Genomic DNA, 57,545 nt, shown 5'->3' with positions numbered 1-57,545 from the left:
AGGTTATTGATTTCAAAGAACCACAGATGAACAGAATATCTTAAATTGAGCCTTCATGCAATTCGGCTCAAAACTGCTCATTTTGCTTTTGATTTCCTGTGGTCTTTCGGCTACGGAAGTACCGGCATTACACGTTCATGAAAGCGGTTTGTCGTCATTTTATGATCATCTCTTTACCAGCGATCACTTGCCCGAGGCTCAATGGAAAGGTGAGCAGAAATTCAGTTTAGACTATTCAGGGGTAAAGGCCGGCTCTGCTTTGCTGTTTGTCGGTGATGCTCAATACATTGAAGTTGTCCATAATCAAAAAGATACCCTGTACGGTGGAGCTTTTCAATCAGATCGGAAGATCAAAAACAGGACGGCTCGGTACCTTTTGCCCGTCCAACTGATTGAAGGGCAGAATACTTTTCAGGTAATGGCCACAAACTGTACAGATGAAGCTTATTTTCTGAAACCGGTCTTGTTTGCCAACAGCAGTTTAGAAGAAGCCCGACCGTTGATTTTGACACAAAATGAGCGGGCCAGAAACATTCATTATGCAGTCTTTTGTGTGCTGTGCATCATTCTGGTTTATGCCATTTTTCAGTTTGTCTTATTGCACAAAAAAAGCTTTAGAACTTATGCCCTCTATGTGGCCAGTATTATCGTATTTCTGCTCTTTTTTGCCGATGATTTCTTTCAAACACACCTTCTAACCGGTGGAAATCCGCAACCTTACAGTGGTTTAAATCTGATTCCTCAGGGATTGATTTATGTGCTCTATGCTGAGTTTGGGCTCGGCTTTCTGGAGGTCAAAGAAAAGGATAACCTACTTTTTAAAGTAAGTCGTGTTTTTCAGATTCTCACCATGGGCATTGTGACGGTGAATGCCTTTTATCAGATGAATTCTACAGAGAAGACTTTCTTCAATCAGTATATCTACATTCTTTATTTTTTGCCGCTGCTTCTTTCCACTTTTATGGCCTTGCGGATCATTGTCCGGTTTAAAGATCCGATCAAATGGTTTATCATTCTGGGTTCGGTGTTTATTACCGCGGGTACGTTTATTGAGATACTCGGGGTCTATGTTTTTGAGCGATTAAAGCCACGAAGCTTCTATTTTATTCCTTCCTCTGGTATCATGGATTTTAATTATACCGAAATAGGCTATGTGCTTGAAAGTTTGATTTTTCTTCTGGGTATAGCCTATAAAAACTCAAGAACTGAAAGGAATGTACAATGGCTCAATGAGCAAACGATCATGCAGCTCAGAGAGAAAGAACAATTGGAAAAGCAGGTCAATGACTTGCTCAATGAAAAGCTCAAAATCAGTGAAGACAAACTGGCTGGTGAAAAACTCCAAAACGAGAACGAGCGGAACAAAACCAAACTGATGCAGGCACAGCTGAAGTCGCTGCAGCTGCAAATGAACCCTCATTATTTGTTCAATTCATTGAACTCTATCAACGATTTTATCATCTCTAAAAAGCCCCGTCAGGCTTCAGAGTATTTGGCTCTTTACGCCCGCATGATGCGAAATACGCTGCGAAACTCCGATCAGGCTTTTAATACCCTGGAGCAAGAGCTACAGTATTGCGAAGATTACCTCAAGCTGGAAGCACTTCGTTTTGAAGGGAAATTCGATTTTGAAATCATCAGACCTAAAAATCTGGATCTTCTGGATTATAAACTCCCCGGAATGATGTTACAGCCCATTTTGGAAAACGCAGTTTGGCACGGTATCATGAACATTGATTATAAAGGAATTATAAAACTGGACGCTTCTAAGAGTCATGCCGAACGGCTGTTTATTGACATCACAGATAACGGAACCGGACTCGGCAAAGAGCAGGCAGGAAAGGGTAGCTACGGCCTTCGAAATATCAGAGATAAAGTACAATTAATCAACCAACTATACGGCAAAGAGCTAAGCTTCACTATAGAAAACCGCAAAGAAAAGAGTGGGGTAGAGGTGCGGTTTGAAATTCCTTTTTTCGAGGTTTGATAGCACATGGATGTCATGGATTTTCGAGGGAAAGGCAGTGTAAATCCCTTATCTCGAAGGAATCCGTCAAATCTGAGAGCCAGAAGAGTAGAAAAAGCAAAAAGGCTAAATTTAAGGAATGAAAAACTTTACCACCATTATAGTCGACGATGAGTCGCATGCCATCCGTACCCTACAGGCTCAGCTGGTGTGGACGGAGCTGCCTATTGAGGTAATGGCCACGGCTACTTCCGTAAATGTGGCTCGTGAAGTTTTAAAAAAGCATCAGCCCGACTTTCTTTTTCTTGATGTTAAAATGCCTGTAAAAGGTGGCTTTGATCTCTTCCATGAAATCGATCTTTCAGGTATAGAAGTCATTTTTATCACGGCTCATGACGAGTTCGCTCTCAAAGCCTTCAAACATCAGGCGGCAGGTTATCTGATGAAACCGGTGATCACTGATGAATTGAGAGATCTTCTCGAAAAGCTGATGCAAAAACGTTGGCCGACCGAGCGAACTCAATACCTGCTAACTGACGGCAAAGACGGAATGACCCGTATCGCTTTTGATGAAATCCTCTATGTTAAATCAGATGGACCTCATTCAGAAATCTTTATGTCAGATGGTAAAAAGGTAACGCTCAACAAGTTATTGAAAGAGCTTGAAGTTCAGTTGGGTAGGCAGTTTTACCGTTTACATCATCAGTATCTCGTCAATCTTAGGAAAGTTGCAGAGGTCAGCAAAGGCCGAAATGCCGAAGCTGTGCTTTATGATGGTACAAAACTTCCGGTAAGTCGCTCAAAAAAGGCGGAGTTCTACGCGGCCTTTGAATCATTCGCTTAGCCATAAAATGGAAAATCGTACGGGTTATTCTTTTTGAACAACCGCTTATTGATGCTCACTCCTTTTTAGAGCATTAAATGCCTTGCTTGCTTTTGTATCCAATTGTTTTCAATGATGATAAGAAAAGCACTGAACCTTATCCTTTTTGTGGCCCTCATTTCCTGCGAAACCAAAGAGCCCGAATTACCACTGGCTGATCAGGTCATGGGCGATTATACGCTGAATTCGGTTTCAGATGGCTCCGCTTCACTTGATTTACCCTATGTCAATGACGATCAGGAAACGATTTCCGGAAGGGTGGTGGTCACTAAAATTTCCGATACGGAGGTGAAAATCGTTTTTATTGTCACCACAGAAACCAGCTCCATTCGCTATAGTGATCCTGAAGTAATGGAACCCTTTACCCTGGTAAAAGAGAATGGTGTGATTATAGGGAGTTTCAACTTTCAAAATGTAGAGTTTACGGGCGAAAATATCGATCTGATTTTGAAATACAGTAGTGGTAATGTTTTGACTTATAGTGGATTGAAAGATGATGAATAGAGGATGGTTATGAGAAGATTTCTTTCGATAGCTCTGGTTCTTTTATCATTTACCTGCTTTGCTGCTACTGTAACCTGGGATGGTGGAGCGGGTACTCCAAATTGGGGAGATGCGGCTAATTGGGATACCAATACCTTGCCGGGTATTTCAGATGATGTGGTTATTAATAATGACTCAGTAGTTTTCAACCTCAATACCACCATTGAGAGTCTGTTGTTGAATTCCGCAGTTCTGGATCTGGTATCCGGTTCTGATAGCCTTATTGTTACGGGAAACGGTGGAACAGGAATAAGACTCATGAATAATTCCAAATTGAAGATTGACCGGCCCTTAAAAGTTCAGAATGTCAGCCTTGACGGTGTTTACATGACAGATTCATTTCTGGCAGTTTATAAGTTTGGTTCATTATCGGTAGATCAGACGGGAGGAAACGGGATAAATCTGGATATCAATAGCTCAATTTACAACGAAAAGGGTCACGTATATGTTTCCAATACTTTTTCATTAGGAGTTTTGAATATCGGAGGCATTACTAATACGGGTGGTTTAGAAGTGTTTGATTGCGGAAGTTCGGGAATAAAGAATGACGGAAACCTTCTTAACTCTGGTCATATTACTCTTGAAGATAATGGGAGTGCCGGTTTAATGAATAACGGATACTTTGAAAATCAGGGAACAGTAACTACACACAATGATCATATCAATAATTCAAATGCCAGTGCACAGTTGATAAATTCCGGATTAATCAGCTTTTCTGCCTCAGGGAATGTCAACTTTTTTTTAGATAACAGTTCGGGTAGTTTTGTTAATCAATCAAGCGGAACAATTGACATGCTGACCAAGGGGGCATACCCGCTTGAAAACGACAGTTATTTTGTCAATCACGGAACAATCAATGTTGAGGAGGCTCAAATCAATTGTCTGATGAACTTTTCAGGGTCTGAGTTTTTAAATTACGGGACCTTAAATCTTAAGAAATCAGGGATCAGGGGAATCGATAACTCAGGTGCTACTTCTAGGTTCGTTAACATGAGCAGCGGAATTGTCAATATTGATTCATGCGATTATGGGATATTCAATGAAGGTCATTTTAAGAATCAAGGTGAATTAAATCTACGAAGTGGTGTGGCAGATTTCGCTGTAGATCATGCCAGCATTTCCGACTCGCTCATTAACTCAGGCGATATCAATTGTACCGGCGGGAAGTTTAATAATCGGGGCTTTTTACTTAATCAAAATGGAGGAAGAATTGCCTTATTCAACGAACTCTTCATAAGCGACTATCTGGAAAATAGAGGCCATATTTCCAGCAGGTTTGCCCCTGAACATGCTGTGAAGCTTATTGATACACTGGAGAATCATGGAACCATGTCTTTTGCTGCCCCTGCCCAGAACGGTATTTATTGCCCGTCCATCAATGACGGTTTTATCGACAACAGAGCAGGTGCATCTCTAATTCTGAGCTCGTCAACGTATACAGGTTTGAGTGGTAATATCTTTTTGAAAAATGCCGGAACATTCAAAGTCTTATCGCCAGGTCTTGATGGTGTAAATCTTAGTGGAACCCAGATTGGTATTGAAAATAGCGGCCTTATAGAAATTAACAATACTTCAGGGTATGGGGTCAGAATGTACGGAACTGTATCCGAGGTTTTTAAAAATAGTTCAGGTGGACTTATTCAAATTGAAAACTGTACTGATGACGGCATCAACATTGGTAAACAATTTTCTGTCGTGGCTAATTTTGAGAATTTTGGTGAACTACGAATTTCTAATGTTGACGGTGATGGTATCAACTCCACTCTTGACAGCCTGATCAATAAATCAGTCATTGTTATTGAGTACTGTTCTGGTTCGGGACTTAACTCGCCCTTTACACAGAATTATGCCTTAGCAGAGATCAGTGTTGATTCAGCCGGCGTATATGGTTTGAGCAGCAAATGTTTGAACAGCGGAAATATTTCGACATACCGGACAGGTCAGGGCTTAAACCTTCCTGAACTGGATAATTTCGGGAATATTTTATTGGATGGATCAGCTCAAAAAGGTCTCCAGTTTTTAAGTAATAATGGTTTTTTGCATAATCATTTGGGTTCGCAGCTGGCGGTTAAAAATTGTTCGGGCGATGGTATTTTGCTCTATAACAGATTGATTAATCATGGTGTTTTAGAAATAGATGGAGCCACCAATGGTCTGAAAATCACGAATCAAACTTTTTCTGATAGTCTTATAAATACCGGCGATTTAATTATCAAAAATTGCTCTGAATATGGCATATTTTCAGCTTTCGGAACTCAAATGGTTGCCAGAAACAGAGAGCAGGGTTTAATAAGAATTACGAATACAAGCGGGCCGTCTATAGCTTTCTCTTCTTCTTCACAATTGATCAATGAAACCTGTGCCAGCATTATAGTAGATAGTGATATTGGCAGCTTTACGAATTACGGTTTCGTGAGCACTTCACATGATTCGCCCTATACTTTTTACGAGTTTTTCAACCATGGTATTTTTGAAGACCAGGAGGCTCAATTGGTTTTTGACAATGACTTTCACAATACGGGAATAGTTATTCAGCCGGTAAGAGGGACCCCCTCACTGATGGTTAATGAACATAATGTGATCTCCACCGCAAGCTCCATTTTTACAAAGAATTATTCGCTTTATGCTAATCAAAATAAAACTGGGATTATAGGTGAATTTGACTACGTGAATGAGGTGGTAAGGTTTCAACAAAACGGATTGGCAGAAGATACGGCCTATATGTTTTACGATTGGGCAAATTGCGGAGAAGAGAAAATGCTGACCATTCCTATCAGGCAGAATCATGACTGCGGAGGGCAGTTTACTTCTGCCAGTTTTGGAGATAATGTACTTCCGACAACCAACTGGTTTGAGCCCACCAATTGGGATACCAAACAGGTGCCGGATGGCTGCACCGATGTTACACTTCATTCGGGTAGGCCGGAGATACCAGCGGGAGCAAAGGCGAGAGTTCATTTTATCAATGCCGATCAGCAGTTTGGAGCAAACTTCCTGAATATTCCGGCGGGTACGGTTTTTGAGTCAGGAGATTAAATCAATCCATTCTGCACCGCCACTTTGATTAAACCCACTATATTATCAACCCCAAGTTTGATCATTATATTTTTACGGTGGCTGTCAACAGTGCTGACGCTTAAGAAGAGTTGTTCAGCTATTTGGGAGCTTGAGTATTCCTGTGCTACCAGTTTGAGAACTTCCAGCTCGCGTTTACTGAGAAGTTCTTTCATTTTATTTTCCGGAGTCGTAACAGTGTTGAGGTGCTCAGTCTGATAGCGATCAGTGAAATATTCCTCTCCTTTAGCAACAGACTCAATAGCCTCTGAAAGTAATTCAACGGGGCTGTCTTTAAGAATATAGCCCTGAAGACCCAGGGGTTTAAGCTTATTGAAATAGCGGTTTCCCCTCACCAATGTCAGATAGAGGATTTTCAGATCAGGCTGTATCCTTCTGATTTTTTTGAGAAGAATTTCAGGCTCCATGTCCGGCAATTGAAGATCAAGAAGAAGAACATCAGTAGTAGTCAAAGGCAGATTTTCCAGTAGTTCATTTGCGGAGCCCATGGAGTTCAATACCTCAAAATCACCTCGCGATTTCAGGAGACCCTCAAGGCCTTTTCTGAAAATCTCATGGTCATCTACAAGAGCAAGGCGAATCATAAGCCGATAAATTCTGACAAACTTGAAGCTCAAATATAGCTAAGCTGACGGATTTTCAAGGATAGCCATTGATTAATAAAGCGATTTAGGAAGGAGGAAAAAGACCCTATTCCAGCCACTTCATCCGTGTTGCCCAGTCAGTTAAAAAGTCTTTTCTCCAAACATTAACTGTTTTGGCTCCGGGCCTGTTATTTTCTATGAATTTGGGGTCTGCTAGGTCGGTGAAATAATTTGGGCCATGATCCGTTCTCAAAAAACGGCCTCCCCAACTCCCGGTTTCCGGTTGATCAGGATCTCCGTTAAGTAAATAGAGAACAGAAGGAGTGTCTCCCATTTTGATGTCCTTTTTCTTTTGGTAGAAAATCTCGCCTAAGGCTCCATGGTCTTTAACATATTTCTCTACGAAAGAAGTATTTCCAAAGTCATCCGATTGATCCCCGCCCATATACATGCCTCTAAAAGTCGTATTATTCTCAATCAGCCAAAGGTCAGGATGGTGCTCAAAAACATAATTTCTAGCCAGCGAATCCATTCGGGTATTCCAGGAGCCTATCATATAAACCCTGATGTTTTCTTTAATGTCAGGAGCGAAGTGGAGTGCCTGTGCCACATCGGTCATAGAGCCCCATACCAACAGATATAAAGGCTGATCATTTTTTTGACGAGCTTTTTCAATTATCCAGTTTGCACCTTCTGAAACCTCAGAGGATGGTTTTGGGGTTGACTGAACTTCGGTTAGCCCTTGTTTTGTCACAGAGTTGAGATACTCAGGGCTTGGAAAATTTCCATGCTTTCGAAGCTTTTCAAAATCCTGTGCGTAAGCGTCTAAAGCTTCTATTATATGTTCTTTCCGTCCCTCTCCCGGAGGGGAGGATACCAGACCTTCAATATTGAGTTCGTTGGCATACATCAGTAAATGCACCATTGACTGAAAGTCGTCAGGATCATCACCGCCGATATCTGTAGATATGATTACACGAGGTTTTGTCCTCTGGGCGTCTACCTTCAAATGGATGAATATCCCAAATAAGAATAACAGAAAAGTGAATTGTTTCATGTCTGACTATGACTACTGAGTGCAATTTAAACATTATGCCAATGCGTTTTTTAATAGGTGTTTCTCTCGATAAGAATTCTTTGAAAAGAAGCGGATTCCATTAAATTTACAAAAGTGAGCTACAGAACTGTAGCGATTCAACCCTATACAAATGAAACCTGTTGTACAAATTTCGCTGGACCTCACCAATATCGACGATGCTCTGGAAACAGCGGCTCTGGCTATGCGGGCAGGCGTAGATTGGCTGGAAGCCGGTACCCCGCTCATTCTGGCCGAAGGCCTCCATGGCGTTCGTAAACTTCGTGAAGCATTTCCCGGTGTCCCAATAGTCGCTGATCTCAAGACCATGGATGGCGGCTATCTGGAAGCCGAAATGATGGCCAAAGCCGGTGCCACACACGTGGTGGTGATGGCTCGTGCTCATGCAGAAACCATTAAAATGGTGGTTCAGGCGGGCAAAGATTACGGCATAAAAGTAATGGGCGATAACCTGGGCTGCCCGGATATGGTGGCAGGAGCCAAACTGCTGGAAGACTTGGGTTGCGACTATGTGATTCACCACATCGGCTACGACGAACGCCGCGGAATCGCCGCCCAGGGAAACCCCATGCCGAACCCACTGGATCAACTGAGGGAAGTCGTGAATGCTGTAAATATTCCAGTTCAGGCCGTCGGAGGCCTGTCGCTGGAGCAGGCCATTCAGTGCCCCGCTTATGGAGCCCCGCTGGTGGTGCTGGGTGCCCCGCTCACCATAGACGCGGATGCTTTCAAAACCGCTTCAGGAAATCTGGAGGAATCACTTCGACTCATTTGTGAGAAGATTCATGGGTATGGGGAGGTGTAAATTCAGGTCAGACTTGGCAGAAATCAGACCCGAAAAGATTCAAAATGGAAGACGAATTGCAGATTCTCAAGGCTGACCCTTTGGGTCTGACGATTAAATATTAAAATGTTCAACGATGAAATCACTGGCAGTAGTCAATTATGCCGAAGAAAAAGGCAGCGTAGAGTTGAGGGAAGTACCCAAACCAGAAATTGGAGATGACGATGTGCTGCTTGAAGTAGCCAATGTGGGTGTCTGCGGCAGCGATTTGCATCAGTGGACTTCTGATCACAGTTGGCCGGTCAATTACCCGGTGGTGCTGGGGCACGAGTTTGGAGGGCACATTGCCGAGCTGGGCAAAAATGTCAAGACCTGGAAAGAGGGCGACCGCGTGGTTAGCGAAACAGCGGCAGTCATTAACCCGCAAAGTGCCATGAGCCGGCAAGGGTTTTACAATCTGGATGCGGAACGCAAAGGCTTTGGTTATGGCGTAGACGGAGCCATGACCCGTTACGTAAAAGTGCCTGCACGCCTGCTACATAAGGTACCTGCTACGCTTTCGTTTGAGCAGGCTTGTCTCACAGAGCCTTGTTCGGTAGCTTATAATGCAGTAGTTATGAATGCCCGTATTAAACCGGGTGATCGGGTGCTGGTCATTGGCCCGGGAACTATCGGTACGCTATGTGCCATCATGGCCAGTCTTTGCGGGGCGGATGTAGCCGTTCTGGGCTTGCCCAAAGACACAGCCCGGTTAAAAATAGCACAGCAATACGGCTTTGAAACCATCGTAGGCGACCCTGCCGAATGGGCTTTTAAGACCGATGGATTGGGAGCTGATGTGGTGGTAGATGCTGCCGGTGTGAGCGAAACGCTCAAAATTGCTTTGGATATGGTTCGGCCAAAGGGACAAATAGCTAAAGTAGGTTGGGGACCCACACCTTTCAACTTTTCACTGGATCCGCTGGTGCAGAAAAACGTTACGCTGCAAGGCAGTTTTAGCCACAACTGGCCCATTTGGGAAAAAGTGCTGGGACTCATGAGTAGTGCCAAACTGGATGTAAAACCCATCATTGGCGGGGTATGGAAAACTTCTGAATGGCATGAAGCTTTTGAGAAAATGCACTCAGGGGAGATTATTAAGAGTGTTTTGAAACCGGATTAATATGAGATTAAAAGACAAAGTCATACTCATCACAGGAAGCTATACCGGCATCGGCAAAGCCATAGCTAAAAGTTGTGTTAGGGAAGGAGCAAAAGTGATTCTGAACGGTTTGGATGATCAGGCTGGAGAGCAACTTTATGCTGAACTAGGGCCTGAGAATTCAGCCATGCTTACCATAGATATTACTGAAGAAGATGCCGCAGAAAAACTGGTAGATCTGGCAGTAGAAAGGTTTAGTAAACTGGATGCATTGGTCAATAATGCGGCCACTATTGTATCTTCTAATATCCGAACTACTTCTTCTGATTTTCTGCGTAAGGTGCTGGATATAAATCTGGTGTCTGGTTTGGCTTTGATTGAAAAATCATTGGATCAACTTATTGAAAATAAGGGGAATGTGCTCAATATCGGCTCCATCAATGCCTGGGGCGGTGAACCTGATCTTTTGGCCTACAGCATTTCTAAAGGTGGCCTCATGACCATGACCCGTAACCTGGGTGATAGCCTTTTTCGGGAGTATGGTGTGCGTGTAAATCAGATCAATCCCGGCTGGGTACTTACGGATAATGAAATGCAAATTAAGGCCGCACAGGGTATGAAGTCTGATTGGTACCGTGACCTTCCGGATATTTTTGCTCCTGCCAAACGCCTTTTTGCACCCGAAGAAATTGCTGCCGGAGCCGTCTTCCTGTTGTCGGATGAATGTGGCCCGGTAAGTGCCCAGGTGATGGATTTAGAACAATTTCCGATGATTGGTAGAAACCTGCCTAAAAGTTGGGAGGGATCACACAAATAAGAATCTGAATCATGCCCAAACTCGCCGTATTCCCCAAAGCCTACATGCAGGCACTCTGCAAAGACGGCAGTATGAAAGTATCTGAATGGATAGAACTGGCCTGTTCGTTGCCTGTGGATGGCATCGAATGGTATGCCGGTTTTCTGGAAATGGTCGATGAGGCCAACTGGCCCCTATTCAGAAAGCAAGTGGAGGAACATGGAAAAGTGATTCCCATGATGTGCTGCTCGCCCGATTTTACCATTCCTGATGAAACCCTTCATCAAAAGGAAATTGAAAAGCAGAAAAGCTGGATACGGATGACCCATGTGTTGGGTGGAAAATATTGTAGGGTGTTATCCGGCCAACGGCGACCGGAACTGAGCATTGAAGAGGGTATTGCACTTGCAGCCAAAGGCATTGAGGCTTGTCTGCCTTTAGCGAGCGAGTTGGGTATCACCCTTATCATTGAAAATCATTACAAAGACGATTTCTGGACTTACCCTGAATTTGCCCAGAAAATGGAGGTTTTTTGTCAATTAGTTGAGCGTATTCAGCATCCAAACTTTGGTGTCAATTATGACCCCAGTAATGCCTTTTTGGCGGGTGAAGATCCATTGGAGCTGCTTTACCGGGTTTCTGACCGCGTAGTAACTATGCATGCCAGTGACCGCTTTCTACTCTCCGGAACGATAGAAGATTTGCGAAAGGAAGAGAGTGGAGTAGAAGGCTACGCCAAACGCCTGAGTCATGGTGAAATTGGCAAAGGACTCAACGACTACGATGCTATTTTCAAGGAACTCAGACGCGTTGGTTTTGATGGGTGGATCAGCATTGAGGACGGCATTGACGGCTTCGATCAGCTGCAGCGTAGCGTCGACTTTGTCAGCAAAAAGATGAGAGAGTATTGGCCGTAGCAGCTATTCTGGCATAGTGAATAGAAGAGGCTTCCTGCGTTTTGACTCAGACTTACCTCCGGTCTTCCGGCCCGATTACTACCTCTGATTTCAATAGCTTTACTTCGTTACAGAATCTTGTTATTTCGGATAACGATTAGACAAATTTATTCTCAGGAATAGCGTTCTACTTAATCATTTCTCAAAACCTCCAGCAATTCACCAATCATCAAGGCCGTGGCTCCCCAAATCCATTGGTTTTCTACCTCAAAACCGTGGGTTTTCATGCGGGTTCCCCTGATGCTTATTTTACGCTCGGTAAGGGCATCGGGTCTGAGTAGGTGAGCCACAGGTACTTCTAAAACTTCTGCAACTTCGCGGGCGTCCGGAAAAAAAGTGGGTTTATAATCCAACACCCCTACAATGGGTTTTACCCAGTAATTGGAGGGCGGAATATAAATTTCAGTCAGTTCCCCTAAGATTTTAACATCCAATGCTTTAAGGCCTACTTCTTCTTCAGCTTCCCGTAAGGCAGTACGCTCAAAAGACTCGTCAATTTCTTCCATTCGGCCTCCGGGAAAAGCCATTTGGCCTCCATGAGTGCCGTCATAAGGCGGTCTGAGAATAAAAGGCAGATAGGCCTCATCCTGATTCGGATAAAAGGCAATGAGAACCGCACTTTTCTTAGTGGTATTGATATCAGGGATATCCCTTTTCAGACTGGAGCCCCTGATTTTGGTATAGAAGTTATCATGACCGGGTAGCGGCTCTTTCAACCGTTTTTCCAGTTTATATATGACGTTTTCTAATTTCAAATGTATTGATGAGATGAAGTTGTTCAAATTTAATTATCCCGAACCAAAATCTTAATTCTTTTTGGCATAAATCGCAGCCAAGGCTTCTGCACATCGCTCCCCATCAACGGCAGCACTCACGATTCCTCCTGCATAGCCGGCTCCTTCTCCGCAGGGGAAAAGTCTTTTAGTCTGTATATGTTCCAGAGTTTCACGGTCGCGAGGGATTCTTACGGGTGAGGAGGTGCGGCTCTCAAGTCCGATTAGTTGCCCGCCCGGTCCATCGTAACCTTTCATTCGCTTACCGAATTCTTTAATAGCTTGCCTTAATGGCTGAGCGATAAAATCTGGTAAAACTTCATTCATATCCATAGAAACCAATCCCGGCTGATACGAAGTCTCATTCAATTTTTTAGAAACCCGCCCTGCCAGAAAATCAGGTATCCGCTGTGCAGGAGCGTATTGGGAGTGTGTTGGGTGCTGGGTGTCAGATGTTTGATGTTTGAGGTTGGAAGAATTTTCCATGCCCCCACTTCCATCTTCTCCTTTCTCCTTTCTCCCTTCTCCGTTCTCCAATACTTCCAACTTCTGACTTTCGGCCCCGGTCATCGGTCTTCCGTCATCGGTCAAACCTCGAACATCTGACATTTGACCTCCGACTTCCTCAACCGTCTTCTCCCAAACACTCTTCTCTACCCATTTCTGAAGCTCAAGTGCCGCTAAAGGACCATGTTGTTCAAAGGGTTTCCAGTCAACTTCATTGATGGCCACTACCACACCACTGTTGGCGAATTTGCTATCTCTTCGACTTGGTGACATGCCATTAACCACGAGTTCTCCAGGAGCTGTACTGGCCGGTACGATAAATCCACCGGGGCACATGCAAAAGCTGAAAACGCCACGCTGAACACCCTTGTATTTTGTTTGGGCTACCAAAGAATAGGCTGCAGCTGGCAGAAGACCACGATCATCAGTGTGGTACTGGCAGCTATCCACAAAATGCTGCTGGTGCTCTATTCTTACACCCATGGCAAAAGGTTTGGCTTCTAGAAGAACCTGATGCTCACGCAAAAGATAGAAAATATCTCTTGCAGAGTGGCCGGTGGCCAAAATGACCCCAATCCCTTTGATCAGCTCTCCTTTTTCCGTTTTGATACCTTTGATCTCGTGATTTTCAAGGATGAGGTCGGTGACTTTACTTTCAAAACGAATTTCACCTCCTGCGGCCAGAATGCTTTCACGGAGTTCGGTTACCACTTTTGGTAATTTATTAGTTCCGATATGTGGATGAGCATCTGAAAGAATTTTATCTGTAGCACCATGGGCTACAAGAACTTCCATGATACGACGAACATCACCCCGCTTTTTTGATCTGGTATAGAGCTTGCCGTCTGAGTATGTGCCTGCTCCACCCTCGCCAAAGCAATAGTTAGAATCTTTGTCTACAATATGGTCTTTATTAATGGCGGCAAGGTCACGGCGGCGACTCCTGACATCTTTGCCACGCTCCAGCACGATAGGCTTTATCCCCAGTTCAATAAGCCTTAATGCTGCAAATAATCCGGCTGGTCCTGCACCAACGATAATGGCGGCCTCTGCCTCAGCAACATTATTATAACTCTTCGTGAAGCTTAGCGAATCGGACAGAGGTTTGGAAGAAATCCGAAGTTTGAGATTAATTTTTACTTTTTTCTTCCGGGCATCAATTGATTGTTTTTCTATCTGATAGAAGAGGGGAGTACCTTGTCTTTTCTCGAGATAGGAGCGAAGCTTGTCTTCGTCAAGAGCCAGCTCGGGTGGCAGAGCAAGTGTCAATTCTTTTTCCATACTTGAAAGGTATTTATCCTTTAATGAGGCAAAGATAATTACTTCACCCCCAATTTCACTGGCTAACGGATAGTTGGGGTATCCTTTTTTTTGCTTTAGCCTTAGGGTTAGAAAAAAAGGTATAGCGGATAGCCCGACCCGTCATTTGACGTGTCGGGTACCAAAAAGAACTTAGCAGAATGGGTTATGGACAAGTCCCGCCTGGGGTATAAACGGCAGACCACCTACCCGGCCTGTTCGTGGCTCCACTTCCAGTGAATCTCACTGCGATATAATCTCCCTCATCAAACGAAACGCAATGGCTTGAATCCAGGCAGGATAATGTGCTGGCTCCGGTAATGATACATGTTAGAGTGGTAGCTGAGCCGTTTTTCATAACATGGAATGTGTAAGAGCCGGCAGTTGTGAAATCAGCAATGGACCCTTCAAATTTAGTAAGCACACCTGCCATATGGATTCTTGTTTTGGAGCCGTCATAAGTGTTGGTTCTGACGCTGTTTGTCATGGGCACAAAATTGTCACCAGTTCCGAAACCATTGAAAGAAGAGCCCCCTCCCACAAAGAAGGAGGATGTGCCACCGCCTCCTCCACCGGTGGGTAATGAAGATACATCTCTGGTGCCGAGTTTACCATCCGGGAGCTTGACAATAACTTCGGAAGCTGAGTTGTTTTTGGTAAGAGAATTAATCTTGGCCGTTCCTACAACTTCGAGATTTTGGGCCAGACCAATGCTACAAATTAAAAGTGTGCAACAGGTAATAATTGTTTTCATGCTTTTTGTTTTTATTCGAAGTGAAAATGATCAGAAGCCTAATTTAGCAAAATTGCATTTGCCAGACTAGTTAACGAGATGTAATCTAAAATAGAAAGTCTATCAATTTGGTAGATTAATATGAAATCATTTATCTTTGAATATCTTTGTGGCATGAGCTATTTCGGCGATATCAAAAGAGGGATTAAAACCACCGCAAAGGGAATGAGTTTAACACTCAAACACTTGGTGGATGCCCGATTTTCAAGAGCTGACAGAGAAATTCAGGACGATAATTTTTTTGAACTGGATAAAGGCCATGTCACAATTCAATATCCTAAAGAAACGATAAACGTTCCCGATAATGGTAGGTATCAGCTGGATTGTGAAATCGATGATTGCATCGTTTGCGACAAGTGTGCGAAAATTTGTCCTGTAAATTGTATTGAAATTGAGGCGATTAAATCGCCTGAACTGATTCGTCATACCTCTGACGGATCTCCGGTGCGTCTGCATGCTGCCAAGTTTGATATTGACATGGCCAAATGCTGTTTCTGCGGGCTCTGCACCACCGTTTGCCCTACAGAATGTCTGACCATGAATAGCGAGTATGATTACTCGGTGATTGACATTACTCAACTTAATTTTGCCTTTGCCAATCTTACAGAGGCTGAAGCTCAGGAGAAAAGAGAGCTTTATGACCAATACATGGTCGAAAAAGAGGAGCTGAAGAAAGCTAAAACTGCGGAAGCTGCAGAGGCGAAACCAGCGGCTGCCAAGCCTGTTTTTGCTCCAAAGAAGCCGGCTTTTATGCCTAAAAAGAAGACGGAAGAATCTGCTTCCACTGATAAGCCAAAACCCGTCTTTAAACCTGCCCTCAAGCCGACAGGTGAAGGTGAGAATACCCCAGCGGCTCGTCCAAAACCAGTCTTTAAGCCCAAAACGAAGCCAGCAGGAGCTAAGGGGGAGACGAGCGAAAGCTCTCCTAAACCAGCCTTCAGACCAGGTATGAAGCCAACTACTGGTGCTGATCGACCAAAGCCTGTTTTCAAACCAAAACTAAAGCCTGAGGCCAAAGAATCAGCTGAAGCAAAACCTGCGTTTAGTCCAAAACTGAAGCCGAAGACGGAGGAGGATCAACCGAAAGCTTCTTTCAGTCCGAAATTAAAGCCGAAGAAAGAAAGTGAGGAGACCGAGGAGAAACCTAAAGCGGGTTTTAGTCCAAAGTTGAAGACTAAAACGGAGGAGGAAAAACCAAAGGCCTCTTTTAGCCCGAAATTAAAACCGAAGGCAGAAAACGAAGACAGGCCAAAACCGGCTTTTAAACCGAAACTTAAACCCAAAAAAGACTAATGGAAGACTGGATGAATCAGCTGGACTGGGCCTGGCTTCAGTGGTTAGCCTTGGGTATTTTTGGTTTCGGTGCCGTTGGTGGTGCTCTCTATCTGTTTTTTACTAAAAATATTCTTTACGGGGCTTACGGACTTCTTACTTCCCTGATCTCAGTGGGTGGATTGTTCTTGATGAACGGTGCCGAATTTTTGGCTGTTTCCCAAATTATGGTCTATGTGGGAGGTATTTTGATTCTGATTATGTTTGGGATTATGCTTTCTGCCAAAGGCGAAAAAAAGGAAGACGCCCTGAAAGTAGTCAATGTCAATAGTCTGGTCTCACTACTCTTCGCTGCGGTAATGGCCGGCGGGCTGATTTTCTACAGCGTCAAAATGGGGGGCAGTCGTTCTCTGGCAGAGCCCTCGGCGGAACAGGTGCAGGATTTAGGCATGAGTTTGATGACTACGCAGGTTTTAGTACTGGAACTGGTGGGTGTTTTATTGTTAATTGTGCTTATTGGGGCCTCATATATAGCAAAAAAATGATTCCAACTTCTTTCTTTCTGGTGATAGCGGCCTTGCTCTTTGCAATTGGCTTTGCTGTGGCTATCACAAAGAAGAACCTGATTATGATGTTGATGGGCGTAGAGCTGATGCTCAATGCGGTCAATCTTAATTTTGTGACTTTTGCCAGAAGTGGAAGCATTGTGGCTGAAGGCCAGCTTTTTTCTCTTTTTATCATGGTAATCGCTGCTGCAGAGGTAGCAGTTGCTCTGGCGATTATCCTTAAACTCAAGGATAAATACGGCACACTGAATCCAGATAAGATGGATGAATTAAAAAATTGATTTTTATTCTTTGTGAAAGTAGGGAAAAGCTTTACTTTTGCAGTCCCAAAACGGCCTCCTACCTGCCTGTCGGCAGACAGGGCTCAACCAAGAAAAACTCGTTTTTTAAATGGTTTTTTGGGAAATTAGGCCTCCTAGCTCAACTGAATAGAGCACTTGATTACGGCTCAAGAGGTTGCAGGTTTGAATCCTGCGGAGGTCACTAGCCCGCCGAATGGCGGGCTTTTTTGTGTCTATATTCCATTCAAATGCCACACCTTGTTTACGTATTGATTTCGGAGAAAGATTCAATCCGATATGTCGGGATGTCTGAAAATCCTGAGAGAAGACTTTTGGAGCATAATTCAGGGAAAAGTAAGTTTACCAAAGGGCATATGCCTTGGAAAAAGGTCTATCAGGAAGAATTTGAAACTAGAAAAGAAGCACGAGCTCGAGAGAAGTATTTCAAATCTGGAGTAGGTCGAGAGTTCTTAGACAGACTTTTGTCTCCTGGTTTAACTGAATACCCGCCTGCCCTGTCTGCCGACAGGCAGGCGGACGGTCAGGGAGCACTTGATTACGGCTCAAGAGGTTCAGGGGGACGCCTAGTCTTTGAATCCCTGTCTGCCCAGTCTGCCGACAGGCAGGCGACAGGCAGGCTGCGGAGGTCACTAGCCCGCTTTTGGCGGGCTTTTTTGTGCCCCAATTCGTCGAAGCAGGTCAGACTTCACGGAAGTCAGACCCGTATTTCTGCGAAAAAGGCTTTATATTCTATTCTCTAAAGCTCACTCGCCAACCGCATCAACTCCGTATGCACCCGAAATGTCTCTCTAAAATCCTCCAAGTTTCTGGCGACATTAACTAAGACGACTAGATTTACCCCGTTTTCAGGATAATAATAATTGGCCGTCGGAAAGCCCGGGACATAGCCGAAAGCTCCGATTTGTTTATTCTGCTCACCTTCTTTGAAAAGTAAACCATAGCCATATTCTATCGGACCGAAAATAGGGTGTTGTCTGGTGGAGTAACGAGTTTTCATTAAAGCAAGGGTCTTTGGTTGAAGGATTTGACCGGAATGCAGTAATTGATTCCATCGCAAAAGATCGTCAACATTTGAGATAAATCCACCTGCGGCGATGTGTTTCACAGGGTTTCCGGTGGCTAATTCTTGTTCTCCGTTTTCATTTTCTTCATAACCATTGACAACTGAAATACCCTTTTTGCTATTCGGATGAAAAGTATTGTTAAGGCCAAGTTCAGCGAAAAAAGAAGTTGAGATTTTGTCAAAAGTTTGTCCATGAAGCTTTTCGAGGATTTGACTCAACAAACCGTATCCCAACTGAGAGTATTGAAATTGGGAACCCAACTCAAAAGCCAGCGGCTCTTCCAAAGAAGTGATGCCATGCGTATGAGTTAGCAAGTGATGGATGGTCACTTCGCCGGCCCAAGGTTGATTTATTTCAGGTAGAAATGCATCTATTGTATCCGATAATCTGACAGTTCCCTTTTCGTATTCCCGTAAGATCAAAGCGGCCGTAATTTGCTTACTGATTGACCCAATATAAAAATGGTCGTTTGGCTTTAGGTCAATTTGCCTTTCTAAATCCCGAAAACCACCGGCTTTTCTGTAAAGGGTATCATTGCCTTTTGTGAGCAGAATAACACCGCTGAAATTGTTCTCTAAAGCTACATCATCGATGATCTTCTCCATCTCAGAATCGGCAACTAGTCTTCTGTTTGAATGGCAGGACGCAAAGAATATCAGTGTAAAAAAGAAGATTCCCATTGATCGGATCAAAATGGCCATTGAGTTACAAAATCAAGTTGGTTCTACAGAAAAGTAACCATTACTTATAAGTTACTATTTTTCACCTCTGAATTATTCAAAATGGTCAAAGCAACTGGGAAGGCCAGATTTTGATCGCCCTTGGCTTTGATACTCTTATAAATTTGAAGCATGTTTCTTTCCGGCGTACCCTGATAAATGGTTTGACCTTGATATTTTAGGGTTATCGGTTTGTCAAGGTTTAACATTTGATCATTCATGAAAACGTGTAACGTATCCTGCGGGTTTTGTAGAATATTGACTTCATTGGCTTGTTTGTTATAGCTGACAATAACGGCTGTTTCCGTGACAGAACTATTGTCGGGCATGCCCAGCCAGTAAAAGCGTTGATGCTTTCTGTTATCTTGTTTCCAAACGACTTTTTCGGGGATGGGGTTTCTGGTGAATTTTTGCATCCAGCTCAGAGCCACACTATCCTCCAGTTGCATCCAATGCCCCCTTCCTGAATGGAGCTCAACGTGATGAACATAGCCTTCCGGATCTTGGGATTGTAGGCTATCTAATGTTACGCCCCATTGTTTTGCAACGGCATTTCTGTCGTAGGCATCATCCAACGCACCCATGTGCAAACTGAAAGGTGTGTTTCGCAGTGAAAGGGGCGAAGCGTCATTCGGATGCCCCGCCATCATGGAAGCAGCGGCCCATCGATCTGCCATTCTTGGAGCCAGTTGGTAAACGCCATCACCACCGGCGGAGTAACCTAAAATGTAGACTTTGTTTGGGTTGACATTCAGCTTGATAACTGCGAGTTGAATGATTCTGTCAAGAAAGTCGTCGATGTGCTCCTGATGCCAGAGGTCCCAGGTATTTGTTGGGGCTCTTGGAGCCAGATAAACACCTTCACTGTTTTTCATGGCCTCATCATAGAGGTGTTTTTGATTCTCAAATTGCTGATCATTCGTTTCAGGGGTAGTGCCTCCTCCGCCATGCAGTGAAATAAAAAGGCTTCGTCCGTCCGCCGGTTCATCACCAAAAGTCTGATAGTAAAACGGCATTTGGAGGTCATTCTGGGTCAATAAGCGATTCTCCCACTCTGATGTAAATGTCGAGAGAAACATCGTTTGATGGTCTTTCAAAAGAAGAGCGGTGGCCTCTTCAGCTTCTTTAGCCGTTAACTGTTTTGTCGCAAAGGGCAACTCTTCCAAAGCTTCACGGGACGAACTATTTTTTGCGAGCCAATCCTCCAGATTCGTGCTTTTTTCTGTGTTCAGATTTTTTTGACAAGCAGCGGTAAATAGCACACTGCATACAAGTAGTAAAACGCTTTTTTTCATATTGATTCTTTCCGGCCCATTAATTGGAGCTGGCGATTACATTTTTTTATTTCTCCAAAAGTAAGTTGTACAGCTCTTTCTCCAGTTTTTCCACATGATCTTTAGCTTCATTGATTGGCAAGCCTTCTGTCAGACCGGGTCTTTGATGACCGGTTTTGGTTAGCCATGCATCTCTCAGAATTTTTTGCTTTTGAGTTATCAGTTCAAATACTTTTTCACCACTTTCATATGACTGAAAGGCAGTTTCAGGTTGGTCAATGTTTAAGACATCAGTTTCTCCGAGATATGCAATAATAGGTTTGGCCATTTCCCAATGTCCCAAAGTGTTTGGGTGAATTCCGTCTTCAGCATAAGCGAAGTCAGGATCAATTGATCTATGGTCTTCCAGCGATTTTTTCATCGGCCAATGAATATCAATGACTTTCCAGTTATCGGTGTATTTTTTGCTGAGTAGCCAGTCGGAGTAGATATCAAGAACATTGGCATAAGCTTCTCCTTTTCGCTCATCATAAATGGGAGGTGTAAGCCAGATGATATCGCTTCCGGCAGCCTCAGCCTTTTCATTCAATCGAAGAACACCATTTTTAAACAACTTAAAACGATCCTCATTAAAGGGTCGGTAGATACCATCGTTCATTCCGTAACAGGCTAGAATAAGTTTTGGTTTGAGCTCCATCAGGACCCGATCAAGTCTCTCGAATAAATCAGGCCTTGGAAACTTGCCGCCGGCATGATTCGGTTCTGAAAGCCCTGAAACAGTTTCGCTGGGCAAGCCAAGATTCAGGAAAATCAGGTTTCTCTCAGGGTTCCTAAGGTGGAGGTATGTTTCCATTTGAGCCAGATAAGTTCCTGCATAGGTAATGCTGTTGCCTAAGACCAAAACTTCATGAACATCCTGCGGGATGTCATATTTCTCCTGAGCATTGCCGGAAATAACTGAGAAGCAAAAAAGGAAGGTTAAACAAGTGAGTTTTCTCATGACCAGATGAGAATTTATTAAAGTATAGAATAGGATTAAGCATTACTTTTCATCTTCGGGCACGGCCATGGTATGATTGCCCAGCAGGTAGCATTTTCTGTCCTTCCGGGCATAAGTTCTCATAAAATGGTAAGTGGTGGGAGTGGGGCCGCGATCTACAACGGTAATACCTGTAACCACTGCGGTAGAACCCTGAATGGCCACAGTAACATCCCTTGAAATTCTTGATTTGGTGTCACCAGTTGCTTTACGATTCGGGTCAGCTGCCCTTTTAACCAATGCCTCTTTGCTGTCGGTCATAGAGTTATGATTATGGATCCAAATGAATTCATCTGCGAGAAGTTTACTGAGAAAATCTGCGTCAGAGACCAGCAGGGCTTGTTCCCACTGAAGATCCAGTTTCAGAAGGTTCTCTTTTGTCAGGCAGTTTTCCTGGCTATGGGCGATAAAAAAAGCGAATAGTAAGCTTAGGGTAATGAAGGGCTTTTTCATGACGAAGAGGTTCAGGGTTGTTTGTTGTAAAGATAGGGTCAAAAGTCGAATGACCCATTGAGGTTCCTGAAAACGATTTTTTGTAAATCTGTGATGTGCTGAAAATTCATTTTGTAAATTTCCCTGATCAAACCCATTGAAATGAGATTAACCTTTTTATTCTTTTATGTTCTGTTTTTTACCACGGTCAGCGGGCAGAATTCTCCCCTACGGCTGGGAGTTATCAGTTTGACCCATACCCATGTTCATGGAGTTTTTAATAGTGAAAAGCGAGAGGATTTTGAAATTGTAGGTATTGTGGAGCCTGACAAAGAGCTTGCTCAACGCTATGCTGATCAATATGGCTTCAGCTTATCAAAAGTCTACAATACAATGGACGAGATGATAGAGGCTCACCAACCGGAGGCAGTCTCTGCTTTTGGGACAATCTACGAACACCTTTCTGTGGTGGAGACCTGTGCCCCCAGAGGCATTCACGTCATGGTAGAGAAACCTTTGGCTGTTAGTCTTGAACATGCAAAAAAAATGGAGGCATTGGCTCAAAAACACAAGATTCACCTCATTACGAATTATGAAACCACTTGGTACCCCACAAACCATAAGGCTAACGAACTATTGAAAGAAGGTGCTATTGGTGAACTGAGAAAGGTGGTGGTCAGAGATGGGCATAAAGGGCCGGTACGAATTAATATTAGCCATGAGTTTCTTGATTGGCTCATTGATCCAGTTCAAAATGGGGGTGGAGCTATTACAGATTTCGGGTGTTATGGAGCAAACCTCTTAACCTGGATGATGGATGGTGAAAAGCCAATCAGCGTAACTGCCGTAACTCAACAGCTTCAGCCTGAGAACAATCCACAGGTTGATGATGATGCGACGATTTTACTGACTTACAAAAATGCCAACGCCGTTATTCAGCCTTCATGGGATTGGCCCATTGGCAGAAAGGATATGGAAATTTATGGTACAGACGGAGCCATTTATGCCGACAATGGTCATCAACTCAGAGTACGGCAGTCTACCGGTTATGATAGTTATGAGGAGGAGCAAATGGTATTGAACGAGCGGCCGTATCCTTATGACGATGCCTTTTCATTGCTGGCGGCAGTAGTGAGAGGTACCATTGAATTAGAGCCGACGGCCTTATCTGCTTTGGAAAATAATATGACGGTGATGGAAATTCTTGATGCTGCCCGAAAAAGTGCGAAAAAAGGCCGGACCATATGGCTCAAATGAGCCTGATAAAACTTTGAGATACTTGTCAAATAGATTAGTTTAGCCAAAATATTAATATTCAAGAGCTTGTCATCTTCATCTTTTAGCTGGTCTTCCGTATTCTCATTCAAGTCGGTCATTTTCACAGTTTTGGGTGCCCTGTGTGCCACGGTGGCCATTAAGGGATTTATGATACCAAACCATTTTCTCGATGGTGGTATTACCGGAATATCCATTCTTCTGCATGAAATCTTTCATGTGGATGTAAGTATACCTTTGGTGCTGATTAACCTGCCCTTTATTTATTTGGGTTATCGAAAAATAGGAAAAGGCTTTGCGGTGCAGTCACTGCTGGCGGTCCTTTTACTAGCTGTTTTTCTCCAGTTTTTGAGTTTACCCACGGTCACAAATGATAAGATTCTTATCGCCGTTTTCGGTGGTTTTTTTATTGGTCTGGGTATAGGTTTCATCATCAGAGCCGGTGGGGTTATTGACGGTTTGGAGGTGATAGCTGAGTACACGACAAATAAAACAGGTCTCAGTTCGTCTGAGATTATTATGGCCATCAATACCTTGATTTTTCTGGCGGCAGCTTACAGTTTCGGACTGGAGAAGGCCCTTTATTCCATACTTACCTACTTTACGGCTACTCAGGTTTCAGGCTATGTGGTGGATGGTTTTGAACAATACACGGCTTTGACCGTAATCTCAGGAAAATCAGAAGAGGTAAAAGACCTTATTGTCAACGAACACGGTAAGGCAATTTCGGTGTATAAAGGAGAGCGGGGTTATTTGCCGGAGTCTTTTGATGTACATGAGGATTGTGATATCCTGATGACGATTGTAACCCGTCTTGAAATACAAAAAATCAGAAAATCAATCTTTGAAACTGACCCCGCAGCTTTTGTTTATATAAACAGCATTAAAGACGTAAGCGGAGGTCAGGTGAAGAAAATCCGTAATCATTAAGTTATAATGGTCGCCTTCGAAAAAATCTACTACGACGTTATCCAAAACCTTGGGTATAATCTTGCCGATTATTATCATTACCACAGCGTCAGACATACTATTTATGTAGAGAAAATGGCCTGTTATCTCGCTAAAAAAATGGGTGTTGCTGATCATGATTTATACCTACTGAGAGTGGCTGCTTTATATCACGATTCAGGCTTTCTGGTACAAGCAGAAGATCACGAAGAAATAAGCTGTGAAATGGTAGAGTCAGAGCTTCCGAAGTATAACCTTACCGATTCTGATATTGAAAAAGTAAAGGGGATGATCAGAGCTACTAAAATTCCTCAAAAGCCACAAAACTGTCTGGAAGAAATATTGGCAGATGCTGATTTAGAATATCTGAGCACAGAAAATTTTGATAAAGTAAGTTCCTTTTTGTTCAAAGAGCTGCAGTACTTTGAGCCCGATCTAACGCTTGAAGAGTGGGATGCACGTCAAATCCATTTTCTGGAGAACCATCAATATCACACCGAGTTTTACCGCAAGAACAAAGAAAACTTTAAGCAGCAGCATTTAAGGAAGCTTAAAGAAAAGTACAGTCTATCCTGAGCTATTCAATGACCTCGTAACATTTAATGGCTTTACTTTTGTTTTTGAAGGTCATTTCTCCGACCTCGTTACATTTGAAAGAATCCTTGATCTGCTCATAAGCCTTTTCTGTAATCAGAATCTGGCTTTCTCCCGCTTTTGACTGGAGCCGTTGTGCCGTATTTACGGCATCACCAATTACCGTAAAATCAAGCCGTTTCAGAGACGATGAACCAATGTTCCCTGAAATCATCTCTCCTGGATTTACGCCTATTGAAACTTTTGGCAGGTATTCATTTATCCCTTTTGCAGGTTCTTTGATTGAGTCAATTTTGTTTCTAACGGCCAGACCGGCATCTATGGCTCTATCGAGGTGATATTCCCCTTTAAAAACGGCCATTACGCAGTCTCCCATAAACTTGTCAATGACACCATCATAAACCATGATTTCTTTGACGATAATGTCAAAGTAGTCATTTAAGAGTTTTACGACGAAATCGGCACTTTCGCTTTCAGAAATGGCCGTGAAACCACAAATATCAATAAAGAGGGCAGTACCTTCAATAGCCTCATTGGCTCTGAGTGAGTTTTCAAACTCACTTCGGCTCATGAAATTAAGAACACTGTCGTCTACGTACATTCTTAGAATGTTATTCTCTTTAATAGCCTCAAAGGTCTCTTTAAGGTGCTGAATGTGTTTAACCGTTTTTTCAATAGTTACGCCTAAATCTTCAAAATTGACCGGCTTACACACAAAATCAAAAGCACCGTGATTCATGGCAGAACGGATGTTTTCCATATCGCCATAGGCTGAAACCATCACCACTTTCACAAGAGGATTACTCTCACTTACTTTAATGAGTAAAGAGAGGCCATCCATTTCCGGCATATTGATGTCACTCAGAATAAGTCCAATTTCAGAATTGGAGTCCAGAACTTCAAGGGCGTTCCGTCCGTTTGAAGCAAAATGAAATTCGTATTTGCCCTCACGAATTTGCCTTCTGAATTTCTGACGAATAAGTGCTTCAAGGTCTGCCTCATCATCTACAACAAGTATTTGGGTAGGCTTTTCGCTCATGCTAGATTAAGTTTTTCTTTCAGGTCTTTAAAATCAATAGGCTTGGTCAGAAAATCATTGGCTCCGTATTCATCCGCCTTTGTTCTGTTTTCATCATCGCCGTAGGCGGTAACCATCATGACCACCGGTGGCGGTTTTTTATAATTCAAACGTATTTTTCGGAGCAATTCAAGCCCGGTCATACCTGGCATATTGATGTCTGATAAAATTAACACGGCCTCAGACTCATGCTCATGGAGATAGTCCAAAGCTGATTCGCCGGAATGGGCAAAAACGAAGTCTACTTCTCCCTTTCTTATTTCACGTCTGAAACGTTGAAGAAACAGGTCTTCAATATCTTTTTCGTCATCAACTACGAGTATTTTCATGAGTTTATTCTTTTGGTAATTGAATTATAAAGGAGGTGCCCGCACCTTCCTTACTTTTCATGCTCAGTTTTCCTTTATGACCTGCGGTTATGATATCATAAGAGAGCGAAAGCCCCAGGCCCGTTCCCTGGCCGGCCGGCTTGCTGGTGAAAAACGGTTGAAATATTTTACTCTTTACCTGATCAGGGATTCCGGTGCCGTTGTCTTTGACCTCAATTTCTACCCAGTTTTTTTGATTTCTGGTGATTACTTTCACTTCCGGTTTATAATCGGCATCACCAGACGATCTCCGTTCATTAACAGCGTAGAAGGCATTATTGATTAAATTAAGTATAACCCTCCCTATGTCCTGCTGTTTCACTTTTAGCAGAGGAATATCTTCGGCAAGTTCAGTTGAAAAGTTAGCATTAAAACTTTTGTCTTTGGCTCTAAGTCCATGATAGGCCAATCGAAGATATTCATCTGCTAAAGTGTTGATATCAGTTGGCTCAAAATCTCCTTCAGTTCTTCTGCTGTGCTGTAGCATACTTTTGACGATAGCATCAGCCCTTTTGCCATGGTATGCAATCTTTTCTTCATTTTCCACCAGGTCTTTTAGAATGAAATCAATCTCTTCCTGATTCCCTTTTGAGATTTCTTCTTTAAGTTCGGTTAGTAATTCCCCGTTGATCTCAGAAAAGTTATTGACGAAGTTCAGGGGATTCTGAATCTCATGGGCAATTCCGGCAGTCAATTCTCCTAAAGAAGCCAGTTTTTCAGATTGAATAAGCTGATTTTGAGTGGATTTAAGGTTTACAAGGGCTTCCTGCAAACTGTTTTTCTGATCCTCCAGTTCTCTGGTTCTTTCTTTAACCATATCCTCCAGCTGGTGGTTTTCTTCTTCAATTAAACGCCGCTTTTCTTCTTCTTTTTTGATGTTTCTTTGCTGACGACTGATATTGAACCAATAGGCAATTATCCAGACAATGGCACCAAGCTGAAGCAGGTCGAGATAAGAATTGTATTCATTCCAGAATTCCGGAAACCAATCTTTTGTAAAATCCAGAATAGTGTCAATAAGAGCGAAGGGAACAATGGCCACCATCAAATCTCTGGCCATGCGGTTTTCTTTGTACTGGAAAAGAATATAAGCGATATAACCAATAATCAGGAGCCAGGCGATGCGTATCCCGATATCATATTGATCAGGAATAACGAAACTAACACCCATGAGAACAAAAACACCGATTCTCAGGATTCTGCTTATTTCAAATAGCGAGGCATCAGTATCTTTATTCAGCAAGTATTTCATGATGATATTCAATGAAATCAGACTTGCCAGAAAGAGTATGGTCATTTGCAGTTCATTTCAGTTTCTAAATTTAAGCGTTTGAATTGGAAGGAAAAACTAAAGTAAAAACTGTTCTGTTTTCTTTTCCATCATCTACAGTGGCCACTTCAAGGGTTCCACCATGTGCCTTCACAATATCATACGCAAGACTCAAGCCCAAACCGGTGCCTTGTCCGGTAGGTTTAGTAGTAAAGAAGGGCTGAAAAATTTTGTCTTTGATTTCAGAAGGAATTCCGGGGCCGTTATCGGTTATAGCGATGAGCAATGAGCTTTGAGCGGTGACCTCTGTACGGATTGAAACCTGAGGCTTATAATTCATATCCCCTTGTTCCTTTCTCCTTTCTCCCTCCTCTTTTACAGCCTGAAACGCATTATTGATCAGATTCAGAAGAACTCTTCCAATGTCCTGAGGAATCACCTCTATTTTCGGAAGATTTGGATCAAAGTCGGTTTTAGAATCTGCATTAAATGATTTGTCCTTTGCTCGAAGGCCGTGGTATGCGAGTCGCAGGTATTCATCGGCCAAAGCATTAATATCGGTCAATTCCTTTTGTCCAGAGCTATTTCTACTGTGTTCCAGCATGCCTTTGACAATGCCACTGGCCCGCTGACCGTGGTGATTGATTTTTTTGAGGTTTTCCTGAATGTCAGAAATGAGCTCTGTTTCTAACCCTTCATCCCGTTCTCCCCTCTCCTTGTTCCTTTCTTCCAATAACTCGTCTGTTAATTCCTGAGTTACCTCCGAGAAATTATTGACAAAATTTAACGGATTTTGAATTTCGTGAGCGATTCCGGCCGTAAGTTCTCCGAGGCTAGCCATTTTTTCAGATTGAATAAGCTGGGCTTGAGTGGCTTTAAGTTCTATCAAAGCATCCTCAGCGATTTTTCTGGCTTCCTTAATTTTGATTAAATCTTCCTCGGCTCGTTTGGCTTGTGCCTCTGCTTTTTGTAAGTCACGGAATCTCCTGTAGGCGATGTCAAAAACGGCCGTAGCCTTTCTTAAAACCGTTTTTGTATCCTCGCTGGCCGGAGTATGTGTAACCAGCAAAAGTGATCCCTCCGAAAAGTCGCCGAAATTCCAAAATTCAGAATGTTCTGATAACCGTCGGTTGTTGACAAAACCAACTCGCCTTTCTGCTATCATTGGTGCATGCTTGAGCATAACCTGTTGCCATTCCTCCGCCATTTCTTTGTCAAATTCGATCGTATATTCTTTGATATCAGAATGATACATTTCAATCATATGCTTTATCTGATCCGTTGCATCCACAGGGAAATGGACGTTGGCCAAAACTATTTCTCCAGACTCCCCGGGAGGCCTTACCGCTGCTATGGATTCGAACATCGTTTCATTTTCAGGATAAAGATGGATAACACTCGCCTCCAGATCCAATTCTCCTAAAGAATCAATCTGTTGTCTTAATTCAATAATCACATCTTTCAAACCTTCTGAGGAATGCATGGCCAGAGCCTTACTTCTGATCCGTTCCATGGCCACTTCAATCTGGGCCTCTCTTGCTTGCTCCTCCGCTTTTTGTAAGTCAAGGAAACGCGTATACGTCTGCTCAAACTCATTCGCAAAACGTACGAAAATATCATGACCCCCGGGAGCGGGGGCAAGTGTGATAAACAGAAGATAGCCGTATTTAAAATAAGCTACATGATCAATTTGCCGTTCCGGAATTTCCCTCAAATCATTTTCTATCGTTCTGCCTTGAAAATCCGATAAAGGTAGGGTGGAGAGGTATTGATAATGCTTTTTGATTTGTTCGCCTTCGAATTCTTTCACAAAAAGCGTTTCTCCCTGTTGACCGGCCTCATAATAGGTCAGAAAGATGTTTTCACGGGGTGTGATATAGGTGGGTATCGTGCCTTCAAGATTGCTGAACCACTCCTTCGAGTTCGTTTTGTCATAAATATTAAAGGCACAGCCCCGGGTGGGAATGCCGAGTTCTACTACCTGTTTATTCAGTATATAGGAAACTTCCGCCAGTTCAGAACTACTCTTCATGGCCATGGTGCGTGCCCGGACACGTTCCAGGGCCAACTGAATCTCCGCCTCACGGGCCTGGCTCTCTGCCTGGCGTAATTCCTCTACCCGGTTGAAAGTATCGTCAATCGTTTTCGCAAAGCGTTTGATGAGATCCGTCTCTATGGGTTCGAGTTCATTCAATATACTGATGGAAAGAACACCTTTTTTCATGAAGGCCTCGGCCAGCACAATACTGTCATAGCTTCGCATGATGTTTTTGAATTCTACGGGCATATGCTTCAAATCCGTTTCTTCAAAAAGATACTGATCAGCCGTTTTTTTGATGTCTCCTTCGAGGGTGTAGTATTCGAAATCCTTATCATTTTTCTGTGCTTCAAAATAGCGGACTGCCCAGGGGTGCTTCTCAAACTCAGGCGAGATCTGAATGTTAAACTTCTCAGGTAGTACATCAATGCCCTGACCTGAACTCCACCACTCCATGTATTTACTTTTCCAGTCGTAGATGAGAATCAAGGCCAGGTGAATGTCAATACCCACATTACCTAGTTCTTTGTACACCACCGATACCACTTCTCTGAGCTCTTCGCTGTTCTGCATGGCCATGGTACGAGCCCTCACTCGTTCTAAAGCCAACTGGATTTCAGATTCCCGGGCCTGAGCCTCTGCTTTTTGTAAATCCAGAAAGCGGGTATAGGTTTGCTCGAAAACCTTGGCGAAGCGGGAGAGAATTTCCAGATCTGCCCGACTGGGCGTCTCAGCAGAGAAGCAATACAAGCCCCCATGCATAAAAGGAGAGAAGGAGTAATATTCACGGGTCAATGCCAGCGACTCCCTGATACTTTCTTGTGAAAGACTAAAATCACTTGCCACGATTTGCTCGTAATACCCTTTGAGCTCTTCTCCTTCCAGTACATACAGTACCGGTTCTTGTGTCAACCAATGATCAAACGTTTTGATCAATAACGGATGCCGGGTCATGGAGGTAATCCCTCTGACCAGAGCCGGGTCATGATTTTTTCGAATGGTGGTGGTCCAAAGGTCACAATCCCGGGTTTCGCGGTCAAAAATTCCAATACCACTACGTTCCACAGAAAGCTCCAGTTTTCCCAGTTCCTCAAAAAGAATGGAAGTACTTTTCTCAAGATCATTGCTGTGCCGCATGGCCATGGATTGTGCTCTGAGTCGCTCCAAAGAAGCTTCAATCTGAGCTTCCCGTGCCTGAGCCTCCGCTTTTTTTAGGTCTAGAAAGCGAGTGTAGGTTTGTTCAAAGACCTTGGAGAAACGTTGGAAAATCGAGTGAAATTCAGGAACCCTTTTGAAAGTAATGAACATCAGATACCCAAATTGAAAGAAAGCCAAATTAAATACCTGATAGCCGGGTAGCTCTATACCCGATTGCTTCATTTCACTGACAATCTGACCAACCGTCGGATTGGTAGTCAGATAGTCGTAATGGTCTTTAAGCTCCTGGCCACCTATTTCTCTTTCAAAAAAGGCTTCCTTCCTTTGAGCTGCTGCTGTAAATTCGACAAAGATGTCTTCATCCATGGGTGACTCGAACGAAGGAACCAGACGGCCATCACCAGTGCTGACCCATTGTTTGATGGTACTCTCCTTTTCATTAAAGATATTAAAACCACAACTCCAGAGTTGGATATCTAATGCCTCTATTTGACGGAACATTTCAATAGCTGCTTCCAGAAGCTCTTCACTACTTTTCATGGCCATGGTTCGGGTTCTTACTCGTTCCAATGCTTCTTCCAGCGTCTTTTCGGCCCGTAGTTTTTTGAGCTCTTTCTCCTGGCTTTTTACACGTTCTTCAAGTTCTTTTAATTGTTTCATGGATTACGTTTTCACTAGATCAGTGTCAATTCTTTTGGACTAGAGGCAATTTAATTGTAAACATGGCTCCTCCATCGGGAGAAGAAGCAGCCTCTAGTAATCCCCCTTGAGTTTTTATAATATCATACGCCAAACTCAGTCCCAATCCTGTCCCCTGCCCGGTAGGTTTTGTGGTAAAGAAGGGCTGAAAGATTTTGTCTTTGATTTCTTCAGGTATACCAGGGCCGTTGTCTGTTACTGCTATGAGCAAAGAGCTTTGGGCAGTGGTCTCGGTTCGGATTGAAACTAGTGGTTTATATGCTAAATCTCCCTGTTCCGTTCTCCTTGTTCCTTCTTCCTGAACGGCCTGAAACGCATTATTGATCAGATTCAAAAGTACTCTTCCAATGTCTTGAGGGACGACTTCAATTTTTGGAAGATTCGGGTCAAAGTCAGTGATCATTTCAGCATTAAATGACTTGTCCTTTGCTCTAAAACCATGATAGGCCAGTCGCAAATATTCATCAGCTAAAGCATTGATATTGGTCAGCTCTTTTTTGCTTGAGCCGGGTCTGGAGTGCTCCAGCATGCCTTTTACGATGCTGCTGGCACGCTGACCGTGGTGATTTATTTTTTTTAGGTTGTTTTTTAAATCTGAAATTAACTCAGCTTCAAGTCCCTCATCCCTTTCACCTCTCTTTTTGTTTCTTTCTTCCAATAGCTCTTCAATTAACTCTTCATTTACCTCCGAAAAGTTATTGACAAAGTTTAGTGGATTTTGAATTTCATGGGCAATACCCGCTGTCATTTCGCCTAGTGACGCCAGTTTCTCTGTTTGTATGAGTCGGGCCTGAGTACTGATGAGGTCATTATGTTTTTTATGAAGTTCATTGAGAGCTTTGTTTTTGCCATTTTGGTAGACCAATAAAATGACAAAGATGGTGATATAGGTACCTAACACAGCGGATAAGAAGAACTGACCCCGCTGCTCGATACTGTAATATGGAATTGGCGAAGGATTGTTTTGTTCGTAGACGTAATATCCGATGATGATAAAAGAGCAGATGAAAAACCAGATGGTCGCTGTTTTCTTTCCTGCGGTAAGCATCGCTACTGCGGGAAGTAAGAAAAAGGCTGCAACGGCCGGAGAGGACAAACCGCCCTGAAACCATCCCTGAAATGCAAAACTTACTGCATGCTGGGCAATATGTATATGTGTACCGGTCTCTATTGAAATCAGCCCTGCTTTATATAAAAAAAGGGTGATTAGGCATATGACCATGTTTGCAATTAAAAGCCATCCTACTTCAATTAAGTCAACTCCTAAGGCATTATTGGCTCCCAGAAAATCGGTTAGAGCAGTAATGAGCAAAACATTAATAAATATCCTGTTTTGACTCAAACTCTCAGGTTGACCAAGAACTTTCTGCGGTAAAAAATAGTCAGTGATTCTTTTAAGCATGAGCAGGTGATTTTTTTAATCCCAGCCAGGTGCCATGTCTTTTCTTGAGAACATATATGAATGTACAATCGAGAATAAAACACGCCACTCCGAGTAATTGCACGAAATGATTGTCAGCATAAAAAATAAACATGGAAACCGAAATTAGTCCGGTACCCAGCATACGACTCCAGGCCAGCAAAAGCGAAAACTTTGAAGTGTCTTTGGTCTGAAACAATAAAAACAAACACTGAAGGGAAAGAATGACATTGATGATGTATCCGGAATTTGCACCAATGGTAGTATCGTAACCCTCAGTTCGATGGAAATAGGTGAAGAGAATCCAGAAACCGAAATTGATCAGACAGAAGAGCACAAAGTGTTTTTTGGCGTCTTCATTCATTGGTTGTTTCGTGCCGTATTTCAGAGTGGCCCAGAAAATGTAGCAATCCAGGAAAAACGCTGCTATATAGCTAAGAGCATACAAAAGACCAGTATCCGGGTGGTAAATAAAGCTCCACACAAACTCCCAGCCAATATTGGCACCGGCCACGTATGCGGGCATTTCCACAAACTTCTTTTTACGAATCTCCCATACTAAAACCACATAGGCAACTACCCAGAAAAGGCAGCCAATGCCGTTGAAAAGGAGACCACTAACAGGGTATAGCTCAAAATTGATTAATGGCTGATTCATAGCTTATTGATTTGTATCCCAGTCCGCAGTCAGGGATGGTGGCATGTAGAAATTAATTACACGATTATGGCTCAGATAAGAGATAGATAATTTCAGAAGGAGGCGGTCAACTAACTGAATAGGCAGATCAAAAATGATGATGTGATCAAAGAATTCCCTGACTTTAGAGTAAGCCCTCACAGATTTATAAAAGGCTTTTGCCTGCCATTTATCCACTTCCGGTAAACCGAGCATGGTGGCCAGCTCTCTTCCCATCAGAATATTTAACATATTGATATGGAAATCTTTATGGATAAAGAAAGGGGCTTTATTATTGCAAAAAGTCAATAGGGCCTGAGCCAGTTTATGGCCTGCCACACTCGAGGCTTTTTGGTGATCAATAATCGCATGGCCAAGAGCCAGTGAGTCCTCTGAATTGACAGGAATGAGATCTTCCTCAACTCCCATAATATGACCGATAACACGCCAGCAGTGAATGTAAGCCTCACGTTCGGTTTCATCAAAGTCGATTCCAAGAATATCCAGACCTTCAAGCACTAAGGCTGAAAATGACATGAGCGTGCCGGCCATATCTTCCTGATTAATGGGTAATCCGTTTTTCTCTACATCCCAACCATGTTTTTTGATAAAATACCGAATGACGGCATGGATTAAACGTACTTTTTGTGCAGCCCTAATTCCTTTACCTTCGGGCTCCATACCTCCCGGCATCATGGCATGATAGATAAAAAGGCCGGTTTCAGCGAGTCTACGTGCCATGGCATCCTGACTTCCGAAACGCTGATTCAGACGGTTTGAATGAATCAATACCTCTGCACCTCTGGCTCCGGTATAGCATTCTGGTAAGGATTTGTAAAAAAGAAGCATTGCAATAGGCAGGCCATGCCGAAGGTAAATCAGTTGTCCCAATTTAATCAAATCAGGGTCTGCCCATTCGGGTAATTTGGCCGTTTCTTCGAAAAACTGTTTGATATCAGGATGGGTATCCTCCGGAAGTTCATCACTGTTGTTCACAATCGCCTTAAAAATGTGGTTCACCTCCTTTTCTTTATGCTTTTGCATAATGGCTTCCACCATTTTATCAACCTTCGGGTCGGCGGTATGTCTTTTTGATTGCAGGAAATCCTGATCCCACTTATTTACTTTTTTACTTTTTTCCCGCCGGGCTTTTTTTTGTGTCTTGTTTCGGAGTCTGTAATACCATATTGCATATGAAATCAGAACTATGGAGAGAACTCCAAGAATTATCCATTTCAGGTTCATGGTGTAGGGGTTTATCGGTGTAATTAGGGTAAATACTCCTACAATTTAACGATAAGCCAGACCATATGCGAGATGTTTAATCGAATTTTAGCCGTTGGTAAATAAAATTCTTCAGTTGACAAGGCGAGTTCACCACTTTGTACTTACATCTTTAGTGATTTTGAGTTGTTGATTTTTTGGAATTTAAGGTTGAGGTATCGCTTTAAACACCGTATGAAAATACCCTCTCAAATAGCAAAGAGGGATTTTAGAAAGTCAAAGTTTCAATCAAAAAGGACGTGAATTAAAAATTAAAAGAGAGTCCGATTCCTGAAGGTGTACTTCCAAATTTCAGTTGAGACGTGGACTCCATCTTTTGTTTTACACTCTCATTATGACGAAGCAGTGATGACTTAATTCTTTTTTTAGGTCCGCGTTCCAGAAGACCAGCGAGTATACCTACACCACCAACAATTAACACTTCTCTGGAGACCAGGGGCTGAGCGGAGGTGTCATTTTCATCAAAATTGGCAAGACCACGCACAACGCTGTAAATAACTACGGCCGATGACACCAGACCAATGCCTGCAAATATGGTTTTTGTGGTTCGTGCAGCCGTGTAATCATTATAAATGCTGATATCGTTTTTCCGAAGCTTTCCCTTATCTTCTATACTGAGCTTATATGTGTTTGTCGGAACAAGCATATCGGAGTAATCATTTGGTGCCACAGGAGTGCTTTTCGCCTCTTTATTGACTTCATCCTCAAAAGAGTCTTCAGTTCCGTTTTCATAAATGATGAGGAAAATGTCTGCTTTTGGTAACCTGTAGTTTGGGCCTGTCAGGTTCTCAGCTTTTTTGTAAGTCACTTCAGAAGTGCCCACTTCAACGACTTTTCCTTCAATACGCTTTTTTGATTTCAGAATAATAGTATCCTGAGCAAAAGAATAATTGGTACTGGCGATAACGATTAGCAGGAATAAAGAGAACCTTTTCATAAGTTTAATCAATGGCTTATCCTTAAAAATAGTCAATTTCATTTGCTGACCCAATACCTGATAGACTAAATGGATCATTATCAATCCGTTAAAGCCATGGATTTCGAGGAAAATGATTTGGAAAGCTTATTTTTGAGTATAAACAATGACAAAAGATGAACGCCATCTATCATAATTTCATCATCAATGCGAAACCTGAAAAGGTTTTCAAAGCGGTTTCAGAGCCTGAGTTATTTGAAAACTGGTGGCCACTGAAGTGTTCAGGCAGTCCGGCTTTGGGTGAGGAGTTTAACTTCGTTTTTGAGGAACCTTATAATTGGTATGCCAAAGTTTCAAAGATAGAACCGCAAAAGGTCATTCATTTTAAAATGACTAAATCTGACCCCGACTGGGATCCTACAACGTTTGGTTTTGAGTTAAGAGAACATAAGGACGGAACTTATCTCTCATTTTTTCATAAAGATTGGCCGGAGGCGAATGAGCACATGAAATACTCATCTTTTTGCTGGGCAATGTTGCTCAACGGCCTGAAAGGGTATGTGGAGAAAGGTGACATTGTTCCATTCTCTGAAAGGGCCTGAGTCCGGAATTTTATTGCGATGCAACCCTTTCAAACAGAATAACATCTGTTGGTCTGACGTTGTTAGTCAAACTATTACTTACTCATTAAACCTTAACACGATTATGAAAAAGCTATTTCCCTTTTTTCTGCTCAGCCTTATTTGTTTTGCTGTTGATGCTCAGGATAAACCTTTCCTGACAAAAAGCTTCAATTCTTCTCAGATTCGCGAATTGGATGTTAAAACCTCAGGTGGCGGAATTACCGTCTACGGTACCAATGATTCGGAAACAGTGGTTCAGGTGTTTATCAAATCCAATAACGGGAAGGAGCTTTCTCAAAGTGAGATTGAAGATCATCTGAAGGATTATACGCTGGAGATAAATCGCGAAGGTCAAACTTTGGTATGCATGGCTCAAAATAATCGAAAGAATAACTGGAAAAACGGTTTGAGTATATCATTCAAAGTTTATGCTCCTGAGCAGTTAGACACTGATCTTTTAACCAGTGGCGGAGGTATCAGAATGAAAAACCTGGAGGGGAACCTTCGTTTTGCCACGAGTGGAGGTGGTCTGGAACTAGTGGAACTTAGAGGAAATGTAAAAGGAAGAACCTCAGGTGGAGGAATCAAAATCAAAGACAGTGAAGATATTATTGATCTGGCGACCAGTGGAGGTGGCATCATGGCTGAGAATGTGGCGGGCCAGGTGAAACTATCCACCAGCGGAGGTGGTATCAAGCTTTATGATATGTACGGTATGATCAGTGCAACCACCAGCGGGGGGAGCATTCTGGTTGAAGGTTTGGAAGGTGAACTCAAAACGGGTACTTCAGGTGGGTCTATACGACTGGCCGATATTTCAGGAAGCGTGAAGGCCAGCACCAGTGGTGGAAGCATTAACGCTGATATCCGTGAAGTGGGTGAATATCTGGTACTTCATAGCAGCGGGGGAGGAATTGATGTGGACTTGCCTTTTGACAAAGGAATGGATCTGGATATCAAGGGAAATCGGGTGACGATGAATAATTATCGCAATTTTGACGGTAGAAAAGACAAAGACCGTATTGTAGGAACCATCAATGGTGGAGGAGCCGAAGTTAGTATTTCCACAAGTTCAGGTTCTGTAAACATTAGATAAAAGTTGATTCTTAAAGGAATTCATCGCCCGGGGTTGTCGAAACTTCGGGCATTTTTTTGCCGTAAAATCAATTTCAATTTTTTTATGAAGAATTATACAACTTCTGTTGGCATACGTTCATTTAGGGGATGACAAAACAAAAAAACACAAAGAGAATTATGAAAAAATTATTGTTAGGAGTGATGTTGGTTGCCTTTATGTCCTGTGAAAAAACAGATTCGCAACCGATTAATGAAACGGATAAAGCCGAAACATTGGACGACTTCACTTGTATTAATGAGCAGGCTGATAATCCGGCAGACTTGGCTGATGCTCAAAATTGGATTGTTGGTAAATGGCAGTTGACCGGAATTATTGCCATGATGCCTGATGTGGAAGTGCCCAATATTCAGGTGGAATTTAAGAGCGATGGGGGTGTTTTCGTTGAGAAAGATGGTGAAAACGTATTTACTGATGCCTACAGTGTAATTGAGAACGAATCAAACGGCTACACTTCTTTGCAGGTGATTACAGACCAACTTCCGGATAACTTTGACGAGTATAATATCGTGAAAGGAACACTTCGAATTTGTGAGTCTGAACTCATGATTGATCAGGGGATAGCCTTTGATGCACCGGGTTACCTTTTCCGGAAAATAGAATAGTTACAGGTTCAATTTATACAATACATGCGGTTTGAGTTTATGACCATCTTCTACCCGGGGATGGTCAAACTCTTTTTGGAAGGTCATACCAATTTTTTGCATGACCCTTTCAGATGGTTTATTTAAAACAGCCGTAAAACTAAAGACCGTTTCAAAATCAAGATTTTCTCTGGCATAATCCAGACATCTTTGAGCTCCTTCTGTGGCTAAACCTTTGTTCCAGCAGGCTTTGGCCAGCCGCCAGCCAATTTCTACCATAGGTTTAAATTCACCTTCAAAAGCTGTATAGCTAAAACCAATAAAGCCAATAAGCTCTTTGCTCTCCAGCAGTTCAACGGCGTAGAAGGTATAACCTTTCTCTTTGAAGATTGTTTTAAATTTCTCAATCATCTCTGCGGTTTGCTCCTCATCCATGGTAGATGGGAAAAACCTCATCACCTCAGGGTCTGCACAGATTTCAGTCATTGGCTTGATATCCCTATCAGTCCAGTTTCTGAAACCTAATCTTTTCGATTTAAAGAGATACATTAATTCAGGTTTTGACAGCCATTTGGTATGGCCAGAAATGTGGAGCCATCATTTGAAAGAAAGCCGGGATTAAGCTCAATACCCTCTCCGGCATGAAATTCTACATAATGCGTAGAAGGTATTTCCGCTTCAGCCATCAAACTTTTGCTATTATAAAAAAGATAATCACCGTTTAGGGCTGAAATGGATTGAGAAAGTGTATCACAATTCACTTCTCCCCATTCTTCATTTCGGGCGATAACTATGGCTACATCTTTTGAGAAATCCGTTTTTCGGCCACTGACATCCGGCAAATAACTTGAGCTATTTGAAGATGAAGGATGCTGAAAGGAAAGAAACATAAACTTAAAATCCTGCGTAAAAGTGATGCCTGTTGGTTCAGAGCCAATGGGTGATTTTAGAAAAATGCGTACATCAGGGTTGGCCTGCGAATGGGTTTTACCCACCATCCAGAGGTGATTGTGGTCGGTACTTCCCAAATGGAAGCCGTCCTGAAGCACAAACAGATTGCCCTCATTATCAAAAGCAAGATTGTCACAGCCTGTACCCCAAGGTTCAGAAACTGTACCTGAGGAGGTGGTGAGGTTATAGGATACTCCCGTCCCTCCAACATAAGTCTCAAAAATCGGGATGGTAGTGCCAATAATGGGATCTGTGTCAGTGAAACGATAGACCGTATTTTCACCTTTTACGGCAAAATAGATCATGCTGTCAATCGGGCTGATTTCCACATCTTCAATACCGTTAAAAACAGTGGCTCCCAGTGCATTACATTGATCATTTACAGAATTTCGCTCGGCTGGCGTGCTGTTTTGTAGCAAAACCCATTCGCCGGTACCAGCTTTTGAACCTTTATAGGCGTAAAGTTTGCCAGCACTTAAGTCTTCGGCAGCGTCTGCCACAAACCTGAAAAGGTAGCCTACAGGTGCATCTGCTCCCTGATAGACTGTTCTTCGGTTTCCGTGAACCACTGCGTTTTCATGTTTGAAATTTCCCAAAGCCCATAGTTTCTGATGATCCACCATCTCTCTGGTTACAGGATCAATTTCAATAGCCCAACCGGTATCCGTATATCCATCTGAGTTTACATCGGTATTAACCACGACTTCCTCACAGGTGATGATCGTATTCCAAGGCGTTACGGCACCGCTACAGTTAGCAATGGTACCTATTTGAGGCGTAAAATCTACTTCAGAGACATTGCTGCGTTCCCAACGTTTGGTAGAGGAGTTGAAAACCATATTCATCATGGTAACCCCTCCCGGAGCGAGTTCGTGATTGATGCTCAGGACGCCATCTCTTACCGAGTTGGTAGGTACAAAGCCGGTAAAATCGAATTTGGCTCTAAAGGTCTTGCCAGGGTCGTAACTTTCGCCCGTGGCAGCAATATATTGAAAGGCATAGCCCGCAGCCAGTACCATATCTGACGTTTGGGGACCTCCGGAAATGGAAGTAAAGCTACCAAATCCGGTTCCCAGTGAATCAGGAGATTCAAAGCTGAAAACAGAGTTGGCACAGAATAAAAAAAACAGGCCGAGCTTAAATCGCATTTATAGGTTTATACTTTCCGTGATCTTCGGTAAAGTTAGCTTTATACCGGCTTTTTCAAAGACTTCCAAAGCCTTTTGAGTGTCGATCTGAATAGGAGGGAAGGTGTCATAGTGACAGCCCACTATGTTTTTACAGCCTATATATCCCGCGGCCAAAACGGCGTCTTCATAACCCATGGTAAAGTTGTCACCGATTGGCAAAATAGCGAGATCCAGCTCAGGGCAGGTAATTGGTATTAACTGCATATCCAGCGTCAGGGCCGTATCTCCGGCAATGTATATACTGCCTTCGCTATTCCAGAGCACAAATCCACCAGGATTGCCGCCATTCGTGCCATCTGGTAAAACGCTCGAGTGAACAGCCGTTACATATTTGAGCGTACCGAAATCGAAATTAAATTTACCACCATGATTCATACCGTGACCATCTATTCCTTTTTCACTGTACCAGGTGACAATTTCAAAGTTTGAAATGATTTTTGCACCACTTTGCTTGGCAATGGTTTCGGCGTCAAGAACGTGATCCTGATGCCCGTGTGTAATGAGAATGTAGTCAGGTTTTAGAGAAGAAACATCAATTGCTGAAGCGAGGGGATTGGCAGAGATAAACGGGTCTATAAGTAAAGTTTTTCCCTGTGTCTCAATCTGGAAACAGGAGTGCCCGAAGTAAGTAACTTTCATCTTATATTTGGTTTTGAACGGTTTAATTCTTTCAAACCAATTTAGAGAGCATTGCTCAGAAAAAGAAATTATAGTGGGTCATCAATATTGAAAGAACGGTCTTCTTCTATGGCAATAACGCCGGTGAGCTTTTGAATTTCCTCAATTTGCTTATCATTTGCCTTAAAAGTCAGAATATTGATATTCTCAAAGGACGACACCAAGGTATCTACCGACTCAGTTAAGTGCTTTTTGATGTCCTGAAAATGATCTGGTTCGGCGGCCAGCAGATATACTTTTTCCATTTTGATGATGTTTTCGCATTAAAAATAGTGAGAAGCCCGCTACGGGCTTCTCAAAATAAGACCTAAGGTCTGATGATTGGATATGGAATTGGCTTAATCGGTTTCACCGGGAAAGGGTATTTCCAGAAGAACCGACGTTTATTTGGAGCCTGAACCAGTCCTGCTCCCACATCTCTTGATGGATGAGCTGGCAGAGCTTTAGCGGTACTGATCAGTTTTCTCCAAAGGTTTCTACCTCTTAAACCTGTGGCCTGTGCCCAAAGTGCAGCTATACCGGCTACATGTGGAGTGGCCATACTTGTTCCGTTCCAGGTGGCGTAACGGGCAGGCATTTTAGTGCTTGAGAAAACCGCTACACCAGGCCCGGCAATGTCCACCGCTCCGTAGCTCGGGTATAACCCTCCGCAGGAGAATGAGGCCACGTTCATGGCACTATCTACAGCTCCAACGGCCATAATGCTTGGGCAATTGGCTGGGTGAGATACCGGCTTAATGGTACCCGGCCTGCTTGAGGCATTTCCGGCGGCGGCAATAATCAGAGTGCCATTATTGAGGGCATTTAGTGCCACGCTTTCATAAACTGCTGAGTAGCCCGGGCCGTTTACATTGGCACCCAAAGACATGCTGATAATGGAGCAGCCATTGGCGATAGCCCAGTTAATACCAGCCAAAATACCTGAATCGGCACCGCTGCCGCTGTTGCTCAGAACCTTACCAATATGAATTTTGGCGTTATACGCTACACCATATCGCTCTACTGCGGGTGCGGGGCTTTTTGGTCCGCAGGCCGTACCTGTACAGTGGGTGCCGTGACCATGACCATCCTGTACGGCCTGGCCGGAGATGAAACTTTGTGACACAATTGGCCTGCCTGCAAAATCGGGATGATTCAGGTCAAAACCGGTATCTAAAATTGCTACCTTAATTCCTGAACCACTGTAGGGATTAGTGTATAGGAAAGTCTGTGGCACCACCTTGGTGGCTTTAAGCCCCCAGGTATTGCCAGAAACACTAACTTCGGGATCCTCCAAGTCTTCCATTTCGGCTTCGTCAAAGTCATACTCTTCCTCCGGCTGTACCAACATATCGGCCAGAGAATTTACGGCATCGCGATATCCTTTAACATAGTTTTCGGTTTCTTCATCCAAGAGACTGATGGCGTGTACTACCCGCTCTTTTTCTACGATAAGTCCGTCTTCATCAGCCAATGCACTGATCGAGCTTTCTGCCTCCGGCTTGCTGTTCAATACCGCTACCCCGATTTTGTCCAGATAAATACCGTCAGTATTTTCCAGATCTTTTTCGGTAAAAATCTCATTTTCAAACTCAGTAGAGCTTTTCAGGTTAAGCCCTGTTTTTGATTGAATTTGGCTGCTGATTCCTGCGGCCTGAGACAGGTCAGGTGAGTAAACCAAATAACGCCCGGTGTATTCAGGCTCGTCTTGTTTTTTTGTTTTCTTTGCCATTTTTGACATTTGTTTTCATAGCTCCTACTCTATAAGGTTTTTCGGAATCCACCTCTTCTTTTTTGAAGTACATCAAAGCTATACTGTATACACGTAAAATGTCAATAGAGTTTTATTATGTGGCTGTAAAACAGATAGTTATACCCTGTTTGGTGAGTAGAATACGAACGTATTTAGAGTAAAAAAGTCAATAAGTAAATAAGGGATTTTTTCAATTATTAGGTAAAAACAACAGGTGATTTTCTGCATAAAAAAAGCTCCCGGCATAATACCGGGAGCCTTAAAATATGAATGATTGAGTCTTTTATAAATAACTTTCTACCTGATCATCCTCCAGATTAAACGGCTGACTGTACAGCCTTTTCCCTGTTGCGGCAGCAAAGGCATTGGCAATAGCCCCACCGGTAGGAGGGATGGCCGGCTCCCCGAGACCTGTTGGCGATTTGCCATTATTGACGAAATGAGCCTCTATTTCCGGAATCTCATTCATTCTAATGATGCGGTAAGAGTCATAGTTCTTTTGTTCCGGCTCACCGTTTTTGAAACTTAACTTACCAAACATGGCGTGCCCAAGCCCGTCCGTGATGGCACCGTAAATCTGGTTTTGAGCCCCGCTTTGGTTGATGACAATTCCGCAATCTGTAGCGGCAATCACCTTACTCAATACAGGCTGCCCTTTAACCTTTTTCACTTCGGCGACTTGAGCCACGTATGAGTTATGAGAGAAGTAGGCACTAAATCCTTGAGAGATGTTCTTCTTTTTACCCCAGCTAGCTTTTTCGGCAGCCAGCTTGATGGTTTCTACAAAGCGGTCAATATCATAACTGATTTCACCAACCGGATTATTCTTAGCTCTTTCAAAAAGCTCCAGACGCAATTGAACAGGGTCTTTTTTGGCTGCCTCAGCAACTTCATCTAAAAAGGCCTGCTCTGCGTAGGCCAGGAAATTGGTGATCGGTGCCCTCCATGGACCTGTGGTTATAGGTGACTCATAATTCACACTTTCTACCAGAAGGTTATCAATGGCCCCTGCCGGGAAGTTATCCTGACGAGTGCAGTTGCCGGCATTTAAGCCAACACCTTTCAGATGGAATCCTGTAATATTTCCGTCTTTATCCAGGGCCGCACGGAAACGATAGCGAACGGCAGGTCGGTAATATCCACCGGAGATGTCATCTTCTTTTGTCCAGGTTACTTTCACTGGTTTTTTGATAATACTACTTAAATGAGCAGCTTCTACGGCGTAGCCGTCATCAAGCCTACGGCCAAAACCACCACCCATTTTGGTGAGTTCTACGCTGATTTTGTCTGCGGGTACGTCAAGAAGTTTTGATATAGAGGCAACCGCTCTTCCGGGCGTTTGGGTTGGCCCTGCCAATTCAATAGTACCGTTTTCTTTCACATGAGCAAAGAAGTTCATGGGCTCCATGGGGCTATGTGGCAAAAAAGGACACTGATAATCAGCGGTTACAACTTTTGCAGCTTCGGCAAAGGCCTTTTCAATATCGCCGTCTTTTCTTCTTACCTCACCGTTATCAGGTTTGTCTAAGTAGGTTTTAAAAATTCGGTCGTGGTCTTCTGAACTTTCTAAATCTTTATCTTTTTCCCAATCAATTTTGACTTTTTTACGGGCCTGCATGATTTCCCAGGTCGAATTTCCAACAATCGCCACCTTATTATCGAATGAAACGACTTCAACAATACCTGGCATTTTCAAAGCCTCTGAAGCATCAAAGGATTTGAGTTTTAAACCAAAAGCCGGGGGACGTTGAATCTGAGCGTTGAACATGCCTTCTTTTTTGAGGTCAATCCCAAAAAGCCTTTCACCTTTCAATACTTTTGGGTTATCTACCCCTTTATGCCAGCCACCGATCAACTTAAAGTCTTTCGGGTCTTTCAATTTGACATTCGTTGGAGTATTAAGGCCTTTGGCCGTTTCTACCAAATCACCATAAGAAAGCTTTTTGCCATCTGGCGAAATTACCATCCCTTTGGCGGTGGTTAGGTTAGCAGAAGACGTATTCCACTTCTGGGCTGCTGCTTCTTTCATCAGTTCACGGGCAGTGGCTCCGGCTTCACGAAGTCTATCCCATGAATGGCGAATAGCACCACTACCGCCTGTCAACTGGCGATCATACTTATCAGAAAGGTTGGCCTGAAGTACTGTAACCTGATCAAAATCAACGTCCAGCTCTTCCGCTACAATGAGCGGGAAAGCCGTTTTGATACCCTGACCGATCTCCGGGTTGGGGGAGTAAATCGTAATTTTTCCGTCAGGAGAGATGGACAGATAGGCGTTAAACTCATGAGCCACGGCTGATGGGTCTATTACTTTCGCCCCGAAAGCCTGAGTGCCTAGCCAACTAAAGCCCAGAATCAACCCGCCTGAGGCAGCTGAGGCCGACTTTAAAAAGTCTCTCCTTGATTTAGATTGTATATTTTGCATAGCATTGATGCTTTAAATTCTTTAGTAATTATTTCAATTATTAGGTGTCACCTTGAACAACTTTTCGCTTCGGTGACTGAGCCTGTCCGCAGGACTCTGTGATTCGAAGTCACATCTTCTCCCCGGCAAGCTTTACAGCTTTCTTAATCCGATGATAGGTTCCGCATCGGCAGATATGAGGGCTCATTGCTGTCTCAATTTCTTCTTCAGAAGGTTTTTTGTTTTCCTTTAGAAGAGCTGCTGCAGTCATCATTTGACCAGCCTGACAGTAGCCACATTGGGGTACATCCAGTTCATCCCAAGCCTGCTGAACCGGGTGATCACCGTTTTCAGAGAGTCCTTCAATAGTGGTGATTTCTGCATTGGCCACCGAAGAGATTGGCATAATGCATGAGCGAATGGGATTGCCGTTCATATGAACTGTACAAGCTCCACATTGGGCGATGCCACAACCATATTTGGTACCTACCAGGTCAGCATGTTCTCTTAAATACCACAGTAATGGAGTCTGAGGATCAACGTCTGTTTCATAGACTTTCCCGTTTATTTTCAATGATGTCATTGCCATAGAAATAGATCATTATTAATTGTAATAGTACAATTTACGACAGAACATGTCAGTGAGCAAATCTTTGAGAAATGTGTAGATGAATAACATTCAGTAGTTGATCAGAAGGGGCTTTATTCTTTAAAAAAGACTCTTTTAACCCGCGAACCGACTTTTGTGAGTATTTCGTAAGGAATGGTCTCTAATTGCTCCGCAAGCTCAAAAATAGAAATGTTCTTTCCGAAGATTTCGACCTGATCTCCAACTTCGGCAGTGATGCCGGTAATGTCTATCATGGTCATATCCATACATACATTTCCGATGGTGGGGCACCGGTGGCCTTGCAGATAGACAAAGCCTTTACCATTGCTCATTTTTCGATCAAAACCATCAGCGTAGCCGATCGCAATAGTGGCCAGCGTCATGTCATTTGTTGCTTTGCCCACCCGGCCATAACCGATCGTTTCGCCAGCTTTAGCCTTTTTGATCTGCGAGATTGTGGTCTTTAGTGTAGCCGTCGTTTCAAGCTCACGCTGATGAATTTCGCTGCTATCAACACCGTACAGGCCAATGCCCAGTCGCACCATTTCAAACTGAGCCTCAGGATAATTGACAATTCCGGCCGTATTCAGAATATGCCTGATGGGCTTTTCTACTAATTCAGCCTGAATTTTAGTAGCAATACTGCTGAAAGAACTGATTTGGGACTTTGTAAATTCTCTTTCCTTTTTGCTATCTGAAGCAGCGAGGTGGCTGAAAATACTGCCAACTTTTAACGTCGGGTTTTCTTTGAGTAGTTTCAATAACTCAGGCAGATCTTCCTCAATAAATCCGAGGCGTTTCATACCAGTATCAATTTTCAAATGAATTTTAACCGAAATATTTTCAGGCTTCTCAAAATCAAGAAAACGAATAAAAGATTTGAGAATCTGGAGGCTGTAAATCTCAGGTTCCAGAGCATAAGTAACCAGTTTTTTGAAGCTCTCCGGTTGAGGATTGAGTACCATAATAGGCAATTCAATGCCGTTTTCACGTAATTCCACGCCCTCGTCGGTGTAAGCCACGGCCAGATAATCTACTCGGTGATATTGCAACAAACTGGCCACTTCTGTACTTCCGCTTCCATAGGCAGAGGCCTTAACCATAACCATAAGCTTTGTCTTGTCGGCAATTTTACCGCGGTAATAATTCAGATTATGGGTAATGGCGTCAAGGTTGACCTCCAGAGCCGTACCGTGAACTTTGTGAGTTAGGGCATTGACGATTTTCTCAAAAGCAAAATTACGGGCTCCTTTGACCAAAATCAGTTGATTGGCAAACTGCTGCAAAGGGTGTTTTTTGAGAAATTCTTCGACATTTAGATAAGTATCTATTTCTTCAAAAGCTCCTTTGTTTCTGGAAATGATGGGCCCGATACCAATAATTTGCTGAATATCAGCTCCTTCAAGCAAATCGTTAATCTTTTTATATAATTCTTTCTCCGGCAGGCCGGATTGTAAAACATCACTCAGAATAATGCATTTGCGGCGATTGATATGATGCTGATTCATGAAATTGAGGGCCATTTCCAGTCCCCCGAAATCATTATTATAACTGTCGTCTATCAGATAACAGTTATTGATACCTTCTTTGAGCTCAAGTCGCATCGCCACCGGCTTCAGGGTATCAAAACCGTTTTGAATTAGCTGGGGAATCTCCCTTTCGGCTTGGGTTTTCTTTAAAACTAGGTAGGCGGCAAAAAAGCAGTGAATACAATTTTCAATTGAAGCATCATCCACAAAAGGGATATGGAGATCAAATTCATCACCTTTCCAATAAACCCGGAGATTGGTGAATTTGTCTTTTTTCTCTACATCAACCGTGATAGAACCCTTCTGATTTTTTGACCAGGGGATTAACTCTACTTTGGGGTTTACCGCTTTCAGGAAAATGCGGATTTCCTCATCCAATTCAGGATAGTCAATGGAATAAATGAGCGTTTTAGCCTTTCTGAAGAGTCGAAGCTTTTCAGTGATTTTCTGTTTCTGACTTCTGAAACCTTCATTATGAGCAGAGCCAATATTGGTAAAAAGGCCAATTTCAGGCTGAATAATCTCGGAAAGGGCCTGCATTTCGGCGGGTTGAGAAATGCCGGCTTCAAAGATAGCCACTTCATGCTCAGGCGACATTTGCCATACCGACAAAGGTACACCGATTTGAGAATTATAACTTCTCGGGCTTTTGATCACCGATAGCGTGCTTTGCAAAATGGAAGAAAGCCACTCTTTGACAATGGTTTTACCATTGCTTCCCGTAATGCCCACCACCGGAACCTCGAAAGTCTCCCGATGTTTTCGAGCCATTTTTTGGAGAGCTCTCGTGGTATTTTCGGCAATGGTAAATGTTGCCAAAGGGAGCAGGCTTTGATGCTGCTCAGCCCATTTTTTTGAAACAATAAACTCGCTGACCCCCTTGGAGATCAGATCTTCAATAAAATCATGACCGTTATGCCTTTCGCCTTCAATAGCCACAAAAACGGTTTTACCTGGTTGCGACAAAAAACGGCTGTCGGTAAGAAGAATCTTGGAGTCGGAAGAGGTCTGCGTCTGTTTCAAAGGGGATCAGATAGGAATAAAATACGAATTTAAGGAGCTTTAATGGATCGTGCCCTTTGAGCGGGAAATATATTCGATACAGATTGGTAAATTTGCAGCAGAACAGAACGTAAAGAATGATAGAAACACACGCTCATATTTATGATGAGGTTTTTAAAGAGGATGAAAAAGAGGTTTTTGAGCGGGCTCGTGAGGCAGGTGTAAAGGAAATCTGGATGCCGAATTGCAATAGTGGAACCATAGCTCCAATGCTTGAGATGGCTGAAAAGTACCCCGGCTATTGCATACCGATGATGGGGCTTCACCCTTGCTATGTGAAAGAGGATGTGGAGCAGGAGCTTCAAATTGTTGAAGAAAATCTGGCAAAAGGTAGCTATTTCATGATCGGTGAGATTGGGCTGGATTTTTACTGGGATCTGACCTTTGTTAAAGAGCAGGAGTCGGCATTTTTGAAGCAATTGGAATTGGCGAAAAAGCATAATCTTCCCATTTGCATTCATTCCAGAAACTCAAAGAAAAACGAGCATAATGCGATTTTACGCTGCTGCGAGCTGATTGAGGAGTTTGGCTGGGAAGGTTTGAGAGGCATTTTTCATTGTTTCTCCGGCAACCTGGTAGAAGCAAAAAGAGTGATTGGCCTCAATTTCCTCTTGGGTATTGGCGGAGTTTCCACTTTTAAAAACGGAGGATTAGACAAGGTTTTGCCTTACGTATCTATTGATAAAGTCGTGCTGGAAACTGATTCCCCATATTTGGCTCCGACACCCTACAGAGGTAAAAGGAATGAGGTGGCTTACGTAGAATTGGTGGCGGAACGCGTAGCTCTTTTGATGGGTCTTTCCAAGGAAGAGGTGGTGGAGAAGACGACTGAGAATGCGATGAGGCTGAAAGCCTAGAAATCTCTTAAATTTAAGTCATCTAAACAGAGCCTCAGAGATGCGAAATATTGGTAACCCGAGGTTTTAACCTCGGGTTGTAAAACCAAAATCACAAAGGATAGTTTTAAAATACCGAGTAACAGCGTGAAGAAACGATGTCAAAAAAGGAGTTAATTGAGCAACTAAGAGATTTAAGAAAAAACAATCCTAAAGAGCTGAAGGCCATTCTTGAGGAAGTATTTGAAATTCATCAAATGAGCCCTCAAGAGAAGCTTGAGCAATTAATAAAGGAAGATTTTGAGGAGTATCATGAAGTCTTTAAAGCTTTAGCATAAAACACTTCTCAGCTTATTATTAATAAAAAATGAAGTACATCCTATCCCTACTGGCATTGACTATCGGATTAAAGGTTTCAGCACAAAACCTTGCCCCGGATATTGCCAATTATACCATAAGCGTACAGCTTGATACCGAAAAGAAGCAACTGCAAGCCGAAGAAATTCTGGAGTGGAAAAATACTTCGCCGGTACCGGTTTCTGAGCTACAGTTTCATCTATACCTCAATGCGTTTAAAGACAAAAGCTCCACTTTTATGAAGGAGTCTGGCGGCAAACTGAGAGGCGATAAAATGCCCGAAGATGGTTACGGGAACATCTATATGACCACAATCAAAGATACCGATGGCAATTCATTACTGGGTTCTTTGAAATATCTGCACCCTGACGATCAAAACGAAGACGACCGTACAGTCGCTGCTATTCAACTTAAGTGGCCAGTACAACCCGGCGAAACGGTGCGACTGAATATAGCTTTCAGGGCTGAACTCCCCCGCATTTTTGCCAGGACAGGGTATGGTGAAAACGACTACTATCTGATTGGCCAATGGTTTCCTAAAGTGGGTGTTTTTGAGCAAAATAAAAACGGTGAGTGGGGCTGGAACTGCCATCAGTTTCATGCGAACTCTGAGTTTTATGCCGATTTTGGGAACTACAAGGTCAGCATCACTCTTCCCCGAAATCTGATCGTAGGGGCTACCGGGCAACTGACCCACCAAACCCGACTCAAAAACAATCTGAAAACGCTGGTCTTTGAGGCCGATGATGTTCATGATTTTGCATGGACGGCTTCACCGGATTTCGTGGTTCACGAAAAAATGTGGAAAGGCGTTCGAATGAAAGCCATGATGCAGCCTGAGCATACCTCGCAGTATAAACGCTATTTTGATGCGGCCGAGAAGTCATTAGCATACACCGAAGAGTTATTGGGCAAGTACCCACATAAAACCTTGACCATGGTCGATCCACCGGTAAGTGCAAGCGGCTCGGGTGGAATGGAATATCCGACCTTCATTACCTGCGGCTCTTATTGGGGCGTGGGTAAATCCATCAAAATGGCGGAAATAGTTACGGTTCATGAATTTGGACACCAGTATTTTCAGGGTATTCTGGCCAGCAATGAATTTGAGCAGTCTTTTATGGACGAAGGCTTTAATCAATACCTGGAAGGCCGCATCATGGATGAAATGTATGGTGAAGGCTCCCAGGTTGACCTTCTTGGTTTTCAGGTCGGGGATATGGCTACTTCAAGAGGGAGCTACGTTTCCATGAAATTCCCGGAGCTGGCTGAGATTAATCAACCCGTATGGGAATACCCGAAAGGTACTTATGGCGTGATGACGTACACCAAAACCGCCACGGCTCTGAAAACCCTTGAAAACTATATGGGACGTGAGGTAATGGACAAAGCTTTGAAAGTCTATTACCAGCGGTTTAAGTTCAAACATCCCAAGCTCTCTGATTTCGTCAAGGTCGTCAATGAAGTCACCGGTAAAGACTATAACTGGTACTTTGACCAGACTTTTGAGAAGTCGTATTCCTGTGATTATTCAGTGGATTCTGTTCAGAATAAGGATGGAAAAGCCTATCTCAAAATCAAACGAAAAGGGAATTTGAAACTTCCGCAGGTGGTTTCAGTCTCATTTGAGGATGGTAGCGTGGAGGTTTTTGAATGGGATGCGGCCGAAACTTATGAGGAATACCGTTTCAGCATGGAAATTACTCAGGTAGAGATTGATCCGCAACGGAAGAATCTCATGGATTTAAATTTGATCAATAACAGTTATTCCGTGAAGCCACCACAGGATTTTCTGACCAAATACTCCGCCAAAGCCCTGTATTGGTTACAGCATGTGGTGATGGCCTTTTTGTTCTGGATTGCTTAGCGACTGATCACTACTCTTGCTCTTTCGCAGATGCCACCGATCGGTGGATTGAATTTAGAAACCCCCACTTTCACTGATTTGACCGTGGTGTAGGTTTCTTTCACCTTCTGAATCACCTCATGAGCCACATGCTCCAGCAGGCGATGCTTGGTTTGCATCACTTCCAGCACCAGCTGGTAAAGGTCTTCGTAATTGATGGTGTCTTTCAGCTTATCTGATTCAGCTGCTGAGCTAAGATCAGTTTTAATGTATAAGTCGATGGAATATTTGTTTCCGATTTTTTGCTCCTCATCGTAATAACCATGATAAGCAAAAAACTCCATGCCTTCCAGCGAAATCTGTCCCATTATTGTCTTTTAGATATTATCGAAGAAAGAGCCACCATTTTCCTTGGCCTCAGCTGCTGCGTCGTTGATGGTTTTTACTTTCGGAGCTGCCTGCTCTTTTTCCATCATGGCTTTTTTAAGGGCCGCTTTCACTTTGTTGACGCGGTCAAGCATCTCTTCTGTTGTGTTTTCAGGAGATGCTTCAGTTTCAATTTCGGTGGTATCAGTCGAGGCTTCAACTACTGGAGTCGCCTCTTCTTCCACTTCCATTTCAACGGCATCTTTCACTTCATTCGGGTCTTTACCACCGATGAGATGCTCTTTCAGAGTTTCCAGCTCTTCCCATTTGCCGGAGTCAGCAAGCATGGCCTGTTCTGACCAGGTTTTTGGGTCGTGAATGGTATATACCGGTCCGGCGTTTTCTAAGATCTCTCTGATTTTATAGGCTGGCTGAGTGGCCAGGTCTCTGTAGCTTACAATTCCATGCTGATTCAATAGCTCAGCTATCTTAGGGCCGATGCCCTCAATCACTGTTAAATCAACCGCCTTTATCTTTTCTACCTCTTCAGTTTCTTCTTCCAGTACCATTGTATTGGCGGATGAGGCGAAACCTTTGACTTCTTCTTCCTCAATTTCTGCAACAGCCTCTTTCGCCGGTTCTACAATTTTATTAATCTCCAGATCAACAGAAGGCTCATCACCAAAAGCTTTGAGGTCTTCAAGGGTAGCAGCAGAGAGTGCCTTTAACTGACTGATGATCGATGATTTCCGCTCTTTCAGTGTTGCGATTTCCGTCTGAAGTTTTTCTTCATTGGCCTGAAGTTTTTTTTGGCTTTCAGTTACTTCTTCATGAGCTCCTGCCACAATACTTTCAGCCTCTTTTTTTGCTTTTTCAAGGATTCGCTGAGCTTCCAGTTGAGCAGATTCTATTTTTGACTCCGCCTCATTTTTCGCCTGTTCTGTGATTTTTGAGCTGGTATTCTCCGCCGTTTGAAGGGTTTTGATCAGTGACATTTCCACCTCCCGGAGTTTAGCAGCTTCTTTTTCAGCGATTTCCAGTTGCATTCTCAGCATTTTAGCTTCATTGCTGGTGCGTTCCCATTCGTTGGCGATATTGTTTAGAAATATATCAACTTCTTCAATATTATATCCTCTGAAAGATTTTTCAAACTCGTGCTGCTTGATCTCTAGGGCGGTAATTTTCATTCTTAAATTTTTTAGGAAGTGTTAGTGACAAAAATACACGTACTTTTTAGAATATTCCTGCTTTTCAGTAAAAACGAGTCATTTGGCCTATTATTGAGCTATTTTCCAAAGAGATAAACTACGATCGTCACTGGCTGAAACCAGCGACTCCTCTGAAAGCCAATGAAGACGATTCACCGATGTGCCATGCCCGGCATGACGGGCCTTATCAAGCACTTTAAGCAATTTCAGCGTTTCGGCATCCCACAGTTTGATGGATTTATCCATGCTGCAGGTGGCCAGCAGTTTGCCCGACGGGCTGTAAACAATGTCATTGATGGTGAACATATGAGCCACCACCTGATTCTCCAGATCGTAGTCCTTATTGATATCCCAACTTTTTAAATGAGCATCGCGGCTACCGCTCAGCAAGGTCTCAAAATCGGGGCTGTAGGTCAATGTGAAAACCGAATTCCGGTGAGCTTTAATCTGCTTTTTTAACTCAAAAGTCTGTAGGTCAAAAATACGGATGGTATGATCAGAATAGCCTGCGGCCAGCTCCCGCTCCACCGGATTAATCGCCAACGACCGCACACTTTTACTGGATGATTTGAGATGCTTTTTGAACGCTTTTTCGTCACGGTCAATCACCGTAATAATACCATCGCCACTGGCCACAAAAGCCAGGTTTTGGTAGGTCACAATATCAAAAATATAGGCCTTATTGAGAGCTATGGAGAATTTTTGCTCTTTGTTTTCCAGGTCAAAAACACGGACACCCTCAAAGTTTTCTCCCACCCACAGCTCATTTTGCGAAGCATCATAATGCAAAGCGTACACCGAGTTTTGCATACGGGCCAGCGGACTGCCAAGGTCAGGTTTGCGGCTATCCCACTCCACGATCATCCCATCGCCGGCAGAAGAGAAAAAACGATGAGGGTCTGAGGAGCCACAGACGTTATAAACACAATCTTTATGACCTGTGAACGACTCAATTTTCTCTACCTGAAACTTCATTTTGCTGGATAATCAATCAATGTAAAAAGGAGAATGCTCATTTTTTAGAACCGAATTAAATGGCATATTTGAACCTCAAAGATAGACTATGCCTGTACGGTTTCAAAAGAAATGCGATAGCGGAGCCCACCTGCTGGTGTGGGAGGCCAAAGAAGATGCCGAAGAACTTTTTGCCAGTTTGCCTTCCACCATCCTCACCGATGCCGAGTACCTGACCGCCAAAACAGAACAGAAAAAACTGGAGCTGCTCTGCAGCCGCGTAGCCATTCGTCATTTGGCGGCTGAGTTGGGTATTGATTTTGAAGGCATCAAAAAAGACGAACACGGCAAACCTTACATGGTGGGCACCCACTGGGAAATGTCTATCACACATTCAAAGAAATTTATGGCCGTGGTGATGCACCCCACAAAACCGGTAGGCGTTGACATTGAGCGACCGCAGGAAAAAATGTGGCGGATTACCGAACGGCTCTACAGCCCGGCAGAAATAGAAGCCATCGGCGACGACCTCAATACCATGTCTATCTACTGGTCGGCTAAAGAAGCCCTTTACAAACTCTACGGCCGCCGTGGCACCGACTTCAAAGAAAATCTAAAAGTCTTCAAAGAAGGCAACCAACTCAAAGGCGAAATCATTATGCCCGATCATCAGCAGGTCCATGATATCCATGTGGAGCCTGTAGGCTCGTATTTTTTGGTGTGGGCAATCTGAAGTCGAAGAGCCCACATCCTTTGACCTGGGGCTCTTCGACATCTTTTTGATCTTTGAATGTTACGCTTCTTTGTTTTTCTTAAAGGGCTGCCATTTCCCATTGGTCCCGCTTCTCCAAAGCCATTCCAACGGCCCATATTTATACTTACTGAACCACCAATTGCTAAATAAGATCTGAACAAGAAAAAATAAAAGCCCCAGCCCAAGAGCTGCCGTACACGGCAATTTTAACAGAAGGCCCAATCCATATCCGTAGAAAATAAAAATCCCAAAGGCCGATTGAATGACATAGGTGCTCAGTCCCATTTTACCGACCGGGATCAATGAGCGGACAAAGCGGTGGGTACGCTTTGACTGATACAGTTGAATCACCAGAGCTATGTAAAGAAGGGGTATAAAAATGTTGGAGGCATCTTTGGCGATGGAGGCTAAAAGCCGGACGGGTTCAGAGTGAGCCGGTGTAGAAAAATAGTAATTCAGGAGCACCAAAGGAATCCCGATAATGGCCGTGACCAGCGTCAGTTTGCGAAGCGGAATTTTATCAATGTTCTCATGCCATTTTTTTCTCCCGATCCACAGACCCAACAGAAACAAACCCGGAATGATCCATAGCCGGCCACTGAATTTCAAATAGTCATACTTATTGATAAATCCGATGGTACTGTTCGAAACCAGCAGTTTTTGGTACTCCCCATCCAGGATCAATTGGTAATAGCTCATGGCCAGTTCTACCGGATTTGGGCCGCTAGCTGTGGCCTGACTGACCTCTGCCGGCGGCTGAAAGAGGGAAATGGTTTTCATGAGGTTCGTCGGGCCGTTCAGGGCCAGAAATATTCCGATGACCAGAATCAGCCTGTTAGGAAGCTTTCTCATCGGAATCAAAATCATTCCGAAGACAGCATAAACCGTTAGAAAATCTCCCCGGTAGTGGATATGATGCAGGTAGCCGATCAGGAAAAGTAAGACTAAACGCCAGGCAAATCTCCATGGACTCGATTCTTTCTTGCTGTCTAAGATCAGATAGAAACTTAAACCGAAAAGCATGGAGAAAATGGCATAAAACTTCCCGAGAAACAAGTTTTCAATGATCTGTAATGAAACCGAATCAATTGGAAGTTTAAAATTAAATCCGGCGTATTGTGGTGGCGTGAGGCTGGCTACAAAACCTGCGGACATATGGGTCATGATAATGCCAAACAGGGCAAAGCCTCTTAAAGCATCGATCTCTTCAATTCTTTTCATTCTAATTTTGGGTTTTGAATCTGGACATTGGGGACAAACACTTTTGAACGATGGATATAGCAGGCACAGGAGGTTCATCCTCGACTGATGGTCACCTGCTCTGCCATCAGTTGAATACCCCGGCGTCGACGTCTTTGATAAACTGAATCAATCCTGAGAAATAGGTTTCAGGATCATCGTATTGAGAAAGATGGCTTCCATTGGTGGTGACACTGCGACCTTTCTGAACCTGCGTACTCATCCACTCCATGTATTTGGGGTCCATGGTATCGTATTTTCCGCCCAGCATCAGGGTGGGTACCTTGATTTCTGAAAGCCGGTCAGACACATCCCATCCTTTCAGAGAGGCATTGCCCGTCACGCCAAATTCACTGTAGCCCTGCATGTAGATGTAGATATTGGGATTCAAATGTTTGAACGCCCTTTCTATGAATTCGGGCCATTCGTCCAACGGTTTACGCAGCACATGTTGGGTATAATAATGCTGCTGAACCAACTCAGCGTACCGTGGATTGGCAAAGTCTTCATTGGCCTCAAAAGCCTTGATTTCTTCATAGACCTCCGGAGGAAGCTGGGGCCCCAGAACCTCGGCCGCATATTTTTCGTACTCCGGTATACTTACCACCATGTTAGAGATGATCAGCCCTTTCAGATGTTCCTGGTATTTCAGGGCATACTCCATGGCCAGGATACCTCCCCAGGATTGCCCCAGGACATAGAAGTTATCCTTATTCAGGTTCAGGGCTTTTCGTACCTGTTCCACTTCCTCCACGAAATGGTCGATCGTCCAGAGGGTGGAATCATTGGGCTGGTCGCTGTAATAACTTTCGAGTTGGTCATAGTAGATGTACTCGATCCGTTCATGGGGAAGGTAACCGTCAAAGTTTTCAAAGACTTCGTGGGTTCCGCCCGGCCCGCCATGAAGCAGCAAAACCCGCATTTTGGGGTTATTCCCCATTCGTTTGGTAAATACACGAAACGTGCCTTTCGGCGTCTCGATGGGAATGACATTGATCCCACCGGTAATTTGGTCATCACTGTTGGAGTAATCAAAATAGTGGTTTTTCCCGGCATCCGCTGACTGAGGGTTCTTGCAACTACCCAGGATGATCGGCAGAAGCAGGAGGGTTAGGGTTAGATATTTCATCTTTGTTAGTTTTAATTCATCGCTTGTTTCAGGGTGTGGATGAACCAAAGATTCTTTACAGCCGCAAAAAAGATAGGCCCTTGTCTTCTATAGAGCCTTTCAGTCAACTAGTTGATAATCAGAAATATACAAAGTTGATGATCTTTGTTTATGGCTTGGTGTTCCTAAAGCTAAAGAATTTCTCAGAATGTAAAATCAAAAATCGGTCAGACTTATTTTTCAGTAGCAATTGACAGTAGACAAACAAAAATTCGCACCGCCGGGGAATAAAGTGAAATCATCATGCCTGATCATCTGCAAGTGCCTGATATTCATGTGGAGCCGGTTGGGGGGTATTTTTTGGTTTGGGCGGTGTGAGAGGGAGGATTTGGTGATCAGTAAAAATGATAATACTGGTTTCGGTTTAACGGTTCTCAGCTATACGCAGGCAGGGATTTTTACCACTGAACTTCCAACGATGAATTGAATTTCGAATTTACCACTTTCCCGTCCTACGAAGCTCGAAACCCCTGCTTGCGTATAGGTGATGTTAGGAAATCGTGCTTCCTTTTCGTTCGCTCTTGCCTTATCATAGTATATATGTTTTAATTTTTTTAACCCACCAATGTTTTGGTATAACTTCAATCCAGTTGACACTCGTTTCTTCATATAATTTGTCCTTTTTCATAATTAAATTCCCATTTCTTGAGTGGTTCTTTCTATCACTTTGTAAGTATTAGTTCTTGTATTCAAAGCAGGATATGTACCCTCAAGAATGTTTATTACCGCAC

Annotated in this window: 53 protein-coding genes and 1 tRNA gene (1 of these 54 cut by a window edge); 23 read left to right on the top strand and 31 right to left on the bottom strand. The window is 43.3% G+C overall.

The annotated features are described in order from the left end of the window. The first annotated feature begins 55 nt into the window (after nt 1-55). The 4 genes from AFM12_RS14315 (at nt 56) to AFM12_RS14300 (ending at nt 6,428) form a co-directional block, all read left to right on the top strand. Complete coding sequence (locus AFM12_RS14315; protein ID WP_055149403.1) at nt 56-1,987, top strand: sensor histidine kinase; 1,932 nt, start codon at nt 56-58, stop codon at nt 1,985-1,987. Nucleotides 1,988-2,105: 118 nt separating this feature from the next. Next, nucleotides 2,106-2,810: a LytR/AlgR family response regulator transcription factor gene (locus AFM12_RS14310; protein ID WP_055149401.1), complete on the top strand. Its 705-nt coding sequence runs from the start codon at nt 2,106-2,108 to the stop codon at nt 2,808-2,810. A 111-nt stretch (nt 2,811-2,921) separates the two neighbouring features. Continuing rightward, entirely contained in the window at nt 2,922-3,353 is a 432-nt protein-coding gene (locus AFM12_RS14305; protein WP_131458380.1) for a hypothetical protein, read from the top strand. Nucleotides 3,354-3,362: 9 nt separating this feature from the next. Continuing rightward, nucleotides 3,363-6,428 carry a hypothetical protein gene (locus tag AFM12_RS14300; RefSeq protein WP_131458378.1) on the top strand — a complete coding sequence of 1,022 codons (3,066 nt, stop codon included), beginning with the start codon at nt 3,363-3,365 and terminating at the stop codon, nt 6,426-6,428. On the opposite strand, the gene AFM12_RS14295 is transcribed toward AFM12_RS14300, so the two are convergent. Both AFM12_RS14295 and AFM12_RS14290 read right to left on the bottom strand, forming a co-directional pair. Then, complete coding sequence (locus tag AFM12_RS14295; RefSeq protein ID WP_055149395.1) at nt 6,425-7,051, bottom strand: response regulator transcription factor; 627 nt, start codon at nt 7,049-7,051, stop codon at nt 6,425-6,427. The two genes, AFM12_RS14300 and AFM12_RS14295, sit on opposite strands and share 4 nt — an antisense overlap. 106 nt (nt 7,052-7,157) lie before the next feature. Continuing rightward, nucleotides 7,158-8,108 carry a DUF1593 domain-containing protein gene (locus tag AFM12_RS14290; RefSeq protein WP_082391353.1) on the bottom strand — a complete coding sequence of 317 codons (951 nt, stop codon included), beginning with the start codon at nt 8,106-8,108 and terminating at the stop codon, nt 7,158-7,160. 151 nt (nt 8,109-8,259) lie between these two features. On the opposite strand from AFM12_RS14290, the gene AFM12_RS14285 reads away from it, so the two are divergent. The 4 genes from AFM12_RS14285 to AFM12_RS14270 all read left to right on the top strand — a co-directional run bounded on the left by AFM12_RS14285 (nt 8,260) and on the right by AFM12_RS14270 (nt 11,785). Next, on the top strand, nt 8,260-8,952 hold the full coding sequence (locus tag AFM12_RS14285; RefSeq protein ID WP_055149391.1) for an orotidine 5'-phosphate decarboxylase / HUMPS family protein: 693 nt from the start codon (nt 8,260-8,262) through the stop codon (nt 8,950-8,952). Between the two features lie 115 nt (nt 8,953-9,067). Beyond that, nucleotides 9,068-10,093 (top strand): zinc-binding dehydrogenase, encoded by a 1,026-nt coding sequence (locus AFM12_RS14280; RefSeq protein WP_055149389.1) that lies wholly within the window; start codon nt 9,068-9,070, stop codon nt 10,091-10,093. 1 nt (nt 10,094) lies between these two features. After that, nucleotides 10,095-10,889 carry an SDR family NAD(P)-dependent oxidoreductase gene (locus AFM12_RS14275; RefSeq protein WP_055149387.1) on the top strand — a complete coding sequence of 265 codons (795 nt, stop codon included), beginning with the start codon at nt 10,095-10,097 and terminating at the stop codon, nt 10,887-10,889. Between the two features lie 11 nt (nt 10,890-10,900). Beyond that, on the top strand, nt 10,901-11,785 hold the full coding sequence (locus tag AFM12_RS14270; RefSeq protein WP_055149385.1) for a sugar phosphate isomerase/epimerase family protein: 885 nt from the start codon (nt 10,901-10,903) through the stop codon (nt 11,783-11,785). A gap of 170 nt (nt 11,786-11,955) precedes the next feature. Here the strand turns inward: AFM12_RS14270 and AFM12_RS14265 are convergent, their stop codons facing one another. From AFM12_RS14265 to AFM12_RS14255, 3 genes are all read right to left on the bottom strand, one after another. Then, complete coding sequence (locus AFM12_RS14265; protein WP_095533232.1) at nt 11,956-12,579, bottom strand: NUDIX hydrolase; 624 nt, start codon at nt 12,577-12,579, stop codon at nt 11,956-11,958. A gap of 51 nt (nt 12,580-12,630) precedes the next feature. Further along, nucleotides 12,631-14,385, bottom strand: coding sequence for an NAD(P)/FAD-dependent oxidoreductase (locus tag AFM12_RS19940; protein WP_055149383.1), 1,755 nt, complete (start codon nt 14,383-14,385; stop codon nt 12,631-12,633). A 184-nt stretch (nt 14,386-14,569) separates the two neighbouring features. After that, nucleotides 14,570-15,157: a hypothetical protein gene (locus tag AFM12_RS14255; protein WP_055149381.1), complete on the bottom strand. Its 588-nt coding sequence runs from the start codon at nt 15,155-15,157 to the stop codon at nt 14,570-14,572. A gap of 120 nt (nt 15,158-15,277) precedes the next feature. Here AFM12_RS14255 and AFM12_RS19525 point away from each other — a divergent pair, with 120 nt between their 5' ends. From AFM12_RS19525 to AFM12_RS19520, 5 genes are all read left to right on the top strand, one after another. Further along, nucleotides 15,278-16,489, top strand: a complete 1,212-nt coding sequence (locus AFM12_RS19525) for a 4Fe-4S dicluster domain-containing protein (RefSeq protein ID WP_229308511.1) — start codon at nt 15,278-15,280, stop codon at nt 16,487-16,489. Beyond that, the gene (locus AFM12_RS14245) at nt 16,489-17,013 is read left to right on the top strand and encodes an NADH-quinone oxidoreductase subunit J family protein (protein WP_055149379.1); all 525 of its coding nucleotides are present in this window, start codon (nt 16,489-16,491) and stop codon (nt 17,011-17,013) included. The genes AFM12_RS19525 and AFM12_RS14245 overlap by 1 nt, the downstream gene beginning before the upstream one ends. Next, nucleotides 17,010-17,315 (top strand): NADH-quinone oxidoreductase subunit NuoK, encoded by a 306-nt coding sequence (gene nuoK / locus AFM12_RS14240; RefSeq protein WP_055149377.1) that lies wholly within the window; start codon nt 17,010-17,012, stop codon nt 17,313-17,315. Before AFM12_RS14245 ends, nuoK begins: the two co-directional genes overlap by 4 nt. 128 nt (nt 17,316-17,443) lie before the next feature. Continuing rightward, a tRNA-Arg gene (locus AFM12_RS14235) sits at nt 17,444-17,517 on the top strand. 46 nt (nt 17,518-17,563) lie between these two features. Beyond that, nucleotides 17,564-18,076 (top strand): GIY-YIG nuclease family protein, encoded by a 513-nt coding sequence (locus AFM12_RS19520; protein ID WP_082391351.1) that lies wholly within the window; start codon nt 17,564-17,566, stop codon nt 18,074-18,076. On the opposite strand, the gene AFM12_RS14225 is transcribed toward AFM12_RS19520, so the two are convergent. From AFM12_RS14225 to AFM12_RS14210, 4 genes are all read right to left on the bottom strand, one after another. Then, nucleotides 18,073-19,005: a serine hydrolase domain-containing protein gene (locus tag AFM12_RS14225; protein ID WP_055149375.1), complete on the bottom strand. Its 933-nt coding sequence runs from the start codon at nt 19,003-19,005 to the stop codon at nt 18,073-18,075. The genes AFM12_RS19520 and AFM12_RS14225 overlap by 4 nt on opposite strands. A gap of 140 nt (nt 19,006-19,145) precedes the next feature. After that, nucleotides 19,146-20,414 (bottom strand): alpha/beta hydrolase family protein, encoded by a 1,269-nt coding sequence (locus AFM12_RS14220; RefSeq protein ID WP_055149373.1) that lies wholly within the window; start codon nt 20,412-20,414, stop codon nt 19,146-19,148. Nucleotides 20,415-20,460: 46 nt separating this feature from the next. Next, on the bottom strand, nt 20,461-21,393 hold the full coding sequence (locus tag AFM12_RS14215; protein WP_055149371.1) for an SGNH/GDSL hydrolase family protein: 933 nt from the start codon (nt 21,391-21,393) through the stop codon (nt 20,461-20,463). 42 nt (nt 21,394-21,435) lie between these two features. After that, nucleotides 21,436-21,885 carry a nuclear transport factor 2 family protein gene (locus AFM12_RS14210; protein WP_055149369.1) on the bottom strand — a complete coding sequence of 150 codons (450 nt, stop codon included), beginning with the start codon at nt 21,883-21,885 and terminating at the stop codon, nt 21,436-21,438. Nucleotides 21,886-22,026: 141 nt separating this feature from the next. On the opposite strand from AFM12_RS14210, the gene AFM12_RS14205 reads away from it, so the two are divergent. From AFM12_RS14205 to AFM12_RS14195, 3 genes are all read left to right on the top strand, one after another. Next, nucleotides 22,027-23,121: a Gfo/Idh/MocA family protein gene (locus AFM12_RS14205; protein WP_055149367.1), complete on the top strand. Its 1,095-nt coding sequence runs from the start codon at nt 22,027-22,029 to the stop codon at nt 23,119-23,121. Nucleotides 23,122-23,187: 66 nt separating this feature from the next. Next, complete coding sequence (locus AFM12_RS14200; protein ID WP_095533231.1) at nt 23,188-24,069, top strand: YitT family protein; 882 nt, start codon at nt 23,188-23,190, stop codon at nt 24,067-24,069. A gap of 6 nt (nt 24,070-24,075) precedes the next feature. Next, nucleotides 24,076-24,663: an HD domain-containing protein gene (locus tag AFM12_RS14195; protein ID WP_055149363.1), complete on the top strand. Its 588-nt coding sequence runs from the start codon at nt 24,076-24,078 to the stop codon at nt 24,661-24,663. Between the two features lies 1 nt (nt 24,664). On the opposite strand, the gene AFM12_RS14190 is transcribed toward AFM12_RS14195, so the two are convergent. From AFM12_RS14190 to AFM12_RS14155, 8 genes are all read right to left on the bottom strand, one after another. Beyond that, the gene (locus AFM12_RS14190; protein ID WP_055149362.1) at nt 24,665-25,720 is read right to left on the bottom strand and encodes an adenylate/guanylate cyclase domain-containing protein; all 1,056 of its coding nucleotides are present in this window, start codon (nt 25,718-25,720) and stop codon (nt 24,665-24,667) included. Next, a complete protein-coding gene (locus AFM12_RS14185) occupies nt 25,717-26,088 on the bottom strand; it encodes a response regulator (RefSeq protein WP_055149360.1) in 372 nt (123 codons plus the stop codon). The genes AFM12_RS14190 and AFM12_RS14185 overlap by 4 nt, the downstream gene beginning before the upstream one ends. A gap of 4 nt (nt 26,089-26,092) precedes the next feature. Then, nucleotides 26,093-27,424, bottom strand: a complete 1,332-nt coding sequence (locus tag AFM12_RS14180) for a sensor histidine kinase (protein ID WP_055149358.1) — start codon at nt 27,422-27,424, stop codon at nt 26,093-26,095. 25 nt (nt 27,425-27,449) lie between these two features. Continuing rightward, on the bottom strand, nt 27,450-31,253 hold the full coding sequence (locus AFM12_RS20060) for a sensor histidine kinase (RefSeq protein WP_374754270.1): 3,804 nt from the start codon (nt 31,251-31,253) through the stop codon (nt 27,450-27,452). A 25-nt stretch (nt 31,254-31,278) separates the two neighbouring features. Then, the gene (locus tag AFM12_RS20015) at nt 31,279-32,694 is read right to left on the bottom strand and encodes a sensor histidine kinase (RefSeq protein ID WP_055149356.1); all 1,416 of its coding nucleotides are present in this window, start codon (nt 32,692-32,694) and stop codon (nt 31,279-31,281) included. Continuing rightward, nucleotides 32,687-33,370, bottom strand: coding sequence for a transmembrane-type terpene cyclase (locus AFM12_RS14165; protein ID WP_055149354.1), 684 nt, complete (start codon nt 33,368-33,370; stop codon nt 32,687-32,689). Before AFM12_RS14165 ends, AFM12_RS20015 begins: the two co-directional genes overlap by 8 nt. 3 nt (nt 33,371-33,373) lie before the next feature. Beyond that, complete coding sequence (locus AFM12_RS14160) at nt 33,374-34,633, bottom strand: oxygenase MpaB family protein (protein ID WP_055149352.1); 1,260 nt, start codon at nt 34,631-34,633, stop codon at nt 33,374-33,376. A gap of 283 nt (nt 34,634-34,916) precedes the next feature. Beyond that, nucleotides 34,917-35,687 (bottom strand): hypothetical protein, encoded by a 771-nt coding sequence (locus AFM12_RS14155; protein ID WP_055149350.1) that lies wholly within the window; start codon nt 35,685-35,687, stop codon nt 34,917-34,919. A gap of 77 nt (nt 35,688-35,764) precedes the next feature. Between AFM12_RS14155 and AFM12_RS14150 the strand changes: the two genes are divergently transcribed. The 3 genes from AFM12_RS14150 (at nt 35,765) to AFM12_RS14140 (ending at nt 37,951) form a co-directional block, all read left to right on the top strand. Continuing rightward, on the top strand, nt 35,765-36,190 hold the full coding sequence (locus AFM12_RS14150) for an SRPBCC family protein (protein ID WP_055149348.1): 426 nt from the start codon (nt 35,765-35,767) through the stop codon (nt 36,188-36,190). 103 nt (nt 36,191-36,293) lie between these two features. Beyond that, entirely contained in the window at nt 36,294-37,307 is a 1,014-nt protein-coding gene (locus AFM12_RS14145) for a DUF4097 family beta strand repeat-containing protein (protein ID WP_055149346.1), read from the top strand. Nucleotides 37,308-37,465: 158 nt separating this feature from the next. Continuing rightward, nucleotides 37,466-37,951, top strand: coding sequence for a hypothetical protein (locus tag AFM12_RS14140; protein ID WP_131458376.1), 486 nt, complete (start codon nt 37,466-37,468; stop codon nt 37,949-37,951). On the opposite strand, the gene AFM12_RS14135 is transcribed toward AFM12_RS14140, so the two are convergent. The 8 genes from AFM12_RS14135 to AFM12_RS14100 form a co-directional block, all read right to left on the bottom strand. Next, entirely contained in the window at nt 37,952-38,479 is a 528-nt protein-coding gene (locus AFM12_RS14135; RefSeq protein WP_082391349.1) for a GNAT family N-acetyltransferase, read from the bottom strand. Beyond that, entirely contained in the window at nt 38,479-40,029 is a 1,551-nt protein-coding gene (locus AFM12_RS14130; RefSeq protein ID WP_055149340.1) for a PhoX family protein, read from the bottom strand. Before AFM12_RS14130 ends, AFM12_RS14135 begins: the two co-directional genes overlap by 1 nt. Further along, complete coding sequence (locus AFM12_RS14125) at nt 40,030-40,710, bottom strand: metal-dependent hydrolase (protein WP_055149338.1); 681 nt, start codon at nt 40,708-40,710, stop codon at nt 40,030-40,032. A 68-nt stretch (nt 40,711-40,778) separates the two neighbouring features. Next, complete coding sequence (locus AFM12_RS14120; protein WP_055149336.1) at nt 40,779-40,994, bottom strand: hypothetical protein; 216 nt, start codon at nt 40,992-40,994, stop codon at nt 40,779-40,781. A 62-nt stretch (nt 40,995-41,056) separates the two neighbouring features. Beyond that, nucleotides 41,057-42,460: a S8 family peptidase gene (locus AFM12_RS14115; RefSeq protein ID WP_082391348.1), complete on the bottom strand. Its 1,404-nt coding sequence runs from the start codon at nt 42,458-42,460 to the stop codon at nt 41,057-41,059. Between the two features lie 304 nt (nt 42,461-42,764). After that, nucleotides 42,765-44,906: a xanthine dehydrogenase family protein molybdopterin-binding subunit gene (locus AFM12_RS14110; RefSeq protein WP_055149334.1), complete on the bottom strand. Its 2,142-nt coding sequence runs from the start codon at nt 44,904-44,906 to the stop codon at nt 42,765-42,767. Between the two features lie 109 nt (nt 44,907-45,015). Next, on the bottom strand, nt 45,016-45,474 hold the full coding sequence (locus tag AFM12_RS14105; RefSeq protein ID WP_055149332.1) for a (2Fe-2S)-binding protein: 459 nt from the start codon (nt 45,472-45,474) through the stop codon (nt 45,016-45,018). A gap of 113 nt (nt 45,475-45,587) precedes the next feature. Then, the gene (locus AFM12_RS14100) at nt 45,588-48,047 is read right to left on the bottom strand and encodes a bifunctional UDP-N-acetylmuramoyl-tripeptide:D-alanyl-D-alanine ligase/alanine racemase (RefSeq protein ID WP_055149330.1); all 2,460 of its coding nucleotides are present in this window, start codon (nt 48,045-48,047) and stop codon (nt 45,588-45,590) included. Between the two features lie 116 nt (nt 48,048-48,163). On the opposite strand from AFM12_RS14100, the gene AFM12_RS14095 reads away from it, so the two are divergent. The 3 genes from AFM12_RS14095 to AFM12_RS14085 all read left to right on the top strand — a co-directional run bounded on the left by AFM12_RS14095 (nt 48,164) and on the right by AFM12_RS14085 (nt 51,146). Next, a complete protein-coding gene (locus AFM12_RS14095) occupies nt 48,164-48,943 on the top strand; it encodes a TatD family hydrolase (RefSeq protein ID WP_055149329.1) in 780 nt (259 codons plus the stop codon). A 137-nt stretch (nt 48,944-49,080) separates the two neighbouring features. Continuing rightward, a complete protein-coding gene (locus tag AFM12_RS14090) occupies nt 49,081-49,260 on the top strand; it encodes a hypothetical protein (protein WP_055149327.1) in 180 nt (59 codons plus the stop codon). Nucleotides 49,261-49,289: 29 nt separating this feature from the next. Further along, entirely contained in the window at nt 49,290-51,146 is a 1,857-nt protein-coding gene (locus AFM12_RS14085; RefSeq protein ID WP_055149325.1) for a M1 family metallopeptidase, read from the top strand. Here AFM12_RS14085 and folB read toward each other — a convergent pair. The 3 genes from folB to AFM12_RS14070 form a co-directional block, all read right to left on the bottom strand. Further along, entirely contained in the window at nt 51,143-51,493 is a 351-nt protein-coding gene (gene folB / locus AFM12_RS14080) for a dihydroneopterin aldolase (RefSeq protein WP_055149323.1), read from the bottom strand. The genes AFM12_RS14085 and folB overlap by 4 nt on opposite strands. A gap of 9 nt (nt 51,494-51,502) precedes the next feature. Beyond that, complete coding sequence (locus tag AFM12_RS14075; protein ID WP_055149321.1) at nt 51,503-52,678, bottom strand: DivIVA domain-containing protein; 1,176 nt, start codon at nt 52,676-52,678, stop codon at nt 51,503-51,505. A 90-nt stretch (nt 52,679-52,768) separates the two neighbouring features. Then, complete coding sequence (locus tag AFM12_RS14070; protein WP_055149319.1) at nt 52,769-53,674, bottom strand: WD40 repeat domain-containing protein; 906 nt, start codon at nt 53,672-53,674, stop codon at nt 52,769-52,771. Nucleotides 53,675-53,762: 88 nt separating this feature from the next. Between AFM12_RS14070 and AFM12_RS14065 the strand changes: the two genes are divergently transcribed. Then, a complete protein-coding gene (locus tag AFM12_RS14065; RefSeq protein WP_055149317.1) occupies nt 53,763-54,386 on the top strand; it encodes a 4'-phosphopantetheinyl transferase family protein in 624 nt (207 codons plus the stop codon). A gap of 60 nt (nt 54,387-54,446) precedes the next feature. Here the strand turns inward: AFM12_RS14065 and AFM12_RS14060 are convergent, their stop codons facing one another. The 3 genes from AFM12_RS14060 to AFM12_RS14040 all read right to left on the bottom strand — a co-directional run. Further along, entirely contained in the window at nt 54,447-55,628 is a 1,182-nt protein-coding gene (locus AFM12_RS14060; RefSeq protein WP_055149315.1) for a DUF418 domain-containing protein, read from the bottom strand. A 106-nt stretch (nt 55,629-55,734) separates the two neighbouring features. After that, complete coding sequence (locus AFM12_RS14055; protein WP_055149313.1) at nt 55,735-56,775, bottom strand: proline iminopeptidase-family hydrolase; 1,041 nt, start codon at nt 56,773-56,775, stop codon at nt 55,735-55,737. A gap of 669 nt (nt 56,776-57,444) precedes the next feature. Beyond that, nucleotides 57,445-57,545 carry the 3' portion of a TrlF family AAA-like ATPase gene (locus AFM12_RS14040; RefSeq protein WP_055149307.1) on the bottom strand. Its footprint extends 2,962 nt past the window's final position, so the window shows 101 of its 3,063 coding nt (coding positions 2,963-3,063); the start codon falls outside the window, past its right edge; the stop codon is at nt 57,445-57,447.

The sequence above is a fragment of the Jiulongibacter sediminis genome (assembly GCF_001306455.1).
Taxonomy (GTDB): Bacteria; Bacteroidota; Bacteroidia; order Cytophagales; family Spirosomataceae; genus Jiulongibacter; species Jiulongibacter sediminis.
Note: the sequence above shows the minus strand (reverse complement) of the source record. Positions and strands in the feature narration are given on the sequence as shown.

What these genes read in the sequence shown, in the direction of transcription:
- AFM12_RS14210 (WP_055149369.1), bottom strand. Translation starts at nt 21,885, where the DNA reads ATGAAAAAGCCCTTCATTACCCTAAGCTTACTATTCGCTTTTTTTATC.
- AFM12_RS14205 (WP_055149367.1), top strand. Translation starts at nt 22,027, where the DNA reads ATGAGATTAACCTTTTTATTCTTTTATGTTCTGTTTTTTACCACGGTC.
- AFM12_RS14300 (WP_131458378.1), top strand. Translation starts at nt 3,363, where the DNA reads ATGAGAAGATTTCTTTCGATAGCTCTGGTTCTTTTATCATTTACCTGC.
- AFM12_RS14275 (WP_055149387.1), top strand. Translation starts at nt 10,095, where the DNA reads ATGAGATTAAAAGACAAAGTCATACTCATCACAGGAAGCTATACCGGC.
- AFM12_RS14140 (WP_131458376.1), top strand. Translation starts at nt 37,466, where the DNA reads ATGAAAAAATTATTGTTAGGAGTGATGTTGGTTGCCTTTATGTCCTGT.
- AFM12_RS20015 (WP_055149356.1), bottom strand. Translation starts at nt 32,694, where the DNA reads ATGCTTAAAAGAATCACTGACTATTTTTTACCGCAGAAAGTTCTTGGT.
- AFM12_RS14055 (WP_055149313.1), bottom strand. Translation starts at nt 56,775, where the DNA reads ATGAAATATCTAACCCTAACCCTCCTGCTTCTGCCGATCATCCTGGGT.
- AFM12_RS14085 (WP_055149325.1), top strand. Translation starts at nt 49,290, where the DNA reads ATGAAGTACATCCTATCCCTACTGGCATTGACTATCGGATTAAAGGTT.
- AFM12_RS20060 (WP_374754270.1), bottom strand. Translation starts at nt 31,253, where the DNA reads ATGAAACAATTAAAAGAACTTGAAGAACGTGTAAAAAGCCAGGAGAAA.
- AFM12_RS14095 (WP_055149329.1), top strand. Translation starts at nt 48,164, where the DNA reads ATGATAGAAACACACGCTCATATTTATGATGAGGTTTTTAAAGAGGAT.
- AFM12_RS14215 (WP_055149371.1), bottom strand. Translation starts at nt 21,393, where the DNA reads ATGAGAAAACTCACTTGTTTAACCTTCCTTTTTTGCTTCTCAGTTATT.
- AFM12_RS14190 (WP_055149362.1), bottom strand. Translation starts at nt 25,720, where the DNA reads ATGAGCGAAAAGCCTACCCAAATACTTGTTGTAGATGATGAGGCAGAC.
- AFM12_RS14070 (WP_055149319.1), bottom strand. Translation starts at nt 53,674, where the DNA reads ATGAAGTTTCAGGTAGAGAAAATTGAGTCGTTCACAGGTCATAAAGAT.
- AFM12_RS14155 (WP_055149350.1), bottom strand. Translation starts at nt 35,687, where the DNA reads ATGATCCATTTAGTCTATCAGGTATTGGGTCAGCAAATGAAATTGACT.
- AFM12_RS14135 (WP_082391349.1), bottom strand. Translation starts at nt 38,479, where the DNA reads ATGTATCTCTTTAAATCGAAAAGATTAGGTTTCAGAAACTGGACTGAT.
- AFM12_RS14160 (WP_055149352.1), bottom strand. Translation starts at nt 34,633, where the DNA reads ATGAACCTGAAATGGATAATTCTTGGAGTTCTCTCCATAGTTCTGATT.
- AFM12_RS19520 (WP_082391351.1), top strand. Translation starts at nt 17,564, where the DNA reads ATGCCACACCTTGTTTACGTATTGATTTCGGAGAAAGATTCAATCCGA.
- AFM12_RS14145 (WP_055149346.1), top strand. Translation starts at nt 36,294, where the DNA reads ATGAAAAAGCTATTTCCCTTTTTTCTGCTCAGCCTTATTTGTTTTGCT.
- AFM12_RS19525 (WP_229308511.1), top strand. Translation starts at nt 15,278, where the DNA reads ATGAAATCATTTATCTTTGAATATCTTTGTGGCATGAGCTATTTCGGC.
- AFM12_RS14305 (WP_131458380.1), top strand. Translation starts at nt 2,922, where the DNA reads ATGATGATAAGAAAAGCACTGAACCTTATCCTTTTTGTGGCCCTCATT.
- AFM12_RS19940 (WP_055149383.1), bottom strand. Translation starts at nt 14,385, where the DNA reads ATGGAAAAAGAATTGACACTTGCTCTGCCACCCGAGCTGGCTCTTGAC.
- AFM12_RS14295 (WP_055149395.1), bottom strand. Translation starts at nt 7,051, where the DNA reads ATGATTCGCCTTGCTCTTGTAGATGACCATGAGATTTTCAGAAAAGGC.
- AFM12_RS14290 (WP_082391353.1), bottom strand. Translation starts at nt 8,108, where the DNA reads ATGAAACAATTCACTTTTCTGTTATTCTTATTTGGGATATTCATCCAT.
- AFM12_RS14065 (WP_055149317.1), top strand. Translation starts at nt 53,763, where the DNA reads ATGCCTGTACGGTTTCAAAAGAAATGCGATAGCGGAGCCCACCTGCTG.
- AFM12_RS14195 (WP_055149363.1), top strand. Translation starts at nt 24,076, where the DNA reads ATGGTCGCCTTCGAAAAAATCTACTACGACGTTATCCAAAACCTTGGG.
- AFM12_RS14120 (WP_055149336.1), bottom strand. Translation starts at nt 40,994, where the DNA reads ATGGAAAAAGTATATCTGCTGGCCGCCGAACCAGATCATTTTCAGGAC.
- AFM12_RS14245 (WP_055149379.1), top strand. Translation starts at nt 16,489, where the DNA reads ATGGAAGACTGGATGAATCAGCTGGACTGGGCCTGGCTTCAGTGGTTA.
- AFM12_RS14255 (WP_055149381.1), bottom strand. Translation starts at nt 15,157, where the DNA reads ATGAAAACAATTATTACCTGTTGCACACTTTTAATTTGTAGCATTGGT.
- AFM12_RS14125 (WP_055149338.1), bottom strand. Translation starts at nt 40,710, where the DNA reads ATGAAAGTTACTTACTTCGGGCACTCCTGTTTCCAGATTGAGACACAG.
- AFM12_RS14185 (WP_055149360.1), bottom strand. Translation starts at nt 26,088, where the DNA reads ATGAAAATACTCGTAGTTGATGACGAAAAAGATATTGAAGACCTGTTT.
- AFM12_RS14220 (WP_055149373.1), bottom strand. Translation starts at nt 20,414, where the DNA reads ATGAAAAAAAGCGTTTTACTACTTGTATGCAGTGTGCTATTTACCGCT.
- AFM12_RS14110 (WP_055149334.1), bottom strand. Translation starts at nt 44,906, where the DNA reads ATGCAAAATATACAATCTAAATCAAGGAGAGACTTTTTAAAGTCGGCC.
- AFM12_RS14165 (WP_055149354.1), bottom strand. Translation starts at nt 33,370, where the DNA reads ATGAATCAGCCATTAATCAATTTTGAGCTATACCCTGTTAGTGGTCTC.
- AFM12_RS14130 (WP_055149340.1), bottom strand. Translation starts at nt 40,029, where the DNA reads ATGCGATTTAAGCTCGGCCTGTTTTTTTTATTCTGTGCCAACTCTGTT.
- AFM12_RS14270 (WP_055149385.1), top strand. Translation starts at nt 10,901, where the DNA reads ATGCCCAAACTCGCCGTATTCCCCAAAGCCTACATGCAGGCACTCTGC.
- AFM12_RS14060 (WP_055149315.1), bottom strand. Translation starts at nt 55,628, where the DNA reads ATGAAAAGAATTGAAGAGATCGATGCTTTAAGAGGCTTTGCCCTGTTT.
- AFM12_RS14315 (WP_055149403.1), top strand. Translation starts at nt 56, where the DNA reads ATGCAATTCGGCTCAAAACTGCTCATTTTGCTTTTGATTTCCTGTGGT.
- AFM12_RS14285 (WP_055149391.1), top strand. Translation starts at nt 8,260, where the DNA reads ATGAAACCTGTTGTACAAATTTCGCTGGACCTCACCAATATCGACGAT.
- AFM12_RS14090 (WP_055149327.1), top strand. Translation starts at nt 49,081, where the DNA reads ATGTCAAAAAAGGAGTTAATTGAGCAACTAAGAGATTTAAGAAAAAAC.
- AFM12_RS14150 (WP_055149348.1), top strand. Translation starts at nt 35,765, where the DNA reads ATGAACGCCATCTATCATAATTTCATCATCAATGCGAAACCTGAAAAG.
- AFM12_RS14105 (WP_055149332.1), bottom strand. Translation starts at nt 45,474, where the DNA reads ATGGCAATGACATCATTGAAAATAAACGGGAAAGTCTATGAAACAGAC.
- AFM12_RS14225 (WP_055149375.1), bottom strand. Translation starts at nt 19,005, where the DNA reads ATGGAGAAGATCATCGATGATGTAGCTTTAGAGAACAATTTCAGCGGT.
- AFM12_RS14310 (WP_055149401.1), top strand. Translation starts at nt 2,106, where the DNA reads ATGAAAAACTTTACCACCATTATAGTCGACGATGAGTCGCATGCCATC.
- AFM12_RS14180 (WP_055149358.1), bottom strand. Translation starts at nt 27,424, where the DNA reads ATGACCATACTCTTTCTGGCAAGTCTGATTTCATTGAATATCATCATG.
- AFM12_RS14115 (WP_082391348.1), bottom strand. Translation starts at nt 42,460, where the DNA reads ATGGCAAAGAAAACAAAAAAACAAGACGAGCCTGAATACACCGGGCGT.
- folB (WP_055149323.1), bottom strand. Translation starts at nt 51,493, where the DNA reads ATGGGACAGATTTCGCTGGAAGGCATGGAGTTTTTTGCTTATCATGGT.
- nuoK (WP_055149377.1), top strand. Translation starts at nt 17,010, where the DNA reads ATGATTCCAACTTCTTTCTTTCTGGTGATAGCGGCCTTGCTCTTTGCA.
- AFM12_RS14280 (WP_055149389.1), top strand. Translation starts at nt 9,068, where the DNA reads ATGAAATCACTGGCAGTAGTCAATTATGCCGAAGAAAAAGGCAGCGTA.
- AFM12_RS14075 (WP_055149321.1), bottom strand. Translation starts at nt 52,678, where the DNA reads ATGAAAATTACCGCCCTAGAGATCAAGCAGCACGAGTTTGAAAAATCT.